Below are 51,449 nucleotides of genomic sequence, written 5' to 3'. Positions count from 1 at the left end.
CTTTTTTACTGATTGCGTCTTTGTGTAGTGTCTGTACTTTTCCTGTTGTGTATGCTGTTGTTATGTGCGTAGGAGCTGGTTGTCGATGTTGTCTGTGTGTGTCTCATTGTTTAGGTTTTTTTGTTTTTTTTTTTTTTTTTTTGCAAGCAGAAGAAGGCATACGAGGTGGCGTAGCGTCTGGTGGGCTCGGAGATGTGTATAGGAGACGGGGGTGGGGGGTTTTTGGGGGCCAGCCAGCGTGGGTTTAGGAGCGCCCGGGGTGTTTTTACTGGGATCTTGCGAATGGCCTCTTTTTAAAACCAATAAATTTTCAGGATTCAATTTAACAAGCTTGGGTTTTGAAGGAAAAAAATCTTCTCTGTGTTCAAATAAAAAATAAATCAACCAATGCAACAATACAGACAGAATGAGAGAAAAGAAAAAATTCCTGTTAGAATGATCCACAGGGTCAAAATTTTTCCCTAACTTAACAGATTGTAATTTAGAATTTTCCGGCATATAAATTTCCTAATTTTGAATTCTTTATATTATTTTCAGCTTCTTTAATCAGTTCTTCTTTAGATGTTTTTGGGCTTATTTTGTCTAAAAGCAGGCCGTATTTATCGCTTAGTAAGACCAAGTAACGCTCCTTATTAGTTTCTATTGAAATGATTTTATAGTTCGCACCAACACGACCCAAAACACTAATTTCTAACTTAAAATCTTTTGCAGAAAAAGACCCTTGTGCAGGAACAATTTTTTTTTTGATTATATACAATATTAAGAGTAAGGCAACAATAACCGCTAGCGCTTTATAAGCATGGCTTAAATCTAGTGGGGGTTTTAACTCTAAAGTGTTTAAGGGACTTTGGGGTTGCTCGTTGGTGTCTTTTTGTGTAAGGTTAGTTTGCTGAGACTTTTCTTTAAGGCTAGGCGGTGGGGCTAAATGAAAACCTTTAGGCAAAAAAAGAAAGCGGAGTTGCTTTTTATCCTTGCTGTTTGAAGCTTGGATTTCTAATTCCATATTAGCTTTTTTAGACAAGAGGTAGATGTCATTTTGGTAGGAAAACATTTCTAAGGCATTCAAAGAGGCTTCTTTAAAATCCATCATTTTTTTAGAATCCAGTTTAGCGTTTTTCAAAACGATCACTTTTTGCCCTTCAACTTCCATGATTTTAGGCGTTTTGTTAAAAGGCGTTTCAAAAGTGAGCGTGGTTTGCACGGCTTTTATGGGTGGTGTTGCTGAAGCGTTTGAATCAGGTTGGACTTCTTTTAAAATATTTTGCCAATGAATGAGTTTAATGGGGGCGTCATCATTCAAAGGTATTTTTTCTTCAGCTAGTAACATCAAAGCAGCACTCAATAACAAGAACAACAATCTCATGAATTTTTAGCGAGATAATACACAATGGCGTTAGAATCAAGGATTTCATTCAAACGAATGGCTAAATTCCTTTCAAAAACCATCACCTCACCCTTACCGATCACCCGCCCGTTCACAAAAGTATCCACGCTCTCTCCGGCGGGTTTTTGCAAATCAATCACAGAGCCTTTTTCAAAACGCAAAATTTGCAATAAAGGGATTTGCGTAGAGCCAAGTTCTGCGCTAAAAACAATCTCCATGTCTAAAAGGTTTTTATAATCGCAAATGAGTTCTTCTAAATAAGTGGAAAGCTCCAATTCCCTTTCTTTATTCGCTTTCTCTTTTTCTTTTTCGGCTATTTTTAACTTATTAGATTCTGTTTCTGGCATTAAACTCTACTCTTTCAAGAATGATTTGACTTTGATTATAAAATCTTAATTTTACTATAAATTTTATAACAAATAAAGCCATTACGCTTTAAAGCGAGCTTTAGAAATGCAAAATTCTGTTAAAAAACACGCACCGCACAAGGGGTTTTTAGCCTTGCAGGTGTAGCGGCCAAACAAGATTAAGGCATGGTGGAGTTGGGATAGGTTGTCTTTAAACAGATCACTGAGTTCTTCTTCGGTTTTAATGGGCGTTTTAGCGTTGCTTAAGCCTAAGCGGTGCGTTGCACGAAACACATGGGTATCTACGGCTAGATAATTTGCATCAAAGCACACTGAAAGCACCACATTAGCGGTTTTTTGCCCCACGCCATCTAAACTCATCAATTCTTTTTGCGTAGAGGGGATAACGCCCTTAAAATCCCTAACCACTTTTTGTGCCATGCTGATTAAATGCTTGCTTTTGTTGTTAAAATAAGAAACGGATTGGATGATTTCTTTAACTTCTTCTAAAGAAGCGAGCGCTAAATCATTCACGCTCGGGTATTTTTCAAATAACTTGGGCGTTATTTTATTCACTCTAGCGTCCGTGCATTGGGCGCTTAAAATGGTAGCCACTAATAATTCATAGGGGTTTTTATGGTGCAATTCGGTGGTTTGGTTGGGGTAATGTTTTAAGAGCAGTTCTTTGATTTGTTGGGCTTTTTGGCGTATTTTAGCGCGTTTCACACTCATTTTACACGCTTTCTTTGATAACAAGGTATTGCGCCTCATGGGATCTTAAAGCCACTTGAATATGATTGATTTTAACCGAAAGCGTGGCTTTTTTCATGGAATAATGCAAAAGGGTGCATTGAACCCCTTCATGGATACCAAAAGAGAGGAAGCGTTTTTTAAGGGCTTCATCGCAATTGGTGATTTCTATAATTTCATAAACTTTGTCTTTAATGGCTTCATTGAGCGTCATTTTACTTCCTTTTTGAATCAATGTTTTTTTTGACTTCATCCACGATGATGTCAATAGGCGTGAAAATACGGCGCAAGATTTTAAAAGGTGCTTGGATAATATCTGATGCTAAAGTTACTTGAGTTTTGGGCTTATCCAACGTGCCTTTGACATTCACATTAGTGGTGATTTTACCTCCTTTTCCTAAGACAAGATAGCCCACAATAGGGATTTTATTTAAGACATTACTCAAAGCCTTGATAGTGGAAACTTCTAAATTCAAATCCAATTTGTTTTTGTCTAATTCAATGATCCCATTGCCAGCAATATCAAGCGTTTTGCCGATAAGATCAATTTTTTCTAACCCTAAATATTCTTTAGTGATCCCAAAAACAACAGACCCCTTTTTGATTTGATAGCCATTAGCCCCTAAATGAGGGTTCCTAAAGACAATGAGGGAGGGAATGGTGTTGATGAGATTGATCATGTTTTGCATGAGGGCGAAATTCTTTAAGCTTGTGTTTTGGAATTTCAATTCGCCATTGAAAACCTGATCTTCAAGAGCCCCAATAAGCGTGAACAAGCCCCCTTCTATGAAATCTTTTTGGAGGATGGTATTGATATAATCCCCGCTAAAATTATGGGCCTTAAGATACAAAGCCCCATGCACTAAATCCGCCATGATCATGGCGTTTTTATAATTGCCATCAATTTTCACTCTATCGTCTTGAGCGACAATGTCAAGATTTTCTAAAGGAAAAGGCATTTTTTTATAGATCAGCACGACATCTCTAGCATGGATGCGTGTAGAAATAGGGATAATTTTGTGGGCTTTTTCGTAGCGTTGTTTGGCGCTAATGAAAATATCTTCATCTTGGACTTCTTTAGAGCTAGGCTTTTCTTTGCGTTCTTTGGAGAATAATCCCGCAATAGCTGGCATCTTGCTATCTAAAAAATCATCAATACTCAAGTCAATATTATTAAGGGTAATATCCTTTTGATCCCCTTTAACTTTTATGGATATGCTTTTGCTTGGAGTATAGACAGAAATTTCATCTTTATTAATAGAGCCAAATAAAGAGAGGGAATTAAATTGACTGCCGTTGCTATGATAGATGGGTAAAGTGATTTTCAAATCCTTAGCGAAAAAATCAATATTAATAAAATCGCTCGTAGAAACTTCTAAAGAGCCATCTTCTAAGGCGAAATATTTCATAATAGGGGAATAGGGCTTGATTTTTTTCAAATCTTTGATTCTAAAAACATAGGCGTTATCTTTAAATTCGCCCTCTAATAAGAGTTGCGGCACGCTCCATTGCATGTGGTCGGGGTTAGAAAAATCAAAATTCAAAGAAAGGTTTTTAAGAGTGTCTCCTGTAGCGTAAAAAACATCTTTAGTGAATTTATCTTCACTTTGGGCTTTAATGGTGTCTATGATCTTTCTTCTAAACACCTCTGAGTTTTCACCCTCTTGAATAATAGAATGCAAGCTTTTTAAATCTAAAGAAAATTTAGTAGGCTGTGGGTTATCTTGGTCGTTATTCAAGCCATAAGAACGCATGTTGATGTTATTGTTAGTGTTGAATCGTATTTTATGGACTAAAGAATCTAAAGAGAGGATTTTTTTATTCAAATCTAAAGCGATCTTAGCGTCTAAATCCAGCATGTTTTCATAGCGCGTGTGGGTAGTTTCTATGTAAATGTATTGGTATTCTTGGGTAATATCTAAGCTTACGCTAGCATTTTGCGTATAAAGGGGGATATTATAGAGTGAAAAAGTGCCTTCTTGCAAATTGACATTGCCCTGAACGCTAAATAGTGGGGCGGTGTTTTTTAGAAATTGCAAGGTGAGTTTCAAATCCGCACTAGATGGCGTGCTGATTTTATCCAAAGGTAAAACGACTTTATAAGCGCTCAATAAATCCTTAATGGTATCGCCATAATAATTGGGGGTTGTTTTTAAAAAAATCTCCAACTTAGGGGCTTCTAACAAATTGGAAAAAGTGGCGTAAGAACCGGTTAATTCCATGGTTTCATAAGTGATTTTTTGAGGCTGTATGAGGAGTTGTTTGTTTTTGAAAATCAATTCGGTTTTATCCATTTTAATGGGCGATAAGCCATCATTGAAAACGACTGAAGGTTTAATCAAAGTGGCTTTAACTACAGAATTTTCCAAAAGCGATGGGACAAACTCGCTGGGAGTGAAATTAGCTTTAATTAAAGCGTTATCAATTTTAAAGCTAGAAAATTGGATTTTATCAAAAATCCATGTTTTTAAATTTTTTTGCGATTGGCGTTGGAAAAGGGGTTTTAAAAACGCTAGGCTTTTCATTGGAGAAGTGTTGATTTTTAATTCTATGGTTTTTAAATCGGTTAGCCCTTGCAAATAAATTGCAGCGCTGGGTTCAATTAAAGGCTTGACAATCAAATTAAACGCCATCTTCCTAGCTTTGGGTGAATAGTGGGCGTTGCCATCCACTTGGACTTTAATATCTTTAAAAAGCAGATTGATGATTTTAAGCTTGATATTTTTATCATCTTCTAAGGAAAATTCCCCTTTGATTCCTGGAAATTCCAACTCGTATTTGTTCCCGTCAAAAAAGATATTGGCTTTGCTTTTATCATCTAAAATGATTTCTTTGACCTTAAGTTTTTCAAAATAAGACACCGCCCAAATGCCATAACGGATATTTTTAATCAAATCAGAAACTTCTAAATGCTTTTTAGTGGGTTTTTGATGGAAGAAAGAAGAGAGATCAATGCGTTCAACTTCTAAAGAAAGCTTGTTATTGAGTTTTAAGTATAATTCAGAAATGCCAAGCTTCCCGATTTTTAAATTTTGTATGTGAATGCCGTTTGAAAGGGTTTTGTGAATGACGACTAGAATAGCGAATACTACCACAAACAAGATAATGACGTTAAATACTTTCTTGGATACATGTTTTCTTTTATTCATTAGTATTCTTTTTTATTTAAGTATACCAATTTATCCTAACAAAGTGGTGGTTGTCCCGCAAGGTTCGCTCAAAAAAGTGTTTTTTTCTTTAAAAGATCAGGGCGTGGATATTAACGCTTTGGATTTGCTTTTGTTGCGCCTGATGGGCATGCCTAAAAAAGGTTATATTGACATGGGCGATGGGGCTTTAAGGAAGGGGGATTTTTTAGTCCGTTTGATTAAGGCGAAAGCGGCGTATAAAAGCACAACTCTAATCCCTGGAGAAACCCGCTATTTTTTCACGCAGATTTTGAGCGAGACTTACCAACTAGAAACAAGCGATCTCAATCAAGCTTATGAAAGCATCGCTCCACGATTGGATGGCGCTGTGATAGAAGATGGGGTGATATGGCCAGACACTTATCATTTGCCTTTAGGGGAGGACGCTTTTAAAATCATGCAAACCCTAATCGGCCAATCTCTCAAAAAACACGAAGCTTTAAGCAAACAATGGCTTGGATATTACCATAAAGAAGAGTGGTTTGAAAAAATCATTCTCGCTTCTATTGTGCAAAAAGAAGCCGCTAATACTGAAGAAATGCCCTTGATTGCGAGCGTGATTTTTAACCGCTTGAAAAAAGGCATGCCTTTACAAATGGATGGGGCTTTGAATTATCAGGAATTTTCACACGCTAAAGTGACCAAAGAGCGCATTAAAACCGATAACACCCCCTACAATACCTATAAATTTAAGGGCTTGCCTAAAAATCCTGTAGGGAGCGTGAGCCTAGAAGCGATTAGAGCCGTGATTTTCCCTAAAAAAACGGATTTCTTGTATTTTGTGAAAATGCCGGATAAAAAACATGCTTTCAGCGCGACTTATAAAGAGCATTTAAAAAACATTAATCTTTCTAATAATCATTTTTAAGATTAAGGTAAATGGGGGCGTTTTTTCTCCCAAATTAAGTAAAAAGTGTTTAATATTTTCTCATTTTAATTTTAAGTTCTTACTATTAAAGCATTTTAGATTTTATTAAAAAAGGCTTGCTACAATTTTAGGCAAATTTTGATTGCTAGGGCTTAAAACAGCTTTTAGCACAAAGGAGAATGAATGGCTAAAATGAGCGCTCCAGATGGGGTTGCCGTTTGGGTGAATGAAGACAGGTGTAAGGGTTGTGATATTTGCGTATCGGTATGCCCTGCTGGGGTTCTTGGCATGGGGATTGAAAAAGAAAGGGTGCTTGGAAAAGTGGCCAAAGTAGCCTATCCAGAGAGTTGTATCGGTTGCGTGCAATGCGAGTTGCACTGCCCAGATTTTGCGATTTATGTGGCTGACAAGAAGGATTTCAAATTCGCTAAAGTTTCTAAAGAAGCCCAAGAAAGAAGCGAAAAGGTTAAGGCCAATAAATACATGCTCTTAGAAGAGACTATTTTAGAAGGGAGAGGCAAGTAATGCGTGAGATTATTTCTGATGGGAATGAATTAGTCGCTAAAGCGGCGATTGAAGTGGGGTGTCGGTTTTTTGGAGGCTATCCTATCACGCCAAGCTCGGATATTATGCATGCGATGAGCGTGGCTCTGCCCAAATGTGGCGGCCATTTTATCCAAATGGAAGATGAAATCAGCGGGATTAGCGTGTCTTTAGGAGCGAGCATGAGCGGGACGAAGTCTATGACTGCAAGCTCTGGTCCTGGTATTTCATTGAAAGTGGAGCAAATCGGTTATTCTTTCATGGCAGAAATCCCTTTAGTGATCGCTGATGTGATGCGTTCAGGCCCATCAACCGGAATGCCCACTCGTGTGGCTCAAGGCGATGTGAATTTTTTAAGACACCCCATACATGGGGATTTTAAAGCCGTCGCGCTCGCTCCTGCTAGTTTGGAAGAAGCTTACACAGAGACCGTTCGCGCGTTTAACTTGGCTGAAATGCTCATGACTCCTGTATTCTTACTCATGGATGAAACCGTGGGGCATATGTATGGCAAGGTGCAAATCCCGGATTTAGAAGAAGTGCAAAAAATGACGATTAATCGTAAGGAATTTGTGGGCGATAAAAAAGACTACAAGCCTTATGGAGTCGCGCAGGATGAGCCGGCTGTTTTAAACCCTTTCTTTAAAGGTTATCGCTACCATGTTTCAGGCTTGCACCATGGGCCTATTGGCTTTCCTACTGAAGACGCCAAAATCGGTGGGGATTTGATTGACAGATTATTCCATAAGATTGAATCCAAGCAAGACATTATCAACGAAAATGAGGAAATGGATTTAGAGGGTGCTGAAATCGTTATCATCGCTTATGGTTCGGTTTCTCTAGCGGTTAAAGAAGCCTTGAAAGATTACAATAAGGAAAGCAAGCAAAAAGTCGGCTTTTTCAGGCCTAAAACCTTATGGCCAAGCCCAGCTAAACGCTTGAAAGAAATAGGGGAAAAATACGAAAAAATCCTTGTGATTGAATTGAATAAGGGGCAGTATTTAGAAGAGGTTGAGAGGGCTATGCAAAGAGAGGTGCATTTCCTTGGGCAAGCCAATGGGCGCACGATTTCGCCTAAACAAATCATCGCAAAATTGAAGGAGCTTTAAAATGGCGTTTAATTATGATGAATATTTGCGTGTGGATAAAATACCCACTTTGTGGTGTTGGGGCTGTGGCGATGGCGTGATTTTAAAATCCATTATCCGCACGATTGACGCTTTAGGTTGGAAAATGGATGATGTGTGTTTGGTGAGCGGGATTGGTTGCAGCGGACGCATGAGCTCGTATGTGAATTGCAACACCGTTCATACCACGCATGGCAGGGCTGTAGCGTATGCGACAGGGATTAAACTGGCTAACCCTAGTAAGCATGTGATCGTGGTTTCTGGCGATGGCGATGGCTTTGCGATTGGAGGCAATCACACCATGCATGCATGCAGAAGAAACATTGATTTGAATTTTATTTTAGTGAATAATTTCATTTATGGTTTGACCAACTCCCAAACTTCACCCACCACGCCTAATGGCATGTGGACGGTTACGGCTCAATGGGGGAATATTGACAACCAATTTGACCCATGCGCTTTAACCACCGCTGCCGGGGCGAGTTTTGTGGCTAGAGAGAGCGTTTTAGACCCTCAAAAATTAGAAAAAGTGCTTAAAGAAGGTTTTACACACAAGGGCTTTAGCTTCTTTGATGTCCATAGCAATTGCCATATCAATTTAGGGCGTAAGAATAAAATGGGCGAAGCGTCTCAAATGTTAAAATGGATGGAAAGCCGATTAGTGAGCAAACGCCAGTTTGAAGCCATGAGTCCTGAAGAAAGGGTGGATAAATTCCCTACAGGCGTTTTAAAGCATGACACGGACAGGAAAGAATATTGCGAAGCGTATCAAGAAATCATTGAAAAAGCACAAGGAAAACAATAATGGAAGCGCAATTACGATTTACGGGCGTTGGAGGGCAAGGCGTGTTGTTAGCGGGAGAGATTTTAGCTGAAGCGAAAATTGTGAGTGGGGGCTATGGCACTAAGACTTCCACCTACACTTCGCAAGTGCGTGGAGGGCCCACTAAAGTGGATATTTTGCTAGATAAAGATGAAATCATTTTCCCTTATGCTAAAGAAGGCGAGATTGATTTCATGCTTTCAGTCGCTCAAATCAGCTACAACCAGTTTAAAAGCGATATTAAAAAAGGCGGTATCGTTGTCATTGATCCCAATCTAGTAACCCCCACTAAAGAAGATGAAGAAAAGTATCAGCTTTATAAAATCCCTATCATTAGTATCGCTAAAGATGAAGTGGGTAACATTATCACGCAATCTGTGGTGGCGCTAGCCATTACCGTGGAGCTGACTAAATGCGTAGAAGAAAATATCGTGCTAGACACCATGCTTAAAAAAGTCCCTGCAAAAGTCGCTGAAACGAACAAAAAAGCCTTTGAAATTGGCAAAAAACATGCTTTAGAAGCTTTGAAAGTTAGGGCTTAATGACTCTAAACTCTTGTTTTGAATTGATTTTCTTAATAAATTTTTGAGAACTTGATTACGATGGGATTAATATAAGCTCTAAAAAGGGGCTTTGATTTTTTACCCATTTCAGATTAAGACGCTCGCAAACACCAAAGGCAAAAACACCAATGATTTTTGAAAAGCAAGACTACCAGCAAGAGTGTATTAATAACATTATCACGCTTTTAGACGGCTTTGATTTTAAGCGCCACGATGCCTTAAATCTAAAAGATTGTTTAAATCAATTTCACGCCGCATGCGAAATTCCTGTCAAAAATGTAAGCGGCAAGCTCAATGTTGATGTTTTAATGGAAACAGGCACGGGCAAGACTTTCACTTACTTGAATTTAATCTTTGCACTCCATAAGGCTTATGGGCAAAATAAATTCATCATCTTTGTCCCACGAAAAGCCATTTTGGAGTCGGTTAAGCAAAATATCCGCCTTACGAAAGATTATTTTTATTTAGAATTCAAACGCCACCTGAAAACCTACACTTATGAAGGGGTTAAATCGCCAAGCAACATTATCAACCATTACATTAAAAACCAAGACGAACTGAGTGTCTTGCTCCTCACTAACAGCGCGATTGACAAGGGCGAAAAAAACATACTCAATAAAAACAGCGAAAACCTTTTTAACACCAAAAGCATTTTTGAAAATATCGCTGATTTAAAGCCTATTTCCATCATAGACGAGCCGCATTTGCTTAAAGGTGAAGCGTTTGGTAAGTATTTTAGTAAAATAGGCGCGCTTTATTTTCGCTTTGGGGCGACTTTTGCCAAAGAAAAACAGCATGCTTTAAGCAATGCCGCCTTTTGTTTGGATTCAATCAGCGCGTTTAGAAATTACCTTGTCAAACAAATCCGTGTCCATTCTGTCATGCAAGATGCGCAAAGCCCGTTTTTGCTCAGTGCGGATTCAAAAAGCGCGAAAATTGCCTTTTACAAAGCCGGCATTCCTAAACAAATCACGCTTTCAAAAGGAGAGGATTTAGGCAAAATTAACGCTTCTTTTAACGGCGTTAGCTTGGTTAAAACCACCAAAGACAAGGCTTATTTGAGCGATGGCGCTACGCTTGAAAAGGCTTCTTATAAACTCACGCAAGATGAAATCAGCACTCTTTTAGAAAAAGCCATTGACTTGCATTTTGAAAAAGAGGCGTTTTTATTTGACCAAGACATTAAAGCGTTAAGCCTGTTTTTTATCCCAAAAATTGAGGATTTTAGGCAAATTGATAACAAAGGCACGCCCTTTATTAAAACCGAATTTGAAAGGCTTTACAAACTCAAACGCGCTTCAATTCTAGCAAGGGAAAATTTATCGCCAAGCTATAAAGAATATTTAGCAAGGGATTTTGATGAAAGCGGTAATTTACGCGTCCATCAAGGCTATTTTAGCGGCGATAGCACAGCGCTCAATAAGGGCAAAAAAGAAAGTAGAGAAAACATTGAAGCGAACGATATTAAAATGATTTTGAGCGAAAAAGAAAAACTGCTTTCATTTCAAACGCCTTTGCGTTTTATTTTTAGCGTGTGGGCTTTACAAGAGGGCTGGGATAATCCAAACATTTTTACCCTTATTAAACTGGCAAATTCCACCAGCGAAACAAGCCGCCATCAGCAAGTGGGGCGCGGGTTAAGAATCGCGCTTAATCAAGAGGGCAAGCGCGTTACGCATGGATTTTTAAAGGGCAATGACAACGCTTTTTATGAAATAAACTACCTTGATATGTTGGTGAGTGGCGAAGAAGTGGGCTTTATAGAGGGTTTGCAAAAAGAGATTGAAGCGAGCAGTTTTATCAGTGGTGGCAGTGCGCTAGACAGAGAGAATTTAGCCAATTTAGGGCTTAATGAAAGAAAGATCAATAAATTTTGCGATGCATTAGAAAAATTAAACGCCGTAGAATTTGACGAAACAAACAACGCTTACAAAATCATTGCCCCTATTTGCGAGATAATGCAAAACAACGAAGAAAGGATAAAAAGCTTTTTAAGCGATGAAGAATATCGCGCCGTTTTAAGCGCCTTTAAAATGGCTGAAAATCCAACCAACAAGCGCGATCAAGTTATAAACGCTAACCAATCTCAAGAAAAAGTCAAAATCCGCCAAAATTTAGCTAAGGAATTTAAAGAATTATGGCAAATTATCAACGCGCAAAGCCAATTAAGCTATCAAAATATCCAAAAAACCAAGCTGATAGAATCTATCGCCAAAGCGTTTAATGAAAGCCATGTGATGTGTGAGGCAATCATCTTTGAAAGCAAAAGGTATGATGCAAAAACAAATCAAATCATCACAGAGCAATCAAACACCCTAAAAATCAAAAACTACGCTAACGCTTTACAAAAAGAAATCAACGCGCTTTTGCTTGACTTTGCCAAAGACGAATCATTGCCCTTAAAATTTACGCTTGAACTCTACAATGCTTTAAACAAAGAGCATTTCATAAACTCACCTAAAAAAGCCTTTAAATTGCTTAAAGGCATCATTAAAGATAAGTTACATGAAAATTTGCTTTCTTGCGTGAGTTATGGATTTTGCCAAAACGCCTTTTCTAACACGGCTTTTGATAAAACCGATCCGCTTTATTGTGAAGATGGCTCACCCAAAAATGAGATTGAAAAACACAAATTAGGCAAATACAAAAGCGCGCAAACTCCAAGCCAAAATTATCTTTATGAGACGATCATTTATGATTCTAAAATTGAAGAAGAAGTGAGTGAAGAGAGGGTGCAAACACTGGAAGGTAAAAGCATAGAAGTTTTTGCCAAGCTCCCTAAATTTAAAATCCCAACGCCTTATAAAAACTATGAGCCCGATTTTGCTTATTTGCTTAAAGATGAAAAGGGTGCAAAAATCTTTTTTGTTTGCGAAACCAAAGGTTATGAAAAAGAAAGCGATATCCCGCCAGATGAAAAGCGTAAAATGGATTACGCTAAGATCTTTTTTGAAACGCTATCTCAAAACTTAAAAAACGCAAAAAAAGAAATACGAGTCATTTTTGCCACACGCATTAACAAACAAGATTTATTAAGCGCGCTTAAAAACGCATTAAAGGAAACGCCATGACAGATAAAAATCAAGCCAAAAAAATGGGTATTCGCATCATCCAAAGCCAGCAAGAAAATAACCCCCTTTTTGACATGCTTTTAAAGAACTTCCCGCAGACGATAAAAGACGGACAAGTGAGCTTAAGCGCTATCAAAATGCTTTTAGGCTTCAATGAAAGCATGAATGATATCAGCGGCTATGAGCTCACTTGGACGGGTAAGGGGCTTGCCAACGCTCTTTATTCTGAGCCTTGCCAAAAACAACTCAAATTACAAGAAAGCTTTACGCCCCAAACTTCAGCAAGCAAACACCCCAACAACGCTATTATCATAGGCGACAATCTTGATGCGCTCAAACTTTTAAAATCCGCTTACAGCGAAAAAATAAAGATGATTTACATTGATCCGCCCTACAATACGACAAACGAAAATTTTATTTATCCGGATAATTTCAGGCAAGATTATCAAAAGATTTTAAGGGAAGTGGGCTTAATGGAAATAGATGAAAACGGGGAGGAAAAAGAAAGCGAGAGCTTGAAATTTTTTAAAAACATTCAAGGGAGCAAGACGCATAGCGGTTGGCTCTCTTTCATGCTGCCTCGCCTAAAATTAGCGCGCGATTTGCTTAAAGAAGACGGCGTGATTTTTATCAGCATTGACGATAACGAAGCCGCCCAACTCAAACTTTTATGCGATGAAATTTTTGGGGAAGATAATTTTCTTGGAGATTTTATTAAGCAATCAAAAGTAGGAGGAGGCAGTGACTCTAAATTTATCGTAAAAGAACACGAATATTGTTTGGTTTATGCTAAAAATATAAATTTAACTAATGAAATGTTTTTAAAGCACAATGATGATTATCTTAAAAGATACAAAGAAATAGATGATAAAGGCAGATTTTTTTGGGATACTTTTTCAAGAAGAGGTTTAACAAATCCTATAATATATGAGATTAAAGCACCAGATGGAACTTTAATAAAAGATGGTTGGATTAGATCAGAAGAAACATTTAAAAAAAATTATCAAGATGGTGAAGTTAGAATTATAAAAATTAAAGATAAATGGAGCGTTCAATTTAAGCAGTATTTAAATTTAAATGGTAAAAAACCCCGTAGTATGACAACTGATTTTGGAGGAAGTATCGAGGGCAAGAACGATATTATCAATTTATTTAATAGCGATAAAATATTTAGCTATCCAAAGTCTATAAAATTTATTTCAACATTACTTAAGATTGCTACAAACGAGGGTGATATTATTTTAGATTTTTTCGCCGGGAGCGGGACGACCGCGCATGCGGTGATGAAATTAAACGCAGAAGATAAAGGCAATAGGGAATTTATTTTAGTTCAAATTGATGAAGAGATAAAAGAAGATAAAAGCGCTTATGATTTTTGTAAGAATGTTTTAAAAAGCGCAAAGCCTATCATTAGCGATATTACCATAGAAAGGGTTAAAAGAGCCGCTCAAAAAATCATCGAATCTTCAAAAGATAGCGGTTTGGATTTAGGCTTTAAAGTTTATACCTTACAAGACAAAGCGCAAATTGCAAACGACAAAGAAGAAATAACGCTTTTCAACCATTCCATTTTAACGCCCTTTGACAAAGCCCTAAATCTAGCCTTACAATGCGGCAAAACGCTCAACCAACCGCTAGAGATTATCATCAAAGATAAACTCTACAAATGCCAAGACGCTTACTTTTGTATCGTGTGCGATCAAGAAGCGCAAGAATATTTAGCCAAAAGTAAAAACGAAATGATCTTTTTAGACGGCTATGAAGAGATTGATTTAGAAGCCTTTCTCAATCTCAACGCCGGCTTTAAAGAGCGTTTAAGCGTGGTGTATTGATTGGAAATAAAAGGGGTTAAAAAAACCGCTTGAGTGGTCTCGCCCCTAATTTTTATTTATCCAATAGTTTGTTTTTGAGTATAATCCTACGAAAATTTTAAGGAACGGCATGGAGTTTTTAGGACTGCTTTTGAGTCTAGCCGCTATTTTGATAGCGTTTAAAAAGCCTGAAAAAGAAAATTGGGCGTTTGGGATTTTGATTGTGGTGTGGTTGGTGGAGCTTATTATTTTTATAGCCCATAGCTCTAGCGTTTTGCCTAACATGAATCTATAAGGGGGATGCATGGATAAAGAAACCCGATTTTATAATCTTTTTTCTTTGGCAATTTTAGGGATTTTGATCTTTCCTGTGGGTTTGGCGAATTTTTATTTTGGCTATGTTTTGAAAGATTCGCCTTGTATTTTTTGCTGGGCGCAACGCATCAACATGATTTTAATAGGGGCGGTGGCGCTTTTGGTGGTGCGTTTTGGGTTTAAGCCTAAATACATTGCCTTACTATTACTCATGGCTAGTAGCGGGCTGTATGAGAGCTTTTATCATACTGGTAGCCATGGTTTAGAAGATGTGGGGCAGGGCTTTGCGCTCGCTATTTTGGGCTTGCACACGCAGTTTTGGGCGCTTTTTGTCTTTTTTAGCGTGGTGGTGTTTTTAGCGGTTTTGCTCTTTTTTGCCCCTAATACCCAACCTTTTAAAGATCGTTCATTAAACGCACTCCAAAAAAGCGCTTTTTATGTTTTCTTTATGGTGGTGGGTTCTAATGCAATACAGGCGTTTGTTTCTACCGGGCCTTTCCCTTACATAGGGCAAAGCGATCCGGTGCGCTTTTCTTGGAATTTAAAAGAATCGGTCTGGTCTATGGAGAATTGGGATCATTTGAAATTCCCAAGAAGCGTTTTGGGCAGAAGAGGTGTGGGCGAGCCTTTGAAATTGAGCGCTTTGCCTAGAGATAACGATTATGAGCGTTCGCCTTTAGAAATTACAAAAACTCTAAAGATTGGAAAAAAAGAAGAGCTTTTTTTAAAACTGAATGGAGCGATCACGGATTTGAGTTTCAATGAAGACAAGGCGATCCTTACCACAGAAAACCAAGGGCTTTATCTTGTAAGTAACGATTTAAAAACCATTCATAGCTACATGGTGTTGGATAGCTATTATAGCGCGACGGTGGGGTCGTTCGTGGGGGCGGATTTTAACGAAGATGAAAACATTGTGATCATGGGTAATAATAAAACGAGCGTAGAAATCACTCCTAACAAAAACGCTAACGCGCTTAAAAACTTCCCTTATTTTTTAGAAGGGGCCAACTCTTTTGATGAAGTGGAGCGCAGCCGCTTAAAAACTTCTAGGGCGAAAAACTATTATATTAGCGCTGTAAGAAGAGGGGCTAAATCCACTTATTTGATCACCGCTCCTAACAAACGCTATAAGGATTTGATTATTATCTCCATGCGTAATAGCGACAAACAAGTGCATGCGGAGTCTCTTCTTGAATTAGGTCATGCCAAACTCAAAGAAAAAAGGAAACTGGGCGAGTTAGTTATCAGCACGCTAGCTTTAAAGGACAATCAACTTTATGCGTTCAGTAAGGAATTTAACACGCTTTTAGTCATAGACCCTACAAAAGAAGAGATCCTTGAAGTTTATGGCTTGCCTAAAGAGATTAAAAATATCAGCGCTTGTGGGTTTAGGGATAATGAGCTTGTCCTTGTGAGCTATGAGAATAATAAAAATATTCTCTATACCCTTAATTTTTAAACTCTTTTAAAGCTACTTTTTTCTAATATATCAACGCATTAGAAGATGGTCGCTATTTTAGAATAGAGGAAAGTCCGGGCTACATTAGACAAAATTCCATCTAACGGATGGCTAGCGCAAGCTAAGGGAAAGTGCCACAGAAAGCAAACCGCCTTTTTAAGGTAAGGGTGAAAGGGTGGGGTAAGAGCCCACCAGAGCTGAAGCAATTTAGCTTGTTTGGGTAAACCCAATTTGTAGCAAGAAGCGCATGGTAAGTCTAAATTGATACACGCTTCGCTTGAGGAATATTGCAAAATATTTCCTAGATAAATGGCCATCCATTGACAGAACCCGGCTTATTCTAATGCTTAACTGCGTGTTGATTTTTTAAATAAAGTTTCAATCATTTTATTTTTTTATTTTTTACCTAATTATTGTTTAAAATCTTAAAGATTTATGTTACACTCTGTAAAATCAAAATCAAAGGGGATAGCATGTTAGAAAAATCTTTTTTAAAAAGCAAGCAATTGTTTTTATGCGGATTGGGTGTTTTGATGTTGCAAGCTTGCACTTGCCCAAACACTTCACAAAGAAATTCTTTCTTGCAAGATGTGCCTTATTGGATGTTGCAAAATCGCAGTCAGTATATCACGCAAGCGGTGGATAGCTCGCACATTGTGGATGGTAAGACAACTGAGGAGATAGAAAAAATCGCTACCAAAAGAGCGACAATAAGAGTGGCGCAAAATATTGTGCATAAACTCAAAGAGGCTTACCTTTCCAAATCCAACCGCATCAAGCAAAAGATCACTAATGAAATGTTTATCCAAATGACACAGCCCATTTATGATAGCTTGATGAATGTGGATCGTTTAGGGATTTATATCAATCCTAACAATGAAGAAGTGTTTGCGTTGGTGCGCGCGCGTGGTTTTGATAAGGACGCTTTGAGCGAAGGGTTGCATAAAATGGCCTTAGACAATCAAGCGGTGAGTATTCTCGTGGCTAAAGTGGAAGAAATCTTTAAAGATTCTATCAATTACGGAGACATTAAAGTCCCTATAGCCATGTAAGCTTAGAACAACAAGCGTTCTTCGCTATCGTCTGTTCTTTTGGGGGTGGGGGTGATGGAATTGGGGGTTGAATAGTAGGGGATTTTATCCACGATTTCTTTACGCAAGCCTTTGGGGACATCAAACTTTCTTTTTAAAGAAGGTTCAATCGCTAAAATGTTACGCATGAAATACGAATACACAGGTGCACTCACAACGCTCCCCCCTGTCGCTCCTTTGCTAATAGGTGTGTTATCGTCTCTCCCAAACCAGATCACGCTTTGTAAGGTGGGGGTAAAGCCAATGAACCAAGCGTCAATATTGTTGTTAGAAGTCCCGGTTTTACCAGCGATTTCTAAACCTTTAATGCGAGCCAAACTCCCTGTGCCGTTTTCTACCGCATTCATCAGCACTGAAAGGGTTAAAAAAGCCTGTTCTTTGGAGGTGATTTTTCTGGTTTCCATAGGCGTGAAAGTTTTGACTTCGTTTTGTTGGTTGGTGATGCTTTCAATGAGCATGGGTTTGAGCATGGAGCCGTAATTAGAAAATAGAGAATACTTTTCAGCCGCATCAATGGGCGAGATAGCAAAGCTCCCTAACACAATAGACAAGTCCTTAGGGAGATTTTTAAACCCCATATCGCTTAAAGATTGATAAATTTTTTCAAATCCAAGCTGATCGCTTAAATTGATCGTGGCTAGATTTAACGAATGGCTCAAGGCTTCTTGCAAGGTTACAAGCCCTAAAAACTTGCGAGAATAATTGCTAGGGTGCCATGCGTGGTTTTGTTCGCTGTTTTTGCTATAATTGCCATTTTCAAAGTTTCGTGCGGTATCAGGGATTTTAGAAGTCGTGGAATAGCCATTATCAAAAGCGATTTGATACACAAAGGGCTTTATCGCGCTCCCAAACTGCCGTTTGGCTTGCGTGGCGCGATTGAAAGCGCTTTTTTTATAATCAATCCCCCCCACTAAAGCTAAAATCTTACCAGTGCTCGTTTCTGTAACTATCATGCTAGCGTTTAAATTGTCTTCATCTTCATCAGATGCGTTAGTTTTTGGCTTTTTTTTAGCGATTTTTTCTAAGATTTTTTGATGCCCAAAACGCAAGGACTCTAACGCTAAGCGTTGGTAATCCAAATCTATCGTGAGCTTTATAGTATAGCCTTGAGTTTTTAGCCCGTCTAATTGATCCAATTGCTTCAACACTTCATCCACGACATAGGGGGCGATGTTTTGCGTGGAAGTTTGGTTATAGACGATTGGCACTTCATTGAGAGCGGATTTGAGCTCGTTAGAAGAAATCCAGCCTAAAGAATACAACCGCCTTAAAATATCATTAGCCCTAGAGAGTGAAAATTCTAAATTTTTGGTAGGGTCATAAAAACTTGGAGCTCTTGGCAAGGCGACTAACATGGTGATTTCTTTAAGCGTGAGTTTGTCAAGGGGTTTTTTAAAATACCCTAAACTTGCGGTTTTCACGCCATAATACCCATGCCCAAAAAAAGTTTGGTTCAAATAACGCTCTAAAATTTCTTCTTTGCTTAAGACTTTTTCAATGCGTATAGAAATGATAGCTTCTTTGAGTTTTCTGGTTAGGGTTTTTTCCCGTGTGAGCACCATGTTTTTAACGAGTTGTTGGGTTAGGGTGCTACCCCCTTCAGTGTAACGACCGCTTTTAGCGTTTTTAATCATAGCACGCATGATAGCGTCTAAATTGATCCCCCCATGTTCAAAAAAGAGGGTGTCTTCTACCGCTAAAAGGCTTTCAATGAATCGTGGGGGGATTTCTTCAAAACGTGCATAAAAACGAAATTCTTTGTCGTAAATATTAGCGATCAAACGCCCTTTTCGGTCTAAAATCTGTGAAGCGACGCCCGGGCGATAATCTTTAATTTTAGCAATATCCTTATCCGTAGTTACCCAAACTTGAGCGATAAGAATGGCTAATAACCCTATGACAATCAAAACTAAAACGATAAAACCATAAAAAATCTTTTTTAGCATTTAACCACTCTTAAAAGAAGATTGTATTTTAGAATAATCTAAAAGGGTGTTCGCAAGCTCTTTAGTGTCTTCTAAGCTGTTTTTGAGGGACAAAGAGACTCGTAAAAGGGGTTTAGAAACCGTGGGGGGGCGGATAGCTCCCACTAAAAACCCTTTTTCTTTCAAAAAATGATGAGCGTTTAAAAGAGCGGTATTGCTTTCAAATTCTAAAGTAAAGAATCCTGCAAGCGTTTCAATGCCTAAAGTTTCAAAAATAATCTGTTGGTGTTTGCTAAGCTCATTTTTTAATTCTTGTTTTTGCGCGATAAAGTATTCTAAATGGGCCAAAGTTAAAGCGGTGTCTAACAGGCTTAAAGCGGTGGTGTAAATCACGCTTTTAGCGCGATTGGTTAAAAACTCTATGATTTGTAAAGGGGCTAAAATACACGCCCCATAGCTCGCAAGCGCTTTAGAAAAAGTGCTGAGCTTAATGATTTTGTCTTTTTCTTTGATGCGATAATATTCTAAAAAACCCAACAAATTTTCGCCGATAGTCCCAAAACTATGGGCTTCATCAACGATTAAAAAAGCGTTAGGGATTTCTTGAATGATCTCATAAAAACCATAAGGAGCGATGCTCGCATCCATAGAATAAACCCCCTCAATGGCTATGAATTTGAGCTTATTTTTAGGAGCGTTAAAGAGTTTTTGTTTCAAATCCTTAGCGTCATTGTGCGAGAAAAAAAGCACTTGATCAGGTTTAGCTTTGGTGCTAAAAATCCCGCTTGCATGGTAGTGTTCGTCCATGAATAAGAGAGCGCTTTTGACTAAAAGAGTGTCTATTAAAGCCAGATTGCCCAAAAAACCACTCCCCACTAAAAGAGTGCTTTCAAACCCCAATAAATTGGCTAATCGCTCTTCTAATTCCGCATGCAAAGGGTGGTAGCCATTCACTAGCATGGAAGCCTTGGGGGAATGAGCACCAAAGGATTGGAGCTTATTAAAAGCGTTTTGAAGCAAATCTTTTCTAACGCTCAAACCCAAATAATCGTTAGAAGCGTAATCTCTTAATAAAGGGTCAAACAACTCTCTTTTGCGGTAGCGTTTGGCATGGTGTAGGGCTTCTAAAGATTTAGAAAACATCAAAACACTTCATTGAATGGAATCATTCGCCTTTTTGAATTTTTTCAATGATTTTATTGAGTTCGTCTTGTTTTTCGTAAAACATCTTATCAATATTTTCTTTGACATGTTTAGCACTATCTTCCATTAAATGCACTTTATGCTCTAGGTATTTTAAATCGGTAATGTGATCTTCTTGAACGGCTTTAACCAAATCATTAGCTTCAGCATGCACGCTCGCATGGTAGCTTTCTAAAGCTCTATAGCCTGAAGTGTTGGAAAAATTCTCTTTGCCCGCGCCCTCATAATACCATTTGCCTAAGCGGCAATTCTTATGGCTGGTAATGTCAAAGGAGTTGAGGCCAAAGACCATGCCATAAAGATTGTTTTTAAAGACCACATGATCGAGTTTAGCCAAGCCACAAAACACCCGGTTATTGGTATTGTAGATGGTGTATTTTGCGGCTTGCGCGACAATCATGTTATTTTTTACGGTGGATTTAAGCTCTTCCACATCGCCCTTGATAGAGCCTACAATAGAATTAATGTCATGGGTGTTGGTTTGAATATCGTTGGCTTCTTGTTGCATGCTTTTAACGACAACGGCGATTTCTTTAGTGGCTTTTTGGGTTTTTTCAGCGAGTTTTCTCACCTCATCAGCCACCACCGCAAACCCTCTCCCATGCTCGCCCGCTCGTGCGGCCTCAATAGCGGCGTTTAGGGCTAATAGATTGGTTTGTTCTGCAATATCATCAATCAAAGAAATGACTTGAGTGATTTCATTGCTCCGTTGGTTGAGAGAGTCCGCTAGCGAAGTGGCGTTTTGCATCTTTTCATAAAGCGATTCAATGTCTTGACCCGTTTTATTAACGGTCCCTAATCCTTCAGTAGAATGCGCTTCGCCATTTTTAGCCGCATTTAAGAGCAAGCCCGTTTCTTGATGGAAATACTGCATGCTTTCTTGCGCATTCTCTAAGCCCTCTTTTAAGCTCGCGCAAAAAGTCTTAAACAAATCATTTTTATGGTATTCCCCCACACAACCTGTTTTTTTAGCCAATGAAAAATACTGCACGCCATCAATATTTTGGCTTTTTAAAGAATAAGAAACCCCTTGCAAATCAACGCTCTCTGCATTTTCTTTAAAATGAACGCTTTGTTCTTCTAAATTGTTTAAGCTTGCAAGATTCCCGCTCTTAAAAACCACTTTATTGTTTTTAATACCCACAAAACCTTCATGCAAGCACAAATTTAAAAGGCTTTGATAGAGATTGACTTCTTTTTTTAACTCCGCAATTTCAGAATCTTTTTGACTGATTTGAAGCTGTAACTGCTTATTCCCAAACATGGTGGCATTCCTTATTTAAATTTGAATCTTTTGGGATTATACCTAAAAATAACCAAACATTTTTTGAAATAGCGTTTAAAATCAAGGAAGCGTTCAATCGCTCGTTAGTATTGTTGCTTTCAAAAACAATTCGTAAAATAAGCCCTGTTTCTTTATAAGGGTTTCAAAGTTGCCCTGTTCTATTAGTTTGCCTTGATCTAACACGATAATTTCATCAGCCTGTTTGACGCTACCCATGCGGTGTGTAATGATTAAAGCCATCTTAGATTGCGATTTTTTAAAAATAAAATCTAAAAACTCTTTTTCCATAATGGGATCGATGGCACTTGCTTGGCTCATCTAAAACAACACAATGACTTGGTTTTAAAAAGGCTCTTATAGTGGCTATGCGTTGCTTTTGACCCAGAGAAAAATCTATCCCATTATACTGTGTTCCAAATAATGCGTTGCTATAATCATTAAGACAATTTTGAAAATTCTCATCAAAAGATTTTAGTATTTCTCTTTTTTGTTTTAATTGCTCTTTAGTGATATTGTTTTGCATGAAAAGATTATCATCAATGCTATACCCAGCATAAAGAGAAAAATCTTGGAATATAGCACTCATTTGTTGGTGGTAGCTGTTTAGCTCTAAATCCTGTAACGAGTATTTGTTATTGATAATAATTTGACCTGAATTTGGGGTATAAAAGCCTAACAATAATTTAATCAGCGTGGTTTTTCCGCTAGCATTCTTGCCGACTAGTGCATAAATTTTATTAGAGTGTAAAGAGAGATTAAAGTTTTCAAAAATAGGTTTTGAATTAGGATAAGAGAAACTAATATTTTCAAATGTAATGCTATGGATTTTTTCTTCTAATTTGATTTGTGTTTCTGGTTTTGGCATTTTGTAATCTAAAATACAGAAATAATTTTCAAAGTATTTATTGATAGCAAAAAACCACTTTCCATAAAATGATAAATCTTGTAGTTGCTGCTCAGTAGAGCTAAATGCTTGGATATACCCAGCAATTGCTCCCACACCAATTAATTTTGAAAGGATAATAAAAACCATTAGAAAAAATAGTGCGATACTTAGAGTGGTGGTTAAAATATCAGCATATATGGTAAGCACTAAGTTTTTTTGGGCGATTTTCACAAAATGATTGAGATATAATTCTTTGTTTTCAATAAATTTATGATGAAAATTTAGCATGAAGTTAAATAATAGGTTGTCCTTGTTCTTTTGGTTATCTAGTCCAGAATATAGATAATTTTGTATGCTCTCTTTTTTGTCTTGAAGCTTATCTATGGAAGCGCTATGTTTTTTTGCTATATGGTTGGAGATGAAAATACAAGGCACTGTTGCAAAAATCATTATAAAGGGTAGATAAATACTAATGGAAAATAATATCCCAAACAGACTCACAAGCCCTATAATGCGTTGTAGATTAAAAAAGAGATTACTGACATAATTTAGGGGACGGATGTATAGACCGTTATGGATAGCGTTAAGCTTAATAGTGTGATCTTTGTTTTCAAAAAAATTTAGATTTTTAACTTTTGTGAGTTTATTGGCAAGCTGAGTGATGATGCTTATAGAAAATTGTTCGGCAATAATGGTTTGTAAGCTTGATAAAATTCCTGAGAACACATGCGTTAAAAACAGCAAGGCTCCCCATAGTAGCAAAGTTGGTAACAGCAAGCTGTATTCAAAATGCGTATGATTTTGCAATAGGTCTACCACAATATCAATCAATCTTATCATAACAAGAATATTTATAGATGGAATAATGCCGATAAATAGCACTGTAATTGATGCCAACACAACACATTTTGGTGAGCTTTTATAGAGTAAAATGAAAGTTCTTAGAGGAATGCTTTTTATGGTATCCATTGGTGTTTGCATGCAATAAGATTTGGTATAAATTTTCTTTATTATAACCCATTTTCATACCCCTAATTTTGCTTTTAAAATAAAGCCCTTTAAAATTTCAAACTTTAACCGATAATAGTTCCAACCAAAAGCAAGGATGCCTTTGGGTTTTTTATAACAAGGAGTTACAACAATGGCTTTTCAGGTCAATACAAATATCAATGCGATGAATGCGCATGTGCAATCCGCACTCACTCAAAACGCACTTAAAACTTCATTGGAGAGATTGAGTTCAGGTTTAAGGATCAATAAAGCGGCTGATGACGCATCAGGCATGACGGTGGCGGATTCTTTGCGTTCACAAGCGAGCAGTTTGGGTCAAGCGATTGCCAACACGAATGACGGCATGGGGATTATCCAGGTTGCGGATAAGGCTATGGATGAGCAGTTGAAAATCTTAGACACCGTTAAGGTTAAAGCGACTCAAGCGGCTCAAGACGGGCAAACTACTGAATCTCGTAAAGCGATTCAATCTGACATCGTTCGTTTGATTCAAGGTTTAGATAATATCGGTAACACGACTACTTATAATGGGCAAGCGTTATTGTCTGGTCAATTCACTAACAAAGAATTCCAAGTAGGGGCTTATTCTAACCAAAGCATTAAGGCTTCTATCGGCTCTACCACTTCCGATAAAATCGGTCAAGTTCGTATCGCTACAGGTGCGTTAATCACGGCTTCTGGGGATATTAGCTTGACTTTTAAACAAGTGGATGGCGTGAATGATGTGACTTTAGAGAGCGTAAAAGTCTCTAGTTCAGCAGGCACAGGGATCGGCGTGTTAGCAGAAGTGATCAACAAAAACTCTAACCAAACAGGGGTTAAGGCTTATGCGAGCGTTATCACCACAAGCGATGTGGCGGTCCAATCAGGAAGTTTGAGTAATTTAACCTTAAATGGGATCCATTTGGGCAATATCGCAGATATTAAGAAAAACGACTCAGACGGACGATTAGTTGCAGCGATCAATGCGGTTACTTCAGAAACCGGCGTGGAAGCTTATACGGATCAAAACGGGCGCTTGAATTTGCGCAGTTTAGATGGCCGTGGGATTGAAATCAAAACCGATAGCGTCAGTAACGGGCCTAGCGCTTTAACGATGGTCAATGGAGGTCAGGATTTAACAAAAGGCTCTACTAACTATGGGAGACTTTCTCTCACACGCTTAGACGCTAAGAGCATCAATGTGGTTTCGGCTTCTGACTCGCAACATTTAGGCTTCACAGCGATTGGTTTTGGGGAATCTCAAGTGGCGGAAACCACGGTGAATTTGCGCGATGTTACCGGGAATTTTAACGCTAATGTCAAATCAGCCAGTGGTGCGAACTATAACGCCGTGATCGCTAGCGGTAACCAAAGCTTGGGAGCTGGGGTTACAACCTTAAGAGGTGCGATGGTGGTGATTGACATTGCCGAGTCTGCGATGAAAATGTTGGATAAAGTCCGCTCTGATTTAGGTTCTGTGCAAAATCAAATGATTAGCACCGTGAATAACATCAGCATCACTCAAGTGAATGTTAAAGCGGCTGAATCTCAAATCAGGGATGTGGATTTCGCTGAAGAGAGCGCGAATTTCAACAAAAACAACATTTTGGCGCAATCAGGCAGCTATGCGATGAGTCAAGCCAATACCGTTCAACAAAATATCTTAAGGCTTTTAACTTAGTTTTAAGAAAGGTGTTTATGGGGCTAACGCTTTAAGCGTTGGCTTTTCGCTTTAATTTTTACTTCTTTTTCAATAAAATACTCTTTTTGATTCCTTTTTATTACAGGCGGTTATTGTGTTAGATAGTTTTGAAATTTTAAAGGCTTTAAAGAGTTTGGATTTATTGAAAAATGCCCCTGCTTGGTGGTGGCCTAACGCTTTGAAATTTGAAGCTCTACTAGGGGCGGTTTTAACGCAAAACACTAAATTTGAAGCCGTTTTGAAATCTTTAGAAAATCTAAAAAACGCTTTCATTTTAGAAAATGATGATGAGATCAATCTTAAAAAAATCGCTTCTATAGAGTTTTCAAAGCTTGCAGAGTGTGTCCGCCCTAGCGGGTTTTATAACCAAAAAGCCAAACGACTGATTGATTTGAGCGGGAATATCTTGAAAGACTTTCAAAGTTTTGAAAATTTTAAACAAGAAGTAACCAGAGAGTGGCTTTTAGATCAAAAGGGCATTGGCAAAGAAAGCGCGGATGCGATTTTATGCTATGCGTGCGCTAAAGAAGTGATGGTGGTGGATAAATACAGCTATCTTTTTTTAAAAAAATTAGGCATAGAGATAGAAGATTATGACGAATTGCAACATTTTTTTGAAAAAGGCGTTCAAGAGAATTTAAATGCCGCTTTAGCGCTCTATGAAAACACCATTTCTTTAGCGCAACTTTATGCGAGATTCCATGGAAAGATTGTGGAATTTTCCAAACAAAAATTGGAATTAGAGCTTTGATTTTTAGATTTTTCTTAATCTTAAGCCTTTTATTGGGGGTTTTGCCAGCCAAAAAAGACTGGAATTTTTTCAAACCTTTAGAGCCTACTAAAAAATATTTTGGCTCTTTTAAAATCGGCTATCTTTACCAACATGCCCAAACGACTAAAAGATCCCCCATCCGCCCTAAAAACCGCCCTCCTATTTTAATGGATAAAATTTATCATGACGCTTCTTTAGGCTTTCAAGCAGGGTTCGTTTTAAAAAAGAAAGCTTTATTAGGGGGGTATTTGGATGCAGGAATGGGCGATTCGTATTTCATGAGCGCTGGGTTTATGGCTGGGGTGAGGCTTTTTAGGGGGTGGGTTATCCCTAAAATCGCCTTAGGTTATCAGCTTCAAATTTTAGGGGCTAAGATTGATAAGTATCAATTCAATATCCAATCAGCGGTGGGGAGTGTGGGCTTGTTTTTCAATGCGGCTAAAAATTTTGGCTTGAGTATAGAAGCAAGGGGCGGTATTCCTTTTTATTTTATCCAAAGCAAATTTTCTAAAGCCTTTGGCACGCCACGATTGAATATTTATTCTATTGGTATCACATTCACTTTTTATGACTTTACGAGATTTTTAGGGTAAAATGTTCATTTTAAAAACTAACTATAAAGTATAAAAACCATAATTAGACAAACCTTTAAGGATTTATGATGATTTTCATTGATGCATGTTTTAGAAAGGAAACGCCTTATACGCCCATTTGGATGATGAGACAAGCCGGGCGTTACCTTAGCGAATACCAAGAGAGCCGTAAAAAAGCGGGGAGCTTCTTGGAATTGTGTAAAAATAGCGATTTAGCCACAGAAGTTACCCTACAGCCGGTAGAGATTTTGGGCGTGGATGCGGCTATTTTGTTTAGCGATATTTTAGTAGTGCCTTTGGAAATGGGCTTGAATTTGGAGTTTGTCCCCAAAAAGGGGCCGCATTTTCTAGAGACCATTACGGATTTAAAAAGCGTGGAAAGCCTAAAAGTAGGGGCTTATAAACAACTAAACTATGTCTATGATACGATTTCTCAAACGCGCCAAAAGCTTTCTAAAGAGAAAGCGCTAATCGGTTTTTGTGGATCGCCTTGGACTTTAGCGACTTACATGATAGAAGGCGAGGGGAGCAAATCGTATGCCAAAAGCAAGAAAATGCTCTATAACGAGCCTGAAGTTTTAAAAGCGCTTTTAGAAAAATTAAGCCTTGAATTGATAGAGTATCTGAGCCTTCAAATCCAAGCAGGGGTCAATGCGGTGATGATCTTTGACTCATGGGCTAGCGCTTTAGAAAAAGAAGCGTATTTGAAATTCAGTTGGGATTATTTGAAAAAAATCTCTAAAGAGCTTAAAAAACGCTATGCGCATGTCCCGGTTATCCTTTTCCCTAAAGGGATTGGCGCTTATTTGGACAGCATAGATGGGGAATTTGATGTGTTTGGCGTGGATTGGGGTACGCCTTTAGATGAGGCAAAAAAGATTTTAGGCGATAAGTATGTTTTGCAAGGGAATTTAGAACCCACCCGCCTTTATGATAAAAACGCTTTAGAAGAAGGGGTTGAAAAAATTCTAAAAGTCATGGGCAATCAGGGGCATATTTTTAATTTAGGGCATGGGATGCTGCCGGATTTGCCTAGAGAAAACGCCAAGTATTTAGTGCAATTAGTGCATGCTAAAACCAGGCGATAGGGGGGCTTGATGAACACTATTGTAAGATGCATGAGCCTATTAGGCTTGTGCGTTACTCTAACTCTAGCCCAAAGCCCCTCTAAAACCCCTGATGAAATCAAGCAAATCCTTAACAATTACAGCCATAAGAATTTAAAGCTCATTGATCCGCCGACAAGTTCTTTAGAAGCGACACCGAGTTTTTTGCCCTCGCCCAAAGAAACAGCGACCACGATCAATCAAGAGATCGCTAAATACCATGAAAAAAGCGATAAAGCCGCTTTGGGGCTTTATGAATTGCTTAAGGGGGCTACCACTAATCTCAGTTTGCAAGCGCAAGAACTCAGCGTCAAGCAAGCGATGAAAAACCACACCATCGCCAAAGCGATGTTTTTGCCCACTTTGAACGCGAGTTATAATTTTAAAAATGAAGCCAGGGATACCCCAGAATTTAAGCATTATAACACGCAACAACTCCAAGCTCAAGTCAAATTGAATGTGTTTAATGGTTTTAGCGATGTGAATAATGTCAAAGAAAAGTCTGCCACTTACCGCTCTAATGTGGCCACTTTAGAATATAACCGCCAAAGCGTGTATTTGCAAGTGGTGCAACAATACTACGAGTATTTTAATAATTTGGCTCGCATGATCGCTTTACAAAAGAAATTAGAGCAAATCAAAACAGACATTAAAAGGGTTACCAAACTCTATGACAAAGGGCTGACCACGATTGATGATTTACAAAGCCTAAAAGCGCAAGGGAATTTGAGCGAATACGATATTTTGGACATGCAATTTGCTTTGGAGCAAAACCGCTTGACTTTAGAATACCTCACCAATCTCAGTGTGAAAAATTTGAAAAAGACCACGATTGATGCACCTAATTTGCAATTAAGAGAACGAAAAGATTTAGTTTCTTTAAGAGAGCAAATTTCTGCACTCAGATACCAAAACAAGCAACTCAATTATTACCCCAAGATAGATGTGTTTGACTCATGGCTTTTTTGGATCCAAAAACCCGCTTACGCTTTGGGGGGTTTTGGGAACTTCTTCCCGGGCCAACAAAACACGGCTGGGGTTACTGCGACTTTGAATATTTTTGATGATATAGGCTTGAGCTTGCAAAAACAATCCATCATGCTAGGCCAATTAGCGAATGAAAAGAATTTAGCGTATAAAAAGCTAGAGCAAGAAAAAGACGAACAGCTTTACAGAAAGTCGCTTGATATTGCCAGAGCCAAGATTGAATCTTCCAAGGCCAGTTTGGATGCGGCTAATCTTTCTTTTGCCAATATTAAAAGGAAATACGACGCTAATTTAGTGGATTTCACCACCTATTTAAGGGGCTTAACCACGCGCTTTGATGCGGAAGTGGCTTACAATTTAGCGCTCAACAATTATGAAGTGCAAAAAGCCAATTACATTTTCAACAGTGGGCATAAGATAGACGACTATGTGCATTAAGGGAATGAAAATGATGCGAAAAATTTTAATAGGACTTTTTTTGAGTTTTTTGAGCATGGAAGCTGGCGAAAAAGTGTATGCGATTTTCAATGTGAAAGCGATGCAAGATTCCAAACTCACCTTAGATAGCACAGGGATTGTGGATAGCATTAAGGTTACTGAGGGGAGCGTGGTCAAAAAGGGCGATGTTTTGTTGCTTTTGTATAATCAAGACAAACAGGCTCAAAGCGATTCTACCGAGCAACAACTCATTTTCGCTAAAAAGCAATACCAACGATACAGCAAAATTGGGGGTGCTGTGGATAAAAACACTCTAGAGAGTTATGAGTTTAATTACAGACGCTTGGAATCGGATTACGCTTATTCTATTGCGGTATTGAATAAAACCATTTTAAGAGCCCCTTTTGATGGCGTGATAGCGAGTAAAAACATTCAGGTGGGCGAAGGGGTGAGCGCAAATAACACCGTGTTATTGAGATTAGTCAGCCATGCCAGGAAATTGGTTATTGAATTTGATTCTAAATACATCAATGCGGTCAAAGTGGGGGACACTTACACCTATTCTATAGATGGGGATTCTAATCAGCATGAAATTAAAATCACTAAGATTTACCCCACCGTTGATGAAAACACACGAAAAGTGAGCGCTGAAGCCCTTTTATCTAAACCTATGGCAGTGGGGCTTTTTGGCGATGGGTTTATCCAAACGAAGTAATAGGATATTTTGATGTATAAAACAGCGATAAATCGTCCTATTACGACCTTGATGTTTGCTTTGGCGATTGTCTTTTTTGGGACTATGGGTTTTAAAAAATTGAGCGTGGCGCTTTTCCCTAAAATTGACATGCCTACGGTGGTGGTTACTACGACTTATCCTGGAGCTAGCGCTGAAATCATAGAGAGTAAGGTAACCGATAAGATTGAAGAAGCGGTGATGGGGATTGATGGGATCAAAAAGGTTACTTCCACGAGTTCTAAAAATGTGAGTATCGTCGTCATTGAATTTGAGTTAGAAAAACCTAATGAAGAAGCCTTAAATGATGTGGTGAATAAAATTTCTTCAGTGCGTTTTGATGACTCCAACATTAAAAAACCCTCTATCAATAAATTTGATACCGACAGCCAAGCCATTATTTCATTGTTTGTGAGCAGTTCAAGCGTGCCGGCTACGACTTTGAATGACTACGCTAAAAACACCATTAAACCCATGCTCCAAAAAATCAATGGGGTAGGGGGCGTGCAGCTCAACGGCTTTAGGGAGCGCCAGATTAGGATTTATGCCGATCCCACTTTGATGAATAAATACAACCTGACTTATGCGGATCTTTTCAGCACGCTTAAAGCGGAGAATGTAGAAATTGATGGGGGGCGTATTGTCAATAGCCAAAGAGAATTATCAATTTTAATCAATGCGAATAGTTACAGCGTTGCGGATGTGGAAAAAATCCAAGTGGGTAATCATGTGCGCCTTGGCGATATTGCAAAAATTGAAATCGGGTTAGAAGAAGACAACACTTTTGCGAGCTTTAAAGACAAACCCGGTGTGGTTTTAGAAATCCAAAAGATTGCGGGAGCGAATGAGATTGAAATCGTAGATAGGGTGTATGAGGCTTTAAAACACATCCAAGCCATAAGCCCTAACTATGAAATCAGGCCTTTTTTAGACACCACGAGTTATATCCGCACCTCTATTGAAGACGTGAAATTTGACCTAGTCTTAGGAGCGATTTTAGCGGTTTTGGTGGTGTTTGCATTCTTGCGTAACGGCACAATCACTTTAGTTTCAGCGATCTCTATCCCTATTTCTATCATGGGGACTTTTGCGCTTATCCAATGGATGGGCTTTTCATTAAACATGCTCACCATGGTGGCTTTAACGCTAGCGATAGGGATCATTATTGATGATGCGATCGTGGTGATTGAAAATATCCATAAAAAGCTAGAAATGGGCATGGACAAACGCAAAGCGAGCTATGAGGGGGTGAGGGAAATTGGCTTTGCGTTAGTGGCGATTTCAGCGATGCTGCTTTCTGTTTTTGTGCCTATAGGGAACATGAAAGGCATTATCGGGCGCTTTTTCCAAAGCTTTGGGATCACGGTGGCTTTAGCGATCGCTTTGTCGTATGTGGTGGTCGTTACGATCATCCCCATGGTAAGCTCAGTCGTGGTCAATCCCAGGCATTCTCGTTTCTATGTGTGGAGTGAGCCTTTTTTTAAAGCTTTAGAGTCTCGTTATACCAAGTTACTTCAATGGGTTTTAAACCACAAGCTCATTATCTTTATAGCGGTGGTTTTGGTGTTTGTGGGTTCGCTTTTTGTGGCTTCTAAACTCGGTATGGATTTCATGCTTAAAGAAGATAGGGGGAGGTTTCAAGTGTGGCTTAAAGCTAAACCGGGTGTGAGCATAGATTACATGACACAAAAGAGTAAGATCTTTCAAAAAGCGATTGAAAAGCATGCTGAAGTGGAATTTACCACTTTGCAAGTGGGTTATGGCACCTCGCAAAACCCTTTTAGAGCGAAGATTTTTGTGCAACTCAAGCCTTTAAAAGAGCGCAAAAAAGAACACCAATTGGGGCAATTTGAGTTGATGGGCGCTTTAAGGAAGGAGTTAAGAAGCCTGCCGGAAGCTAAAGATTTAGAGAACATCAATCTTTCTGAAGTTTCTCTTATAGGAGGTGGTGGGGATAGTTCGCCCTTTCAAACCTATGTGTTCTCCCATTCTCAAGAAGCGGTGGATAAAAGCGTGGCGAATTTGAAGAAATTCTTACTGGAAAGCCCTGAATTAAAAGGCAAGGTTGAAAGCTATCACACAAGCACGAGCGAATCGCAACCGCAATTGCAACTCAAAATCTTAAGACAAAACGCCAACAAATACGGCGTGAGCGCTCAAACCATTGGTTCAGTGGTGAGCTCTGCTTTCTCTGGGACTTCTCAAGCGAGCGTCTTCAAAGAAGATGGCAAAGAATACGACATGATCATTAGAGTGCCTGATGATAAGCGCGTTTCTGTAGAAGACATCAAACGCTTGCAAGTGCGCAACAAATACGATAAGTTGATGTTTTTAGACGCTTTAGTGGAAATCACAGAAACCCAAAGCCCTTCCAGTATTTCTCGCTATAACCGCCAGCGCAGCGTTACAGTGCTCGCTCAGCCTAATAGGAGTGCGGGCGTTTCTTTAGGCGAAATTTTAACGCAAGTGAGCAAGAACACGAAAGAATGGCTGGTTGAAGGGGCGAATTACAGATTCACCGGTGAAGCGGATAACGCTAAAGAGAGCAATGGGGAGTTTTTAGTCGCTCTAGCGACAGCGTTTGTGTTGATCTATATGATTTTAGCGGCGTTGTATGAATCCATTTTAGAGCCTTTTATCATCATGGTTACCATGCCTTTAAGTTTTTCAGGGGCGTTTTTTGCTTTAGGTTTAGTCCATCAGCCTTTGAGCATGTTCTCTATGATAGGCTTGATCTTGCTCATTGGTATGGTGGGTAAAAACGCCACGCTTTTAATTGATGTGGCGAATGAAGAGCGTAAAAAAGGTTTGAATATCCAAGAAGCCATTTTATTTGCCGGCAAAACCCGTCTAAGACCGATTTTAATGACGACCATTGCGATGGTTTGCGGCATGCTACCTTTAGCGTTAGCGAGTGGGGATGGAGCGGCGATGAAATCCCCTATAGGGATTGCGATGAGTGGGGGCTTGATGATTTCTATGGTGTTAAGCTTACTCATTGTGCCGGTGTTTTATCGTTTGCTCGCTCCCATAGACGACAAAATCAAGCGGTTTTATCAAAACCAAAAAGCTTTAGAATGAAAAAGATTGTTTTCATTTTGGCTTTATGGGTGGGTTTGTCAGGGGCGTTTGAGCCTAAAAAAAGTCATATTTATTTTGGGGCTATGGTGGGTTTAGCCCCCATTAAAATAACCCCAAAACCCGCTAGCGATTCTTCTTATACGGCTTTTTTATGGGGGGCTAAAGGGGGGTATCAATTCGCTTTTTTTAAAGCTCTAGCATTAAGGGGTGAATTTTCCTACCTTATGGCAATCAAGCCCACCGCATTGCACACGATTAACACTTCTTTATTGAGCATGAATGTAGATGTGTTGAGCGATTTTTACACTTACAAAAAATACAGCTTTGGGGTGTATGGGGGGCTTGGGATAGGGTATTTTTATCAAAATAACCATTTAGGCATGAAAAATAGTTCGTTTATGGGGTATAACGGACTATTTAATGTAGGGCTTGGCAGCACGATTGACAAACACCACCGCGTAGAGCTTGGGGCTAAAATCCCTTTTTCAAAGACTAGAAATTCTTTTAAAAATTCTTATTTTTTAGAGAGCATTTTTATCCATGCGGCTTATAGTTATGCATTCTAAGAGAGATATATTACAGAAAGTAACTAACTGATGGTTTTTATAATGAGATTAGTTACTAACATATAAAAGGAGTTGTTTTATTTTCTTTTAGTTAATATAATGAAAATTTCGTTGTGAATAGTGTTAATAAATGTAATTATATAATATGAAAGGGTTCAAAATATGACTTATAGAAATAGCAAAATAGATTTAAAGAATGAACGCTTTAGTAAAAACCGCTCTTTTAGGGGCGTTAAAAAGAAGATCGCTAAAAAATACAAAATCAAAAACTCGCCTTTGACAATTTATTCCTTAAAAACGCATTCAAATTCTTCTCTATCCATTAATAAAAAAATCTTTTTAGGGCTAGGGTTTGTCTCAGCTTTGAGCGCTCAAAGTGAAGATTATAATAGTTCGGTGTATTGGCTCAATAGCGTGAATGAAAATAATAACAACAAATCCTACTATGTCAGCCCCTTACGCACTTGGGCTGGGGGGAATAGGAGTTTCACGCAAAACTATAACAATAGTAAGTTATACATAGGGACAAAAAACGCTTCCGCAACGCCCAACAACAATTCTATATGGTTTGGGAAAGAGGGCTATATCGGTTTTATTACAGGGGTTTTTAAGGCTAAAGACATCTTTATCACAGGCAATGTTGGCTCAGGCAATGAATGGAAAACCGGTGGGGGTGCGATACTTGTTTTTGAAAGCTCAAACGGATTAAGCGCTAATGGGGCTTATTTTCAAAATAACAGAGCCGGGACGCAAAATTCTTGGATCAATTTGATTTCCAATCATAGCGTGGATTTGACAAACACGAATTTTAGCAACCAAACCCCGCATGGGGGCTTTAATGTTATGGGGCGAAAGATCACTTATAATGGCGGGAGCGTTAGTGGGGGGAATTTTGGCTTTGATAATGTGGATAGCAATGGCGCAACCACCATTAGCGGAGTAGCTTTCAACAACAATGGCGCGCTCACTTATAAGGGTGGGAATGGTATTGGGGGGAGCATCACCTTCACTAACTCTAATATCAATCATTACAAACTCAATCTTAACGCTAATAGCATTACTTTTAATAACAGCACTCTGGGGAGCATGCCTAATGGCAACGCTAATACTATAGGAAATGCCTACATTCTTAATGCGAGTAATATTACTTTTAATAATTTGACTTTTAATGGGGGTTGGTTCGTTTTTAATAGATCTGATGCTCATGTTAATTTTCAAGGCACAACTACGATCAACAACCCCACTTCGCCTTTTGTCAATATGACCGGTAAGGTGAATATTAACGCTAACGCGTTTTTTAACATTCAAAATTACACGCCTAGTATAGGGAGTGCTTACACGCTCTTTAGCATGAAAAATGGCAACATCACTTATAATGATGTCAATAATTTATGGAATATCATCAGGCTTAAAAACACGCAAGCCACAAAGGACAATAGCAAAAACGCCACTTCCAATAATAACACCCACACTTACTATGTAACCTACAATTTAGGCGGCACGCTCTATCATTTCAGACAAATTTTTAGCCCTGATTCTATTGTTTTACAATCCGTCTATTATGGCGCGAACAATATCTATTACACCAATAGCGTGAATATCCATGACAATGTCTTTAATTTAAAAAATATTAACGATGATAGGGCTGATACGATTTTTTATCTTAACGGCTTGAACACTTGGAATTACACGCAAGCGAGATTCACTCAAACCTATGGCGGGAAAAACAGCGCTTTAGTCTTTAACGCTACGACCCCTTGGGCTAATGGCAGTATCCCTAAATCTAACAGCACGGTGCGTTTTGGAGGGTATGAGGGGGTCAATTGGGGGAAAACAGGCTATATTACCGGCACTTTCGCAGCCGATAGGGTTTATATCACCGGTAACATGATGTCTGGTAATGGCGCTCAAACCGGTGGGGGGGCGACTTTGAATTTTGTGGGCGCGACTGAAATTAATATCGCTGGAGCCACTTTTAAAAACTTAAAAACCACTTCACAAAACTCTTACATGACTTTTATCGCTTTAGGGGATAGCTCTGGGAGTGGTAAGATCAATGTTTCTCAGTCTGATTTTTACGATTGGACGGGTGGGGGGTATGATTTTACCGGTAATGGCGTTTTTGATAGCGTGAATTTCAACAAGGCTTATTATAAATTTCAAGGCCCTAAAAACACTTACACCTTTAAAAACACGAACTTTTTAGCAGGGAATTTCAAGTTTCAAGGCAAGACCACCATTGAAAAATCCGTTTTAGATGACGCTTCTTACACTTTTGAGGGTGCGAATAATGCGTTTAATTCCAGCAAATTCAATAATGGCTCGTTTAATTTTAGTCATGCAGAGCAAACAGACGCTTTTAATAATAACTCGTTTAATGGCGGATCGTTTAGTTTTAACGCTAATCAAGTGGATTTTAATCATAACTCGTTCAATGGGGGCGTGTTTAATTTCAATAATACCCCTAAAGTCAGTTTTACTGATGACACTTTCAATGTGAATAACCAATTCAAAATAAATGGCGCTCAAACAACTTTTACTTTCAATAAGGGCGTTGTTTTCAACATGCAAGGGCTTTTGAGCAGCCTAAGCGTAGGCACGACTTATCAATTGCTTAACGCTAAAAGCGTGGATTATAAGGATAACAATAACGCTTTGTATCAAATGCTGCGTTGGATTAGTGGGGAAAACCCTAGCGGCACGCTAGTAAATAAGGATCAATCCACGCCAAACAATACTAAAATTTATAATGTTCAATTCACCGATAACGGCTTGACTTACTACATTAAAGAAAATTTTAATAACGGGATCACGCTCACTCGTTTATGCACTCTAGGTTACACGCATTGCGTGAATATTCATGACAACGCGTTCAACCTTAGAAATGTCAATAACAGCGCGAGCGATACCGTGTTCTATCTCAACGGCATGACGACTTGGAAGATCGCTGGCACAGGTGTTTTTAACCACAATTATAGTGGCGCTAACAGCGTTTTAGTATTCAACCAAACCACCCCTTTCCTTGATGGAGCGAACCCCACTTCTAATAGCGTGGTGGGTTTTGGGAAAACTTCAGGGGCTGAATGGGGGCTAGTGGGCTATATTCAAGGCACTTTCAGGGCGAGTCAAATTGATATTACCGGCACCATTCGTTCTGGTAATGGGGCCAAAACCGGTGGGGGTGCGACTTTAGTCTTTAACGCTGAAAAGCGTTTGAATATTGCTAACGCTAACTTGAATAACGATAAAGCCGGTTTGCAAGATTCATGGATGAATTTCATTGTCAATAACGGCAACTTGAATGTAACAAACGCAAATTTTAGCAACCAAACCCCGCATGGAGGCTTTAACCTTAAAGCGGGTGATATTGCTTGGGATGGGGGATCTGTGAATAGAGGGGGGAATTTTGGCGTGGATAACGCTAGTGCTAACGGGAAGGCGGTGATCAAAAATGTGACTTTCAACGATAACGGCACTTTGATTTATAAAGGGGGTGAAAATAGCGTTGGGAATTCTTTAACTCTAGAAAACAACACCTTCAATTCTTATAATATCAACGCCAGAGTGCAAAACCTTATTTTCAATAACAACTCGTTTAATGGCGGTAGCTATTCGTTTAACGATACTAAAAACACCACTTTTAAAGGCATGAATACGCTGATTAATAGCGATCCTTTCAGCCTCCTTAAAGGATCAGTCTCTATTGAAAATGATAGTATTTTTAACATTGAAAGGAATTTGACCGATAAAACCACTTACACGCTTTTAAGCGGGGATAGCATCAAATACAATAACCAAGCTTTAGCGGATAATGCTTTCTCGCAAAATTTATGGAATTTGATCCATTATGGTGGTGAGAGAGGGACTTTATTAAGAACGGAGAAAAACACTTATTTTGTGCAATTCACCCAAAGCAACGGCCAAAAATTTGTTTTTGAAGAGACTTTTAATCCAGGCTCTATCACTTATAGATACCTCACGCTCAACTCTTCGCCTTTCCACACAGAAGCTGATTCTAAAGACATTTGGAATCAGGTAAAAAAGCAGTTTGATTTCATTCCAGGAAAAACCCCAGTGTGTGTTGGCGTGTGCTATATCGCGCCTTATAAAAATCAAGATCTTATCGGCTCTAGCGCTTTTGCGTGGTCGCTGAACTTTGGGGCTACGGTGGTAGGGACTTTGCTGTTAGGGAGCGCTCAAGAAAAGGCTAATGACAATGGCGGATCGATCTGGTTTGGTAAGAATAATCTGTTGTATTTGCATGGTAATTTTAATGCAACTAATATCTTTTTAACGAATAACTTTAATGTCGGCAACCCAAACGCTGGCGGTGGGGCGACGATCAGTTTTAACGCTGATGAAACCTTGAACGCTGACGGGTTGAACTACACGAATTTCCAAACCGTGGCTATGGGCTTACAAACCAGCGCGAGCCAGCATTCCTGGGTGAATTTTAATTCCAGGCTTTCTATGGAAATTAAAAATTCTAACTTTAGGGATTTCACATGGGGAGGCTTTAATTTTAACTCAGGGCGTATCGCTTTTGAAAACACCACTTTTAGCGGCTGGACCAATATTAACGGAGCGACTGAAAGCGCTTCATCGTATGTGAATATGGTTGCGAATACGGATTTGATTTTCACTGATTCCATTTTAGGGGGGGGCGTTCGCTATGATTTGAAAGCCAATAACATTATTTTCAATAACTCTCAAATAGTCATTGATGTGTCTAAGAATGTGAATCAGTCTTCATTGAACGGGAATGTTACTTTCAATCATTCCAGGCTTTCAGTCAAGCAAAACGCCTCTATTAATATTGGGGGTAGCCAAACCCAAACGACTTTAGAAAACGCCTCAAGCCTTTCTTTTTACAATAATAGCGTGGCGAATTTTAACGGCACAACCGCTTTTAATGGGGTGTCTTATTTGAATCTAAACCCTAACGCTCAATTAAACTTCAATCAAGCGAATTTCAGTAACGCTAATGTAACTTTTTATGGCATCCCGTTATTTGGTAAAACGCCTGATTTTGGTAACTCTGTGCGTCTTATTAATTTCAATGGGGATACGAATTTCAATCAAGCGACGCTTAATTTAAGGGCTAAAAATATCCATATCAATTTCCAAGGCGCTTCCACTTTTGAAAATAACTCTACGATGAATTTAGCTGAAAGTTCTCAAGCGAGCTTTAACGCTCTCAAAGTGGAAGGGGAAACGAATTTCAACCTCAACGGCTCAAGCTTGTTGAACTTTAATGGTAATAGCGTTTTTAACGCTCCTGTGAGTTTTTATACCAATAATTCTCAAATTTCTTTCACTCAATTAGCGACCTTTAATTCTAACGCCTTGTTTGATTTACAAAACAACAGCACCTTGAATTTTCAAAGCGTTCTTTTAAATGGCACTTTAAACCTTTTAGGCAATGGCGCTAACGCTTTATCCATTAATGCAAGCGGGAATTTCAGCTTTGGATCTCAAGGCGTTTTGAATCTGTCTAATGTGAATTTGTTTGATGCAGAAAACAAGCCCTTAGTTTATAATATTTTACAAGCTCAAAACATTCAGGGCTTAATGGGGAATAACGGCTATGAAAAGATCCGTTTTTATGGCGTACAGATTGACAAGGCTGATTACTCGTTCAATAACGGCGTTCATTCTTGGAGTTTCACTAACCCGCTCAACACGACTGAAACGATTACAGAAACCTTGCATAACAACCGCTTGAAAGTGCAGATCTCTCAAAACGGCGTTTCTAATAATGCGATGTTTAACCTCGCCACTAGCTTGTATGATTACCAAAAAAACCCTTATGATGAAAGCTCTAATTCCTATAATCACACAAGCGACAAAGCTGGCACTTATTATTTGAATAGTAACATCAAAGGCTTTAATCAAAACAATGAAACACCTGGGACTTATAATGTGCAAAACCAACTCTTACAAGCCTTACACATTTATAATCAAGCTATCACTAAGCAAGATTTAAGCGTTATTGCCAGTTTGGGTAAGGAATTTTTGCCTAAATTAGCCAATCTTTTATCTTCAGGGGCTTTAGATCATCTCAATCTCAATAGCCCGAATGGTTTTGAAGCTCTTTTTAATATTTTAAAGAAATATGGCATTGCTTTAAACCAAGCAAATTGGAAGAGCTTATTGGGTATTATCAATAATTTTTCCAACACGGCTAATTATGATTTCTCTCAAGGCAATCTCGTTGTAGGGGCGATTAAAGAAGGGCAAACGAACACTAATAGCGTGGTGTGGTTTGGAGGCGATGGCTATAAAGAGCCATGCGCGGTTGGGGATAACACTTGCCAGATGTTCAGGCAGACTAATTTAGGGCAGTTGCTCAATTCTAGCGCGCCTTATTTGGGCTACATTAACGCTAATTTTAGAGCTAAAAACATTTACATTACCGGAACCATCGGCAGCGGGAACGCTTGGGGGAGCGGAGGGAGCGCGAATGTGTCTTTTGAAAGCGGCACTAATTTGGTGCTTAATCAAGCCAATATTGACGCTCAAGGGACCGATAAAATCTTTTCTTATCTGGGGCAAGGTGGCATTGAAAAGCTTTTTGGAGAAAAAGGTTTAGGGAATGCGCTTTCTAATATTGTTTATGAAGAGAGTTTGAATAATAACGCTATCCCTAAAGATCTAGCCAACATGATCCCTAAAGATTTTGGATCTAAGACTTTAAGCTCCTTGCTTAGCCCTACTGAAGTGAATAACCTCTTAGGCGTGAGCGCATTCAAAAACGCGATCATGGAAATTTTAAATTCTAAAACGGTGGGCGATGTTTTTGGTGAAAACGGGCTTTTAAACGCGCTAGATCCTATAAAAAGAAAAGAAATTGATCAAATGCTTTTAGAGCAAATCCAAGCCCATTCTTCAGGGTTTGAAAAATTCATCGTTAAAACTTTAGGGATTGAAAATGTAGAGAATTTCATCAATAACTGGTATGGCAAGCAAAGCTTGAGTTCTTTTGCCAATAATTTTGTGCCTGGAGGCTTGAATCAAGCCCTTGATCAAATAGGTTCTAGCGCTGATGCCAAAGACTTACAGAGTTTCTTGGATAAAACGACCTTTGGGGATATTCTCAATCAAATGATTGAACAAGCCCCCTTAGTCAATAAACTCATCTCTTGGCTGGGCCCACAGGATTTGAGCGTGTTAGTCAATATCGCTTTAAATAGCATCACTAACCCCAGCAAAGAGCTGACTAGCACCATTTCTAGCATCGGTGAAAAAGCGTTAAATGACTTATTGGGCGATGGCGTAGTGAATAAAATCATGAGCAATCAAGTCCTAGGGCAAATGATCAATAAAATCATCGCTGATAAGGGCTTAGGAGGCGTTTATCATCAAGGTTTAGGCACCATACTCCCTAAATCCTTACAGGATGAGTTGAAACAATTGGGCATGGGATCTTTACTCAAACCTAAAGGCTTGCACAATCTCTGGCAAAAAGGGAATTTCAATTTCGTGGCTAAAAACCATGTGTTTGTGAATGACAGCTCGTTTAGTAACGCCACAGGGGGGGAATTGAATTTTGTAGCGGGTAAGTCTATTATCTTTAACGGGAAAAACACCATTAATTTCACGCAATATCAGGGCAGGCTTTCTTTTGTTTCTCAAGATTTTTCTAATATTTCACTAAACACCTTAAACGCTACCAATGGTTTAACTCTTAATGCACCACGAAACGATATTAGCGTTCAAAAAGGTCAAATTTGCGTGAATGTTTTAAATTGCATGAGCGAGAAAAAAGCTAATTCTTCAAACACAAGCGCTCCAACTAATGAAACGCTGGAAGTGAATGCGAATAATTTCGCTTTCTTAGGAACAATTAAAGCTAATGGTTTAGTGGATTTTTCAAAAGTCTTGCAAAATACCACGATCGGGACTTTGGATTTAGAGCCAAACGCCACTTTTAAAGCCAACAACTTGATCGTGAATAACGCTTTTAACAATAATTCTAATTACAGGGCTAATATCAGCGGTAATCTCAATGTGGTTAAAGGAGCGGCTCTCAGCACGAATGAAAATGGTTTGAATGTGGGGGGGAATTTGAAGAGCGAAGGGCCATTAATCTTTAATCTTAATAACCCCACCCATCAAACGATTATTAATGTGGCTAGCACTTCTACGATCATGTCTTATAATAATCAAGCTTTAATCCATTTTAATACTCAAAAGCAAGGCGCTTACACGCTTATAGACTCTCATCGCATGGTTTATGGCTATGATAATCAAACGATTCTTGGGGGGAGCTTGAGCGATTATCTCAAACTTTACACTCTCATTGATTTTAACGGCAAACGCATGCAATTAAAGGGCGATTCACTAAGCTATGACAACCAACCGGTCAATATCAAAGATGGGGGTCTTGTGGTAAGCTTTAAAGACAATCAAGGGCAAATGGTGTACTCATCTATCCTTTATGATAAAGTTCAAGTTACCGTCTCAAATAAACCTGTTAATATTCAAGCCCCTAGTTTGGAATACTATATCCAGCGTATTCAAGGCAGCGGAGGTTTGAATGCGATCAAATCCGCGGGCAATAATTCCATTATGTGGTTGAATGAGCTTTTTGTGGCTAAAGGGGGCAATCCCTTGTTCGCTCCTTATTATTTGCAAGACAATCCCACTGAACACATTGTTACCTTAATGAAAGATATTACCAGCGCTTTAGGCATGCTTTCTAAACCCAATCTTAAAAACAATTCCACCGATGTTTTACAGCTCAACACTTACACGCAACAAATGGGCCGTTTAGCCAAGCTTTCTAATTTCGCTTCCTTTGATTCAACGGATTTTAGCGAACGCTTGAGCAGCCTTAAAAACCAAAGATTTGCTGATGCAATCCCTAATGCGATGGATGTGATTTTAAAATACTCTCAAAGGGATAAACTAAAAAACAACCTTTGGGCGACCGGCGTTGGGGGCGTGAGCTTTGTGGAAAATGGCACAGGAACGCTCTATGGTGTCAATGTGGGCTATGACAGATTCATTAAGGGTGTGATTGTTGGAGGGTATGCGGCTTATGGGTATAGTGGCTTTTATGAACGCATCACTAATTCTAAATCCGATAATGTAGATGTGGGCTTGTATGCGAGAGCTTTCATTAAAAAGAGCGAGCTGACTTTTAGCGTCAATGAAACTTGGGGGGCTAATAAAACCCAAATCAGCTCCAACGACACTCTGCTTTCTATGATCAACCAATCTTATAAATACAGCACATGGACGACGAACGCAAAAGTCAATTACGGGTATGATTTCATGTTTAAAAACAAAAGCATCATTTTAAAACCTCAAATTGGTTTAAGGTATTACTATATTGGCATGACCGGTTTAGATGGAGTGATGAATAACGTGCTTTATAACCAGTTTAAAGCTAATGCCGATCCGTCTAAAAAATCCGTTTTAACGATTGATCTTGCTTTGGAGAACCGCCATTATTTCAACACAAACTCTTATTTTTATGCGATTGGCGGCGTTGGTAGGGATTTGCTTGTGAGGTCTATGGGGGATAAATTGGTGCGTTTTATTGGTAACAACACTTTGAGCTATAGGAAAGGCGAGCTTTATAACACTTTTGCGAGCATCACTACAGGCGGGGAAGTGAGATTGTTTAAAAGCTTTTATGCGAACGCTGGGGTGGGGGCTAGGTTTGGATTGGATTACAAGATGATCAACATTACTGGGAATATTGGAATGCGTTTAGCGTTTTAAGGGGTTGGGGCTTACCCCTTTTTTGAGCCATTAAACAATTGATAAATGGTGGGATTAAGAATTTAACGCATGCGTTCTTTTGGCGTTAGTAACATGCGATTAGCGCTTAGTAAAAATAAAATAATGCCACCAATAATGAAAAATGTTGAAGTTGCTAAAACCAATATAGTATCAATCCCTTGAAAAGCTTTGATTAGAAGTTGATTAAGGTAGTAAAAAATAGATGTTTTGATAAATAATTGACCAATATTAGGTAGGTATTCTAAAGGAACAAAAACATTACAAGACATTAGCGCATAGAGATTGATGATATTACAAAATCCTAAGATGCTTTGTTCGTTTTGAAAAATTCTAGCTACAAAAATTGCCAAGCAAAAACAAAACAATGCGCTTGAAAAAACACTAACAAACCCCAAAATAAGTGCTTTAAAATTAAGAATAGTGATGATATTGAGCGCATAAAAAGAGAGAACAATAAAGATAAAAGCATATAGGATTACAACGATTAGTCTTGAAGCGATTAATGCTAAAGTTATTTGTTTAAAAGTTGCTGGTGATAGCATGTAGAACAAGAATATATTATGCGATTCTCAAGCTTGTTATAGCTTGAGTGAGACCAAAGATCGCGCTAGAAATAATAAGAAGTCCCATTAGACCTATAATGTTATTAAAGTAAAAAATTTCAGTGGTATTTTTTGAAAAAACAAAAATTAGTAATAGGAGCATTAAAATAGGATAAATAAAAGTCCAAAATAGCGCGCTTGTATTGGTGAGATAAGATTTGATTTCAAGTTTTAGGATAGATAGAATTGCTCCCACTAAATATCCTTTAGTAATGCTAATAAGTCTTTTGTGGTTGGTTTTTCTTTAAGGTTAAAAGTTTTAGCTACAGATTTTAATATAGAATTTAAAGGTTTGTATTGAGCAATGTTGCTATTTTTAAGGAGCAATACCCATTCGCAACTATCTAAGACAATCAGATCTGAGTGGCGATGATACTTGTAAGTTGTTGGGTGTTGCGCAAGCTTATGAGATTTGATAGTCTTATAAGAGCGTTTTGCTCTAAACTAGTTTCTGGTTCATCCATAATAATTAATTGGGGGTGGTGGCTAAGAGCTAAGTCAATCTTTAAGTGCTGTTTTTGTCCATCGCTTAAGTGTTCGTAGGTTTTATTCAAAAGATTTTTTTCAAATAGATTTGGAGTGCAGTTTTTGTGAAAAAATTGATAGAATTTAAAAAGGTCGTTTGCGTTTAATCCAGGTGGGTAGTTGAATAGGTTAGAGACAACTCCCAATTGTTTGCGTTGTGGTATAACATTGTCGTGGTATGGAATATTATTGTTTTGTGCTTTAAAATTATAGTCTGATCTAATGCCTAGAATAGTGTTGATAAGCGTTGATTTTCCAGCACCATTTGTGCCAATAATGGCTGTACTAGTATGACTTTTAAATGAAAAATCTTGTATATTTAAAGCGTTTTTAAACATGGTTTTTGGGTGTATGCTGATGTTAGAAATCATAAAATCCCCTTATTAGAAATGATTTAAAATCCTATTTAGGGTTATTATATTCAAATGATGGTTTTATTTAGTGCAGTGTTACTAAAAAATTAACTAATCTTTGTTAAAACGAGCTAAAAGCGTTACCGATAAACACGATTTAAACGAGTGAAACGATTTTAAAAAGCGTTCCAACCCCAAAAAATAGACAAACAAGGCTTTAAATAAGAAAAACCTTAAAAACCAGAGAAACGGAGTTTTTGATTTTTTATTATCAAAACTCTCATGCAGACATCCTCTCGTTTTTTTTGTCCGTTATTTTATGGGTGTTTTAACATATAAAACTCCAACGCTTTTTCAAAGAGGAGCGAGCGGTTAGAAAAACCTTTTTCTTTCATATACTCATCCACTTTAGCCATAAAACTAGGCGAGAGCAAAACGCTGTGGTTGATTCTTCGCTCTTTACTGATTTTTTCTTCATATTCTATCTCTTCTATTTCAGCTAACAAACTGGGCGAAAGCGAAATGTTAAAACTACTCCTTCGTTCATTGCCCACTTTTATTTCTGCTTCTAACTCGGCTAATTCGGTTAACAACCTTTTGCGTTTGGCTTGTAAAGCCTGAATGGTTGTGTGCGCTTTATGGTGTTCCATTATTGTTCCTTAAAATATCTTTATTTTTCGCATTCTACTATAAAATAGGATTTTGTGAGTAAATTCATTAAGAATGTAAGTTTTAAGTGTTCTCTAAGTTTCAATCTAAGTCAATTAAAAAATCATTGAAAATGTAGCATAAATTTTTTAAACAAAAGCTTAAAGAATAATTTCATTCCTTTAATATTGATTGTGAGTTCTTATGAAATGGGCTGGTAGTTCTTATATGAGTTGCTAGTAAGTTTTAATGGTGTTTTGCTCCTAGTTCTTAATCATACAAGCAACCTAGTTCATATCATTAGAGCAGATAAGTTCTTAATCTATTTTCCCCTTAGTTCTTTGCTTAATGTGAGCTATTAGGTTCTAACTTGTGGCTTTTAGTTTTTATCGTGTAGCCCTTAGTTCTCTAATTGTTGCTTACAAGTTCTTATTGGTAGGCTGTAAGTTCTTTTGCTTGTGCTATAAAGTTTTCATTCTATAGGCTACTAAGTTCTTACCATATGGCTATCTAGTTCTTAATGTTTTGACTACAAGTTCTTTCAATAAAAATCTCTAAGTTTTTATAGCGTTTCTAACAAGCCCTTGCCTAAAAAATTGAGTAATGGGGTTAAAGCTTTTGAATGAAATTTTTCTCTCTTACTAGATTAAAAATTTAATTCATCTATCAAAGCACTTTTTAAAAACTTTTTAGGCAAAAAGTTAGCAAAAATCCTTATTTTTTAAAAATCTAGCTCCAAGTCCCTTGAATACGAAGTTTTAACCATATGTGTACGCACACATGGTGTTATCCTGCACCTTTTTGATTTAGTTCTAATTTCAATTCTTTGTGCTATGTTATAAAGAATTGAAAAATCGCTAGATTTAAAATCAAAAGTCTAGCTCTTAAATTAGCGTTAGCTTGAATAAAATTTGGGCGTTTTAATGCCTTGTTAGTAAGGGAAAGAAGTTTAGCTTGAAAGTGTGCGAATTAGATAAAAATTTAGCAATGTTGTTAAGTCTTAAAGGGTTTGTATGCTAGATAGGGCTATATTAGATACTAAGCTTAGATAGTCGCCCTATGGACTTATCTTTCTTAGATGATATTTTAAAGCATATGCAAAAGCCTAGATTTAGTGATAGCGATAAAGTAGATAAAAGATTGCTCATTAAGTTCAATCAATTTAACCCTAACTCAAAGTTTATTAAATCTAATCTAGTTGGCACAAAAACAGCTAGTCCTGTGCTTATTAAAAACATAGGGCAAATGAAACGCTCCCACTTAGAAAATGCCCTAAATTATGCTTTAGAAAATAGCGAAACAGCTTACAATGAAATGTTTTTAGAATGCGATAAGCAATTCATCTTAGAGAGTTGGCTCAATGACTTTGATTTGACTAAAGATTATAACGAGACTATGCACTTAGTTTTTTCTATCAAAGATAAGCCAGATGAAGAGACAATGCAAGGGCTTTTACATTCTACTTGGGAGAGCTTAAAAATAAGATTGCCTGAATACAAGTTTGCCCTTGTGCCACACGCTCATCAAGACCATGCCCATATCCATTGTTTTATCAATAAGACTAATCAGCTCACACGAAGAAGACTGCGTTTTAAGGGGCATGAAGATTGTAAAGAATTTTTTAATGAATTAAGAAGTGAGTTTGCTTATAGGTTGAATGACCACTTATTGAGCGAAGAATACTTGTATGTCAATGAACCAAAACTTAAAGAGCTAGACAATATCAAACAACAATTACAAGACTTGGAAAAAGAAGAAAAAGCTTTAGAACAAATCAAATCCCCACAAGATGAGTGGGACTTAAACAAGGCTTTACAAAGCGAGTATTTACAAGAACTCAAATGTGAAAACAAAGCAAAAGCCCTAGACATTCAAAATAACCACAGCACCCCTTTAAAACAAAAGATTTCTGAATTTAAAATCGCTCTGTTTAATCACAAAGACACAAGCGATGATGAAAAAGAACAGCTAGATATTGACAGGATAGATAAGAGAAAACCAGTAAGCGAACACTTAAAAAACACTAACAAACACGAGCTATACGAACTCTTAGGCTTTTATCAAAAAGAATTAGATAAAAAACAAAACCATTCAGCCTTTAAGAATTTTGCTATCCTCAATGGTTTAGACAGAGACTTTGAAAGAGAGACTAAGGGCTATTCTGTTTTAAAGAAAAAAGAAATGCTTTTAAATAAGCTTGAACACCTAGACAAACGCCTTTTAGATAAAAACTCACACTTACTATTAGCCCAGCTAAGAAATGAAGTTAAAACCAAGCAAAACACCCAATACAACACTCTAACTAATCCTATTCTTTTAGCCAAAGCCTTAGAACTTTCTAAAGATAAACGCCCCACTCTCAAAACTTTTAAAAACGCTTATTTTAGTGCTAGAAAATATCAATTCATGCTAGAGAGCTTTAAAACTAAGCAAAATGACCCCACTTACAAGCTTAATGATAACACTTATGAGCTAGTGAGTAAGCAACTACAAGACTATCAAAACACCATGCTTTTATTAGCCAAAGAGAGATTACTTTTTTTAGAACAAGATTTAAAACAAAAAGAAGAAGAGTTTGAAAGAGCCAAAGAACATTATGTGAAATCTTTAAAACATTATAGAGAAACTTCATTGTCTCCAAAAGAAAAACAAGGCTTTCTCAAACAAATTAAACAATTTTCTAAAATTTCTAAGGATATTCTCTATACTTGTAATGAAATCATAGGAGCTAATAGGTTTTTAACCCACTATGACAACCTAAACCTTGAAAAAGTCCTAGAACATGCTAAAGATACTAAGCTAGAGCAAAAAGAAATTCAAGCTATCACAAAAGAGCCTAATAACGATGAGCCTTGGATTGAGTTTGGTAAAAAAGAACAAGCTAGAGCTAAAGCACACTATCAAGCTATGCTAGAAAAAGAAAAAGCTAAAGAATTAGCTAAACAACAAGCTAACACCTTGCACTCTAATGAGCTTGATGATGACCCTAAAGCTCATGCTGGATTAAAACAAAATGACAACACAAACTCTAAAGGGCGTAATAGATAATGCTCTCAAGCGATGATTGCCTTTAATGTTCTTAATAAAGAATATACCCTTTGATTAAAGGGGTTTATTCTTGTTCTTTTCACAAATTAGCTTATTCACACAGATATACAAATAAAGCACTCTAAAATGCCCCACAATCAAAATAAAGCCATAAGATAAGACCAAACTATTAACCTAAAAACAAAAACGCTTTAAAACGCCTTGTAGAGCTTAAATTTTTCTTAAGTAGCACGCAAAAATTTAAAACCTTAAAGTTTTCTTAAACATAATCATAAAGCAAGTTTAAACCTAACCCTTGAACCTACTATCAAATCAAACTTAACTCTTTTAATACTAAGAGCTAGAAACAAACCTTAACCCTACATACTCTAAACAAAAACCTTTCTAATCCTAAATGCTAATGAGACAAACCGCTTACAACCTAACTTAAATAACACAAGCCTTGACTAATCATTCCTTCCACAACTAACATGTCATTGATAGGTAATTCCTATTTTTCTTTTATTTTGATTTTGTTCTTATTTTTACTAATAAAAGAAATTAAAAACTTTCCTTAAACTAAACCTAGCCACAACTAACCTTATGGCTCTTTCAGTCAGTTTGTCTCTTTTAATCAAAAGTTCTTTTTTTTGATTTTTCTTTTTTTCCTTTAGCAAGTTCCTAGTTGTCTAATTTAATCAAGTTTTTTAAAAAAAAGAAATCCCCCTCATGACATGATATTTACTAATAACATGTTTACTCAATAGGTTAGGAAAGAAAGGTAAACCTTTCTTTCCCTTAATATTTTTATAACTATACGGAACTTAAGTTCCGCTTTCATATCTAATATCCATAAACACGCACTTCTTAACCTTAAAAAGCACTTAAATCTTACTTTCAAAAACTATTTAATCGTTGATAAATTCAATTTTTGTATTTAGTGAGTAATGCAAATAACTATGTATTTGATTATTTACTTTTAATGGGGCGAAATTTTGCTTTTATGCCTTAGTTAAAAGCGGAACTTTTTAGAGATTTAGATTTAAAGGCGGAATTTCAAATCTCTAAGGAGCCATGCAAAATTTTTAAAAATACCGCTTTTAGAACCTAACAAACTAAAAAACATAAAACTCTCATTCTTTAAGATTTCTTTTTATATTTTAATAAGGGAGCAATATGCCACATAACAAACTCACTAAATCTCAGAGAGAACTCTTTTGTAATCTCAAAGCCTTTTTATACACTAAGGCTAAAAACTTCACGCCCATTCAAGATGTGAAGGATATGGCTTTAATCCTAGACACACAAGATAAAATCTTAAAATGTCATAATATAGAGCAATTAAAACAACTCTGTCATATTCTTTATAATCAAGGCATTAAACACACTATAATGATGCAAGGCTTGTTTTTATTCTTTAACTATTTTAAAGATAATCTCAAATTAAGAAGTTTTAGAATGCTTAGCGAAGAGCAAGTGATTAACTTTCTCTTTGAACTCGCTCAAAATAGAAAACCCAGCTCTATGGCTAAGTATGTGATGTATTTAAGACAATTCTTTGATTATTTGGATAGAAAAAGGCGTTATAGCTTTGATTTTACGCTTAAAAACCTAGCCTTTGCTAAGACCAAAGAAAGCTTGCCCAGACATTTAAACAATAAAGACTTAAAGAGTTTTTTAAAAACACTCTTAGACTATAAGCCAGCTACAAACTTTGAAAAACGCAATAAGTGTATTCTACTTATTGTAATACTTGGTGGACTTAGAAAATGCGAAGTGTTAAACATAGAATTAAAACACATTCAAGTAGAAGAGCAAAACTACTCTATTTTAATTCAAGGTAAAGGTAGAAAAGAGAGAAAAGCTTATATTAAAAAGAGTTTGTTAGAACCAAGCTTGAATGCTTGGCTTAGTGATGAATATAGACTAAAATATTTTAATGGGGCATATCTTTTTAAAAAAGACAAACAAAAAGCACAAAATTCTTTAACGCTTTATAACTTTATCCCCTTAATCTTTAAACTAGCTCATATCAAACACTATAAGCAATATGGCACAGGCTTACATCTATTTAGGCATAGTTTTGCAACACTCATTTATCAAGAAACCCAAGACTTAGTTTTAACTTCAAGGGCGTTAGGGCATAGCTCCTTACTCTCTACTAAGATTTATATTCATACCACACAAGAGCATAACAAGAAAGTGGCTCTTGTGTTTGATAGTTTGATAGAGAACAAGAAGTAAGGTGGTTAAAATTGATTAGGTAGTTTAGTGTAATTAGTTTAAATAATCTTATTAAGATAAATAATCTAGCATTAGATAATTTTAATTAACTATTTAATGTTTTATTGCTAATTAAAAATGATTAGTTTTATAAGGGTTGTTAAAATCATTGAGATTTTATAGAGTTAGCTTAAATTACAAAATATTCTAAAAACAATGTAATTATAGATTATTGTTACTCATTAAGAATATATTTGATTAACAATACAAATAACTAAATTCTATTAAATACTGATAGATTAACTAAAGCTATTAAATACCTACTTAACAAGATTGTTTATCGTCTACGCTTAGGTGTGGGGGTGTATTCATTGGAATTGTCTAAATCATCTGCGTTGTCATGGGAATTTGAGTAAGTCGCTGTTTTAATTTGGTCTATTTTGTCTATTAAAAAATCATAAGCACTTAAAGAAAGGTCTTTATAATGTGAAATGGGTTCTACCATATCTATTTCTATGCTATAACGCTTTTTATCTAACTCTTGCAAAGAATTTTGAAGAGTTAGTAAGTCTTGCTTAGTTATTTTTTGAGAACTTAAAAGCTTGTCAAATAAATTATTGTCATTATGCAAAGCCACTGCTATATCAAAAATATCTCTTGTTTTATTATCAGTTTTTCTAAAAGTAATCTTTTTAGCGATAATAT

At 37.6% G+C, this 51,449-nt stretch carries 31 protein-coding genes, 1 other RNA gene and 4 pseudogenes; 22 read left to right on the top strand and 14 right to left on the bottom strand.

The window, feature by feature from the left end:
* Window positions 1–109: 109 nt before the first annotated feature.
* The 6 genes and pseudogenes from EAL87_RS06870 to EAL87_RS08460 form a co-directional block, all read right to left on the bottom strand.
* Window positions 110–498: pseudogene (locus tag EAL87_RS06870) on the bottom strand (siderophore-mediated iron transporter); the annotation flags it as partial.
* Window positions 482–1,363: a hypothetical protein gene (locus EAL87_RS06865; protein ID WP_120913932.1), complete on the bottom strand. Its 882-nt coding sequence runs from the start codon at window positions 1,361–1,363 to the stop codon at window positions 482–484. The gene EAL87_RS06865 and the pseudogene EAL87_RS06870, both read right to left, overlap by 17 nt.
* A complete protein-coding gene (gene fliN, locus EAL87_RS06860) occupies window positions 1,360–1,731 on the bottom strand; it encodes a flagellar motor switch protein FliN (protein ID WP_001115291.1) in 372 nt (123 codons plus the stop codon). The genes EAL87_RS06865 and fliN overlap by 4 nt, the downstream gene beginning before the upstream one ends.
* An 81-nt stretch (window positions 1,732–1,812) precedes the next feature.
* Window positions 1,813–2,463, bottom strand: a complete 651-nt coding sequence (gene nth, locus EAL87_RS06855) for an endonuclease III (RefSeq protein WP_120913930.1) — start codon at window positions 2,461–2,463, stop codon at window positions 1,813–1,815.
* A 1-nt stretch (window position 2,464) separates the two neighbouring features.
* Window positions 2,465–2,695, bottom strand: a complete 231-nt coding sequence (locus EAL87_RS06850) for a FeoA family protein (RefSeq protein ID WP_120913928.1) — start codon at window positions 2,693–2,695, stop codon at window positions 2,465–2,467.
* A 1-nt stretch (window position 2,696) separates the two neighbouring features.
* On the bottom strand, window positions 2,697–5,006 hold the full coding sequence (locus tag EAL87_RS08460) for a YhdP family protein (protein ID WP_488782843.1): 2,310 nt from the start codon (window positions 5,004–5,006) through the stop codon (window positions 2,697–2,699).
* Window positions 5,007–5,547: 541 nt separating this feature from the next.
* On the opposite strand from EAL87_RS08460, the gene mltG reads away from it, so the two are divergent.
* The 11 genes from mltG (at window position 5,548) to EAL87_RS06790 (ending at window position 17,304) form a co-directional block, all read left to right on the top strand.
* Window positions 5,548–6,537 carry an endolytic transglycosylase MltG gene (gene mltG / locus EAL87_RS06840; protein WP_120913924.1) on the top strand — a complete coding sequence of 330 codons (990 nt, stop codon included), beginning with the start codon at window positions 5,548–5,550 and terminating at the stop codon, window positions 6,535–6,537.
* Window positions 6,538–6,720: 183 nt separating this feature from the next.
* Window positions 6,721–7,062, top strand: coding sequence for a 4Fe-4S dicluster domain-containing protein (locus EAL87_RS06835; RefSeq protein WP_077641745.1), 342 nt, complete (start codon window positions 6,721–6,723; stop codon window positions 7,060–7,062).
* Window positions 7,062–8,189, top strand: a complete 1,128-nt coding sequence (locus tag EAL87_RS06830; protein ID WP_120913922.1) for a 2-oxoglutarate synthase subunit alpha — start codon at window positions 7,062–7,064, stop codon at window positions 8,187–8,189. The genes EAL87_RS06835 and EAL87_RS06830 overlap by 1 nt, the downstream gene beginning before the upstream one ends.
* A 1-nt stretch (window position 8,190) precedes the next feature.
* A complete protein-coding gene (locus EAL87_RS06825; protein ID WP_000885307.1) occupies window positions 8,191–9,012 on the top strand; it encodes a 2-oxoglutarate ferredoxin oxidoreductase subunit beta in 822 nt (273 codons plus the stop codon).
* The gene (locus EAL87_RS06820) at window positions 9,012–9,572 is read left to right on the top strand and encodes a 2-oxoglutarate:acceptor oxidoreductase subunit OorC (protein WP_042630114.1); all 561 of its coding nucleotides are present in this window, start codon (window positions 9,012–9,014) and stop codon (window positions 9,570–9,572) included. Before EAL87_RS06825 ends, EAL87_RS06820 begins: the two co-directional genes overlap by 1 nt.
* Window positions 9,573–9,721: 149 nt before the next feature.
* Window positions 9,722–12,664, top strand: a complete 2,943-nt coding sequence (locus tag EAL87_RS06815) for a restriction endonuclease (RefSeq protein WP_120913920.1) — start codon at window positions 9,722–9,724, stop codon at window positions 12,662–12,664.
* Complete coding sequence (locus tag EAL87_RS06810; RefSeq protein WP_120913918.1) at window positions 12,661–14,496, top strand: site-specific DNA-methyltransferase; 1,836 nt, start codon at window positions 12,661–12,663, stop codon at window positions 14,494–14,496. The genes EAL87_RS06815 and EAL87_RS06810 overlap by 4 nt, the downstream gene beginning before the upstream one ends.
* 109 nt (window positions 14,497–14,605) lie before the next feature.
* On the top strand, window positions 14,606–14,770 hold the full coding sequence (locus tag EAL87_RS06805) for a hypothetical protein (RefSeq protein ID WP_000394819.1): 165 nt from the start codon (window positions 14,606–14,608) through the stop codon (window positions 14,768–14,770).
* Window positions 14,771–14,779: 9 nt separating this feature from the next.
* Window positions 14,780–16,252 (top strand): disulfide bond formation protein B, encoded by a 1,473-nt coding sequence (locus EAL87_RS06800; RefSeq protein ID WP_120913916.1) that lies wholly within the window; start codon window positions 14,780–14,782, stop codon window positions 16,250–16,252.
* A 35-nt stretch (window positions 16,253–16,287) separates the two neighbouring features.
* An RNA gene (gene rnpB, locus EAL87_RS06795) (RNase P RNA component class A) lies at window positions 16,288–16,603 on the top strand.
* Between the two features lie 182 nt (window positions 16,604–16,785).
* Window positions 16,786–17,304 carry a tumor necrosis factor alpha-inducing protein gene (locus EAL87_RS06790; protein WP_341457622.1) on the top strand — a complete coding sequence of 173 codons (519 nt, stop codon included), beginning with the start codon at window positions 16,786–16,788 and terminating at the stop codon, window positions 17,302–17,304.
* Window positions 17,305–17,306: 2 nt separating this feature from the next.
* Here EAL87_RS06790 and pbp1a read toward each other — a convergent pair whose 3' ends face one another.
* The 4 genes and pseudogenes from pbp1a to EAL87_RS06770 all read right to left on the bottom strand — a co-directional run bounded on the left by pbp1a (window position 17,307) and on the right by EAL87_RS06770 (window position 23,611).
* Complete coding sequence (pbp1a, locus tag EAL87_RS06785) at window positions 17,307–19,289, bottom strand: penicillin-binding protein 1A (RefSeq protein ID WP_120913912.1); 1,983 nt, start codon at window positions 19,287–19,289, stop codon at window positions 17,307–17,309.
* Window positions 19,290–20,411: an aminotransferase class I/II-fold pyridoxal phosphate-dependent enzyme gene (locus EAL87_RS06780; RefSeq protein WP_120913910.1), complete on the bottom strand. Its 1,122-nt coding sequence runs from the start codon at window positions 20,409–20,411 to the stop codon at window positions 19,290–19,292.
* Window positions 20,412–20,433: 22 nt separating this feature from the next.
* On the bottom strand, window positions 20,434–21,735 hold the full coding sequence (tlpD, locus tag EAL87_RS06775) for a chemotaxis chemoreceptor TlpD (protein WP_120913908.1): 1,302 nt from the start codon (window positions 21,733–21,735) through the stop codon (window positions 20,434–20,436).
* 93 nt (window positions 21,736–21,828) lie between these two features.
* Window positions 21,829–23,611, bottom strand: a pseudogene (locus EAL87_RS06770) (ATP-binding cassette domain-containing protein).
* Between the two features lie 172 nt (window positions 23,612–23,783).
* Here EAL87_RS06770 and EAL87_RS06765 point away from each other — a divergent pair.
* The 9 genes from EAL87_RS06765 (at window position 23,784) to EAL87_RS06725 (ending at window position 43,345) form a co-directional block, all read left to right on the top strand.
* Complete coding sequence (locus EAL87_RS06765) at window positions 23,784–25,316, top strand: flagellin A (protein WP_000885487.1); 1,533 nt, start codon at window positions 23,784–23,786, stop codon at window positions 25,314–25,316.
* A gap of 115 nt (window positions 25,317–25,431) precedes the next feature.
* The gene (locus tag EAL87_RS06760) at window positions 25,432–26,088 is read left to right on the top strand and encodes a 3-methyladenine DNA glycosylase (RefSeq protein WP_120913906.1); all 657 of its coding nucleotides are present in this window, start codon (window positions 25,432–25,434) and stop codon (window positions 26,086–26,088) included.
* The gene (locus tag EAL87_RS06755; protein ID WP_120913904.1) at window positions 26,085–26,702 is read left to right on the top strand and encodes a hypothetical protein; all 618 of its coding nucleotides are present in this window, start codon (window positions 26,085–26,087) and stop codon (window positions 26,700–26,702) included. The genes EAL87_RS06760 and EAL87_RS06755 overlap by 4 nt, the downstream gene beginning before the upstream one ends.
* Before the next feature lie 68 nt (window positions 26,703–26,770).
* A complete protein-coding gene (hemE, locus tag EAL87_RS06750) occupies window positions 26,771–27,790 on the top strand; it encodes a uroporphyrinogen decarboxylase (protein WP_162972689.1) in 1,020 nt (339 codons plus the stop codon).
* Window positions 27,791–27,799: 9 nt separating this feature from the next.
* Window positions 27,800–29,233: an efflux RND transporter outer membrane subunit HefA gene (hefA, locus tag EAL87_RS06745; protein WP_120913900.1), complete on the top strand. Its 1,434-nt coding sequence runs from the start codon at window positions 27,800–27,802 to the stop codon at window positions 29,231–29,233.
* Between the two features lie 10 nt (window positions 29,234–29,243).
* The gene (gene hefB / locus EAL87_RS06740) at window positions 29,244–29,948 is read left to right on the top strand and encodes an efflux RND transporter periplasmic adaptor subunit HefB (protein WP_108280325.1); all 705 of its coding nucleotides are present in this window, start codon (window positions 29,244–29,246) and stop codon (window positions 29,946–29,948) included.
* A 12-nt stretch (window positions 29,949–29,960) separates the two neighbouring features.
* Window positions 29,961–33,047: an efflux RND transporter permease subunit HefC gene (gene hefC / locus EAL87_RS06735; protein WP_120913898.1), complete on the top strand. Its 3,087-nt coding sequence runs from the start codon at window positions 29,961–29,963 to the stop codon at window positions 33,045–33,047.
* Complete coding sequence (locus EAL87_RS06730; RefSeq protein ID WP_120913896.1) at window positions 33,044–33,613, top strand: outer membrane beta-barrel protein; 570 nt, start codon at window positions 33,044–33,046, stop codon at window positions 33,611–33,613. The genes hefC and EAL87_RS06730 overlap by 4 nt, the downstream gene beginning before the upstream one ends.
* Before the next feature lie 162 nt (window positions 33,614–33,775).
* The gene (locus EAL87_RS06725) at window positions 33,776–43,345 is read left to right on the top strand and encodes a vacuolating cytotoxin domain-containing protein (protein WP_120913894.1); all 9,570 of its coding nucleotides are present in this window, start codon (window positions 33,776–33,778) and stop codon (window positions 43,343–43,345) included.
* Between the two features lie 62 nt (window positions 43,346–43,407).
* On the opposite strand, the pseudogene EAL87_RS06720 reads toward EAL87_RS06725, so the two are convergent.
* The 3 genes and pseudogenes from EAL87_RS06720 to EAL87_RS06705 form a co-directional block, all read right to left on the bottom strand.
* A pseudogene (locus tag EAL87_RS06720) lies at window positions 43,408–44,164 on the bottom strand (ABC transporter permease).
* A 157-nt stretch (window positions 44,165–44,321) separates the two neighbouring features.
* Entirely contained in the window at window positions 44,322–44,864 is a 543-nt protein-coding gene (locus EAL87_RS06710) for an ATP-binding cassette domain-containing protein (protein ID WP_240444244.1), read from the bottom strand.
* A 299-nt stretch (window positions 44,865–45,163) separates the two neighbouring features.
* The gene (locus EAL87_RS06705) at window positions 45,164–45,496 is read right to left on the bottom strand and encodes a ribbon-helix-helix domain-containing protein (RefSeq protein WP_162972687.1); all 333 of its coding nucleotides are present in this window, start codon (window positions 45,494–45,496) and stop codon (window positions 45,164–45,166) included.
* Between the two features lie 1,057 nt (window positions 45,497–46,553).
* Here EAL87_RS06705 and EAL87_RS06700 point away from each other — a divergent pair.
* Together EAL87_RS06700 and EAL87_RS06695 are read left to right on the top strand one after the other, a co-directional pair.
* Complete coding sequence (locus tag EAL87_RS06700; RefSeq protein ID WP_162972686.1) at window positions 46,554–48,542, top strand: relaxase/mobilization nuclease domain-containing protein; 1,989 nt, start codon at window positions 46,554–46,556, stop codon at window positions 48,540–48,542.
* 1,155 nt (window positions 48,543–49,697) lie between these two features.
* On the top strand, window positions 49,698–50,765 hold the full coding sequence (locus EAL87_RS06695; protein ID WP_120913890.1) for a tyrosine-type recombinase/integrase: 1,068 nt from the start codon (window positions 49,698–49,700) through the stop codon (window positions 50,763–50,765).
* Window positions 50,766–51,081: 316 nt separating this feature from the next.
* On the opposite strand, the pseudogene EAL87_RS06690 reads toward EAL87_RS06695, so the two are convergent.
* A pseudogene (locus tag EAL87_RS06690) lies at window positions 51,082–51,449 on the bottom strand (nucleotidyl transferase AbiEii/AbiGii toxin family protein); the annotation flags it as partial.

Source organism: Helicobacter pylori, from assembly GCF_003636935.1.
Classification (GTDB): domain Bacteria; phylum Campylobacterota; class Campylobacteria; order Campylobacterales; family Helicobacteraceae; genus Helicobacter; species Helicobacter pylori_CH.
The sequence above is the reverse complement of the archived record's forward strand: the minus strand, read 5'-3'. Positions and strand labels throughout refer to the sequence as shown.

What these genes read in the sequence shown, in the direction of transcription:
- EAL87_RS06865 (WP_120913932.1), bottom strand. Translation starts at nt 1,363, where the DNA reads ATGAGATTGTTGTTCTTGTTATTGAGTGCTGCTTTGATGTTACTAGCT.
- fliN (WP_001115291.1), bottom strand. Translation starts at nt 1,731, where the DNA reads ATGCCAGAAACAGAATCTAATAAGTTAAAAATAGCCGAAAAAGAAAAA.
- nth (WP_120913930.1), bottom strand. Translation starts at nt 2,463, where the DNA reads ATGAGTGTGAAACGCGCTAAAATACGCCAAAAAGCCCAACAAATCAAA.
- EAL87_RS06850 (WP_120913928.1), bottom strand. Translation starts at nt 2,695, where the DNA reads ATGACGCTCAATGAAGCCATTAAAGACAAAGTTTATGAAATTATAGAA.
- EAL87_RS08460 (WP_488782843.1), bottom strand. Translation starts at nt 5,006, where the DNA reads ATGAAAAGCCTAGCGTTTTTAAAACCCCTTTTCCAACGCCAATCGCAA.
- mltG (WP_120913924.1), top strand. Translation starts at nt 5,548, where the DNA reads ATGACGACTAGAATAGCGAATACTACCACAAACAAGATAATGACGTTA.
- EAL87_RS06835 (WP_077641745.1), top strand. Translation starts at nt 6,721, where the DNA reads ATGGCTAAAATGAGCGCTCCAGATGGGGTTGCCGTTTGGGTGAATGAA.
- EAL87_RS06830 (WP_120913922.1), top strand. Translation starts at nt 7,062, where the DNA reads ATGCGTGAGATTATTTCTGATGGGAATGAATTAGTCGCTAAAGCGGCG.
- EAL87_RS06825 (WP_000885307.1), top strand. Translation starts at nt 8,191, where the DNA reads ATGGCGTTTAATTATGATGAATATTTGCGTGTGGATAAAATACCCACT.
- EAL87_RS06820 (WP_042630114.1), top strand. Translation starts at nt 9,012, where the DNA reads ATGGAAGCGCAATTACGATTTACGGGCGTTGGAGGGCAAGGCGTGTTG.
- EAL87_RS06815 (WP_120913920.1), top strand. Translation starts at nt 9,722, where the DNA reads ATGATTTTTGAAAAGCAAGACTACCAGCAAGAGTGTATTAATAACATT.
- EAL87_RS06810 (WP_120913918.1), top strand. Translation starts at nt 12,661, where the DNA reads ATGACAGATAAAAATCAAGCCAAAAAAATGGGTATTCGCATCATCCAA.
- EAL87_RS06805 (WP_000394819.1), top strand. Translation starts at nt 14,606, where the DNA reads ATGGAGTTTTTAGGACTGCTTTTGAGTCTAGCCGCTATTTTGATAGCG.
- EAL87_RS06800 (WP_120913916.1), top strand. Translation starts at nt 14,780, where the DNA reads ATGGATAAAGAAACCCGATTTTATAATCTTTTTTCTTTGGCAATTTTA.
- EAL87_RS06790 (WP_341457622.1), top strand. Translation starts at nt 16,786, where the DNA reads ATGTTGCAAGCTTGCACTTGCCCAAACACTTCACAAAGAAATTCTTTC.
- pbp1a (WP_120913912.1), bottom strand. Translation starts at nt 19,289, where the DNA reads ATGCTAAAAAAGATTTTTTATGGTTTTATCGTTTTAGTTTTGATTGTC.
- EAL87_RS06780 (WP_120913910.1), bottom strand. Translation starts at nt 20,411, where the DNA reads ATGTTTTCTAAATCTTTAGAAGCCCTACACCATGCCAAACGCTACCGC.
- tlpD (WP_120913908.1), bottom strand. Translation starts at nt 21,735, where the DNA reads ATGTTTGGGAATAAGCAGTTACAGCTTCAAATCAGTCAAAAAGATTCT.
- EAL87_RS06765 (WP_000885487.1), top strand. Translation starts at nt 23,784, where the DNA reads ATGGCTTTTCAGGTCAATACAAATATCAATGCGATGAATGCGCATGTG.
- hemE (WP_162972689.1), top strand. Translation starts at nt 26,771, where the DNA reads ATGATTTTCATTGATGCATGTTTTAGAAAGGAAACGCCTTATACGCCC.
- hefA (WP_120913900.1), top strand. Translation starts at nt 27,800, where the DNA reads ATGAACACTATTGTAAGATGCATGAGCCTATTAGGCTTGTGCGTTACT.
- hefB (WP_108280325.1), top strand. Translation starts at nt 29,244, where the DNA reads ATGATGCGAAAAATTTTAATAGGACTTTTTTTGAGTTTTTTGAGCATG.
- hefC (WP_120913898.1), top strand. Translation starts at nt 29,961, where the DNA reads ATGTATAAAACAGCGATAAATCGTCCTATTACGACCTTGATGTTTGCT.
- EAL87_RS06730 (WP_120913896.1), top strand. Translation starts at nt 33,044, where the DNA reads ATGAAAAAGATTGTTTTCATTTTGGCTTTATGGGTGGGTTTGTCAGGG.
- EAL87_RS06725 (WP_120913894.1), top strand. Translation starts at nt 33,776, where the DNA reads ATGACTTATAGAAATAGCAAAATAGATTTAAAGAATGAACGCTTTAGT.
- EAL87_RS06710 (WP_240444244.1), bottom strand. Translation starts at nt 44,864, where the DNA reads ATGATTTCTAACATCAGCATACACCCAAAAACCATGTTTAAAAACGCT.
- EAL87_RS06705 (WP_162972687.1), bottom strand. Translation starts at nt 45,496, where the DNA reads ATGGAACACCATAAAGCGCACACAACCATTCAGGCTTTACAAGCCAAA.
- EAL87_RS06700 (WP_162972686.1), top strand. Translation starts at nt 46,554, where the DNA reads ATGGACTTATCTTTCTTAGATGATATTTTAAAGCATATGCAAAAGCCT.
- EAL87_RS06695 (WP_120913890.1), top strand. Translation starts at nt 49,698, where the DNA reads ATGCCACATAACAAACTCACTAAATCTCAGAGAGAACTCTTTTGTAAT.